The 56,861-nt window shown below is 53.3% G+C and carries 55 protein-coding genes and 2 pseudogenes (1 of these 57 running past the window's edge); 21 read left to right on the top strand and 36 right to left on the bottom strand.

Annotated features, from left to right (window positions below):
• A protein-coding gene (locus PEH01S_RS15800) for a methyl-accepting chemotaxis protein (protein WP_025852367.1) crosses the window boundary here: on the top strand, nt 1-1,676 show its 3' portion. Its footprint begins 37 nt before the window's first position; 1,676 of the gene's 1,713 nt are visible here — the last part of the coding sequence; its start codon lies off the left edge, out of view; its stop codon occupies nt 1,674-1,676.
• A gap of 60 nt (nt 1,677-1,736) precedes the next feature.
• On the opposite strand, the gene PEH01S_RS15795 is transcribed toward PEH01S_RS15800, so the two are convergent.
• The 8 genes from PEH01S_RS15795 to PEH01S_RS34625 all read right to left on the bottom strand — a co-directional run bounded on the left by PEH01S_RS15795 (nt 1,737) and on the right by PEH01S_RS34625 (nt 7,697).
• A complete protein-coding gene (locus PEH01S_RS15795) occupies nt 1,737-2,882 on the bottom strand; it encodes an efflux RND transporter periplasmic adaptor subunit (RefSeq protein ID WP_164827871.1) in 1,146 nt (381 codons plus the stop codon).
• 14 nt (nt 2,883-2,896) lie between these two features.
• The gene (locus PEH01S_RS15790) at nt 2,897-3,787 is read right to left on the bottom strand and encodes a carbohydrate ABC transporter permease (RefSeq protein ID WP_127486571.1); all 891 of its coding nucleotides are present in this window, start codon (nt 3,785-3,787) and stop codon (nt 2,897-2,899) included.
• Nucleotides 3,784-4,653 carry a carbohydrate ABC transporter permease gene (locus tag PEH01S_RS15785; protein WP_127486569.1) on the bottom strand — a complete coding sequence of 290 codons (870 nt, stop codon included), beginning with the start codon at nt 4,651-4,653 and terminating at the stop codon, nt 3,784-3,786. The genes PEH01S_RS15790 and PEH01S_RS15785 overlap by 4 nt, the downstream gene beginning before the upstream one ends.
• Before the next feature lie 58 nt (nt 4,654-4,711).
• Nucleotides 4,712-5,407, bottom strand: a complete 696-nt coding sequence (locus tag PEH01S_RS15780; protein ID WP_127486567.1) for an extracellular solute-binding protein — start codon at nt 5,405-5,407, stop codon at nt 4,712-4,714.
• Nucleotides 5,371-5,949, bottom strand: coding sequence for an extracellular solute-binding protein (locus PEH01S_RS15775; protein ID WP_127486565.1), 579 nt, complete (start codon nt 5,947-5,949; stop codon nt 5,371-5,373). Before PEH01S_RS15775 ends, PEH01S_RS15780 begins: the two co-directional genes overlap by 37 nt.
• A gap of 15 nt (nt 5,950-5,964) precedes the next feature.
• The gene (locus tag PEH01S_RS15770) at nt 5,965-6,555 is read right to left on the bottom strand and encodes a prolipoprotein diacylglyceryl transferase (RefSeq protein ID WP_127486563.1); all 591 of its coding nucleotides are present in this window, start codon (nt 6,553-6,555) and stop codon (nt 5,965-5,967) included.
• Between the two features lie 307 nt (nt 6,556-6,862).
• Entirely contained in the window at nt 6,863-7,117 is a 255-nt protein-coding gene (locus PEH01S_RS15765; protein ID WP_127486561.1) for a hypothetical protein, read from the bottom strand.
• A 436-nt stretch (nt 7,118-7,553) separates the two neighbouring features.
• A complete protein-coding gene (locus PEH01S_RS34625) occupies nt 7,554-7,697 on the bottom strand; it encodes a hypothetical protein (RefSeq protein WP_164827869.1) in 144 nt (47 codons plus the stop codon).
• A gap of 277 nt (nt 7,698-7,974) precedes the next feature.
• On the opposite strand from PEH01S_RS34625, the gene PEH01S_RS15755 reads away from it, so the two are divergent.
• A complete protein-coding gene (locus PEH01S_RS15755) occupies nt 7,975-8,271 on the top strand; it encodes a hypothetical protein (RefSeq protein ID WP_127486559.1) in 297 nt (98 codons plus the stop codon).
• 147 nt (nt 8,272-8,418) lie between these two features.
• Nucleotides 8,419-9,269, top strand: a pseudogene (locus PEH01S_RS15750) (ATP-dependent DNA ligase).
• A 61-nt stretch (nt 9,270-9,330) separates the two neighbouring features.
• On the opposite strand, the gene PEH01S_RS34620 reads toward PEH01S_RS15750, so the two are convergent.
• A complete protein-coding gene (locus PEH01S_RS34620; protein WP_164827867.1) occupies nt 9,331-9,471 on the bottom strand; it encodes a hypothetical protein in 141 nt (46 codons plus the stop codon).
• A complete protein-coding gene (locus PEH01S_RS15745) occupies nt 9,468-10,496 on the bottom strand; it encodes a DNA-binding protein (RefSeq protein ID WP_127486557.1) in 1,029 nt (342 codons plus the stop codon). The genes PEH01S_RS34620 and PEH01S_RS15745 overlap by 4 nt, the downstream gene beginning before the upstream one ends.
• Nucleotides 10,497-10,832: 336 nt before the next feature.
• Between PEH01S_RS15745 and PEH01S_RS15740 the strand changes: the two genes are divergently transcribed.
• A complete protein-coding gene (locus PEH01S_RS15740; RefSeq protein WP_127486555.1) occupies nt 10,833-11,579 on the top strand; it encodes a hypothetical protein in 747 nt (248 codons plus the stop codon).
• 230 nt (nt 11,580-11,809) lie between these two features.
• On the opposite strand, the gene PEH01S_RS35435 is transcribed toward PEH01S_RS15740, so the two are convergent.
• The 3 genes from PEH01S_RS35435 to PEH01S_RS15725 form a co-directional block, all read right to left on the bottom strand.
• A complete protein-coding gene (locus tag PEH01S_RS35435; RefSeq protein WP_326057092.1) occupies nt 11,810-12,262 on the bottom strand; it encodes a glucosaminidase domain-containing protein in 453 nt (150 codons plus the stop codon).
• A 43-nt stretch (nt 12,263-12,305) separates the two neighbouring features.
• The gene (locus PEH01S_RS15730; RefSeq protein ID WP_246062939.1) at nt 12,306-12,878 is read right to left on the bottom strand and encodes a phage holin family protein; all 573 of its coding nucleotides are present in this window, start codon (nt 12,876-12,878) and stop codon (nt 12,306-12,308) included.
• Between the two features lie 85 nt (nt 12,879-12,963).
• On the bottom strand, nt 12,964-13,500 hold the full coding sequence (locus PEH01S_RS15725) for a hypothetical protein (RefSeq protein ID WP_127486553.1): 537 nt from the start codon (nt 13,498-13,500) through the stop codon (nt 12,964-12,966).
• Between the two features lie 120 nt (nt 13,501-13,620).
• Between PEH01S_RS15725 and PEH01S_RS15720 the strand changes: the two genes are divergently transcribed.
• Nucleotides 13,621-14,136 (top strand): tyrosine-type recombinase/integrase, encoded by a 516-nt coding sequence (locus PEH01S_RS15720; protein WP_246062938.1) that lies wholly within the window; start codon nt 13,621-13,623, stop codon nt 14,134-14,136.
• Nucleotides 14,137-14,242: 106 nt separating this feature from the next.
• On the opposite strand, the gene PEH01S_RS15715 is transcribed toward PEH01S_RS15720, so the two are convergent.
• The 5 genes from PEH01S_RS15715 to PEH01S_RS15695 all read right to left on the bottom strand — a co-directional run bounded on the left by PEH01S_RS15715 (nt 14,243) and on the right by PEH01S_RS15695 (nt 19,859).
• Complete coding sequence (locus tag PEH01S_RS15715; RefSeq protein WP_246062937.1) at nt 14,243-15,622, bottom strand: ABC transporter substrate-binding protein; 1,380 nt, start codon at nt 15,620-15,622, stop codon at nt 14,243-14,245.
• 17 nt (nt 15,623-15,639) lie between these two features.
• Entirely contained in the window at nt 15,640-16,395 is a 756-nt protein-coding gene (locus PEH01S_RS15710) for a polysaccharide deacetylase family protein (protein WP_025852351.1), read from the bottom strand.
• A gap of 164 nt (nt 16,396-16,559) precedes the next feature.
• Nucleotides 16,560-17,690, bottom strand: a complete 1,131-nt coding sequence (locus PEH01S_RS15705) for a hypothetical protein (protein ID WP_127486548.1) — start codon at nt 17,688-17,690, stop codon at nt 16,560-16,562.
• Complete coding sequence (locus PEH01S_RS15700; RefSeq protein WP_025852347.1) at nt 17,687-19,159, bottom strand: sensor histidine kinase; 1,473 nt, start codon at nt 19,157-19,159, stop codon at nt 17,687-17,689. The genes PEH01S_RS15705 and PEH01S_RS15700 overlap by 4 nt, the downstream gene beginning before the upstream one ends.
• A gap of 4 nt (nt 19,160-19,163) precedes the next feature.
• On the bottom strand, nt 19,164-19,859 hold the full coding sequence (locus tag PEH01S_RS15695; protein WP_127486546.1) for a response regulator transcription factor: 696 nt from the start codon (nt 19,857-19,859) through the stop codon (nt 19,164-19,166).
• A 200-nt stretch (nt 19,860-20,059) separates the two neighbouring features.
• Here PEH01S_RS15695 and PEH01S_RS15690 point away from each other — a divergent pair, with 200 nt between their 5' ends.
• Together PEH01S_RS15690 and PEH01S_RS15685 are read left to right on the top strand one after the other, a co-directional pair.
• Entirely contained in the window at nt 20,060-20,548 is a 489-nt protein-coding gene (locus PEH01S_RS15690) for an RNA polymerase sigma factor (RefSeq protein ID WP_127486544.1), read from the top strand.
• Complete coding sequence (locus PEH01S_RS15685) at nt 20,535-21,815, top strand: zf-HC2 domain-containing protein (protein WP_127486542.1); 1,281 nt, start codon at nt 20,535-20,537, stop codon at nt 21,813-21,815. Before PEH01S_RS15690 ends, PEH01S_RS15685 begins: the two co-directional genes overlap by 14 nt.
• Before the next feature lie 116 nt (nt 21,816-21,931).
• Here PEH01S_RS15685 and PEH01S_RS15680 read toward each other — a convergent pair whose 3' ends face one another.
• Nucleotides 21,932-22,729, bottom strand: a complete 798-nt coding sequence (locus PEH01S_RS15680) for a metallophosphoesterase family protein (protein ID WP_127486540.1) — start codon at nt 22,727-22,729, stop codon at nt 21,932-21,934.
• Entirely contained in the window at nt 22,723-23,379 is a 657-nt protein-coding gene (locus PEH01S_RS15675; protein WP_127486538.1) for a hypothetical protein, read from the bottom strand. The genes PEH01S_RS15680 and PEH01S_RS15675 overlap by 7 nt, the downstream gene beginning before the upstream one ends.
• 184 nt (nt 23,380-23,563) lie before the next feature.
• On the opposite strand from PEH01S_RS15675, the gene PEH01S_RS15670 reads away from it, so the two are divergent.
• Both PEH01S_RS15670 and PEH01S_RS15665 read left to right on the top strand, forming a co-directional pair.
• Nucleotides 23,564-24,151 (top strand): class I SAM-dependent methyltransferase, encoded by a 588-nt coding sequence (locus PEH01S_RS15670; RefSeq protein ID WP_246062936.1) that lies wholly within the window; start codon nt 23,564-23,566, stop codon nt 24,149-24,151.
• Nucleotides 24,152-24,272: 121 nt separating this feature from the next.
• Entirely contained in the window at nt 24,273-25,511 is a 1,239-nt protein-coding gene (locus PEH01S_RS15665) for an adenosylhomocysteinase (RefSeq protein WP_127486534.1), read from the top strand.
• Nucleotides 25,512-25,550: 39 nt separating this feature from the next.
• Here the strand turns inward: PEH01S_RS15665 and PEH01S_RS35430 are convergent.
• Nucleotides 25,551-26,584, bottom strand: a pseudogene (locus PEH01S_RS35430) (serine hydrolase domain-containing protein).
• Between the two features lie 100 nt (nt 26,585-26,684).
• Entirely contained in the window at nt 26,685-27,137 is a 453-nt protein-coding gene (locus PEH01S_RS15650; protein WP_127486530.1) for a MarR family winged helix-turn-helix transcriptional regulator, read from the bottom strand.
• Between the two features lie 206 nt (nt 27,138-27,343).
• Between PEH01S_RS15650 and PEH01S_RS15645 the strand changes: the two genes are divergently transcribed.
• The gene (locus PEH01S_RS15645; RefSeq protein ID WP_025852330.1) at nt 27,344-27,634 is read left to right on the top strand and encodes a class I SAM-dependent methyltransferase; all 291 of its coding nucleotides are present in this window, start codon (nt 27,344-27,346) and stop codon (nt 27,632-27,634) included.
• A gap of 1 nt (nt 27,635) precedes the next feature.
• The gene (locus PEH01S_RS15640; RefSeq protein ID WP_281281474.1) at nt 27,636-28,313 is read left to right on the top strand and encodes a class I SAM-dependent methyltransferase; all 678 of its coding nucleotides are present in this window, start codon (nt 27,636-27,638) and stop codon (nt 28,311-28,313) included.
• Between the two features lie 68 nt (nt 28,314-28,381).
• Here the strand turns inward: PEH01S_RS15640 and PEH01S_RS15635 are convergent, their stop codons facing one another.
• A complete protein-coding gene (locus PEH01S_RS15635; RefSeq protein WP_164827865.1) occupies nt 28,382-29,122 on the bottom strand; it encodes a sulfotransferase family protein in 741 nt (246 codons plus the stop codon).
• An 88-nt stretch (nt 29,123-29,210) separates the two neighbouring features.
• Between PEH01S_RS15635 and cysC the strand changes: the two genes are divergently transcribed.
• Complete coding sequence (cysC, locus tag PEH01S_RS15630; RefSeq protein ID WP_407669437.1) at nt 29,211-29,789, top strand: adenylyl-sulfate kinase; 579 nt, start codon at nt 29,211-29,213, stop codon at nt 29,787-29,789.
• Between the two features lie 117 nt (nt 29,790-29,906).
• Here cysC and PEH01S_RS15625 read toward each other — a convergent pair whose 3' ends face one another.
• Genes PEH01S_RS15625 through PEH01S_RS15615 form a run of 3 tightly spaced genes read right to left on the bottom strand, consistent with a single transcriptional unit; the run spans nt 29,907 to nt 31,791 of the window.
• Entirely contained in the window at nt 29,907-30,245 is a 339-nt protein-coding gene (locus PEH01S_RS15625) for an AzlD domain-containing protein (protein WP_025852325.1), read from the bottom strand.
• Nucleotides 30,236-30,970: an AzlC family ABC transporter permease gene (locus PEH01S_RS15620; RefSeq protein WP_025852323.1), complete on the bottom strand. Its 735-nt coding sequence runs from the start codon at nt 30,968-30,970 to the stop codon at nt 30,236-30,238. The genes PEH01S_RS15625 and PEH01S_RS15620 overlap by 10 nt, the downstream gene beginning before the upstream one ends.
• The gene (locus PEH01S_RS15615) at nt 30,967-31,791 is read right to left on the bottom strand and encodes a TrmB family transcriptional regulator (RefSeq protein WP_025852321.1); all 825 of its coding nucleotides are present in this window, start codon (nt 31,789-31,791) and stop codon (nt 30,967-30,969) included. Before PEH01S_RS15615 ends, PEH01S_RS15620 begins: the two co-directional genes overlap by 4 nt.
• A gap of 150 nt (nt 31,792-31,941) precedes the next feature.
• Here PEH01S_RS15615 and PEH01S_RS15610 point away from each other — a divergent pair, with 150 nt between their 5' ends.
• The gene (locus PEH01S_RS15610; RefSeq protein WP_025852319.1) at nt 31,942-32,859 is read left to right on the top strand and encodes a class I SAM-dependent methyltransferase; all 918 of its coding nucleotides are present in this window, start codon (nt 31,942-31,944) and stop codon (nt 32,857-32,859) included.
• A 121-nt stretch (nt 32,860-32,980) separates the two neighbouring features.
• Here the strand turns inward: PEH01S_RS15610 and PEH01S_RS15605 are convergent, their stop codons facing one another.
• The 3 genes from PEH01S_RS15605 to PEH01S_RS15595 all read right to left on the bottom strand — a co-directional run bounded on the left by PEH01S_RS15605 (nt 32,981) and on the right by PEH01S_RS15595 (nt 36,086).
• Nucleotides 32,981-34,243 carry an FAD-dependent oxidoreductase gene (locus PEH01S_RS15605; protein ID WP_025852317.1) on the bottom strand — a complete coding sequence of 421 codons (1,263 nt, stop codon included), beginning with the start codon at nt 34,241-34,243 and terminating at the stop codon, nt 32,981-32,983.
• Nucleotides 34,244-34,303: 60 nt separating this feature from the next.
• Entirely contained in the window at nt 34,304-34,894 is a 591-nt protein-coding gene (locus PEH01S_RS15600) for a TetR/AcrR family transcriptional regulator (RefSeq protein WP_127486524.1), read from the bottom strand.
• A gap of 196 nt (nt 34,895-35,090) precedes the next feature.
• Nucleotides 35,091-36,086, bottom strand: coding sequence for an ABC transporter substrate-binding protein (locus PEH01S_RS15595; protein ID WP_051570588.1), 996 nt, complete (start codon nt 36,084-36,086; stop codon nt 35,091-35,093).
• 263 nt (nt 36,087-36,349) lie between these two features.
• Between PEH01S_RS15595 and PEH01S_RS15590 the strand changes: the two genes are divergently transcribed.
• The 3 genes from PEH01S_RS15590 to PEH01S_RS15580 all read left to right on the top strand — a co-directional run bounded on the left by PEH01S_RS15590 (nt 36,350) and on the right by PEH01S_RS15580 (nt 41,433).
• Entirely contained in the window at nt 36,350-37,084 is a 735-nt protein-coding gene (locus PEH01S_RS15590) for a TylF/MycF family methyltransferase (protein WP_025852314.1), read from the top strand.
• A 268-nt stretch (nt 37,085-37,352) separates the two neighbouring features.
• Nucleotides 37,353-39,509: an alpha-amylase family glycosyl hydrolase gene (locus PEH01S_RS15585; RefSeq protein ID WP_407669436.1), complete on the top strand. Its 2,157-nt coding sequence runs from the start codon at nt 37,353-37,355 to the stop codon at nt 39,507-39,509.
• 181 nt (nt 39,510-39,690) lie between these two features.
• A complete protein-coding gene (locus tag PEH01S_RS15580) occupies nt 39,691-41,433 on the top strand; it encodes a glycoside hydrolase family 13 protein (RefSeq protein WP_127486520.1) in 1,743 nt (580 codons plus the stop codon).
• A gap of 108 nt (nt 41,434-41,541) precedes the next feature.
• Here PEH01S_RS15580 and PEH01S_RS15575 read toward each other — a convergent pair whose 3' ends face one another.
• The 3 genes from PEH01S_RS15575 to PEH01S_RS15565 form a co-directional block, all read right to left on the bottom strand.
• Complete coding sequence (locus PEH01S_RS15575; protein ID WP_025852308.1) at nt 41,542-42,387, bottom strand: sugar ABC transporter permease; 846 nt, start codon at nt 42,385-42,387, stop codon at nt 41,542-41,544.
• Nucleotides 42,384-43,697 carry a carbohydrate ABC transporter permease gene (locus tag PEH01S_RS15570; RefSeq protein ID WP_025852306.1) on the bottom strand — a complete coding sequence of 438 codons (1,314 nt, stop codon included), beginning with the start codon at nt 43,695-43,697 and terminating at the stop codon, nt 42,384-42,386. Before PEH01S_RS15570 ends, PEH01S_RS15575 begins: the two co-directional genes overlap by 4 nt.
• A gap of 90 nt (nt 43,698-43,787) precedes the next feature.
• Nucleotides 43,788-45,098, bottom strand: coding sequence for a sugar ABC transporter substrate-binding protein (locus PEH01S_RS15565; RefSeq protein WP_127486518.1), 1,311 nt, complete (start codon nt 45,096-45,098; stop codon nt 43,788-43,790).
• Between the two features lie 550 nt (nt 45,099-45,648).
• Here PEH01S_RS15565 and PEH01S_RS15560 point away from each other — a divergent pair.
• Both PEH01S_RS15560 and PEH01S_RS15555 read left to right on the top strand, forming a co-directional pair.
• Entirely contained in the window at nt 45,649-46,674 is a 1,026-nt protein-coding gene (locus tag PEH01S_RS15560) for a LacI family DNA-binding transcriptional regulator (protein WP_127486516.1), read from the top strand.
• A gap of 14 nt (nt 46,675-46,688) precedes the next feature.
• Nucleotides 46,689-48,647 (top strand): glycoside hydrolase family 15 protein, encoded by a 1,959-nt coding sequence (locus tag PEH01S_RS15555; RefSeq protein ID WP_127486514.1) that lies wholly within the window; start codon nt 46,689-46,691, stop codon nt 48,645-48,647.
• Between the two features lie 141 nt (nt 48,648-48,788).
• Here the strand turns inward: PEH01S_RS15555 and PEH01S_RS15550 are convergent, their stop codons facing one another.
• The 3 genes from PEH01S_RS15550 to PEH01S_RS15540 form a co-directional block, all read right to left on the bottom strand.
• A complete protein-coding gene (locus tag PEH01S_RS15550; protein ID WP_164827864.1) occupies nt 48,789-50,177 on the bottom strand; it encodes a family 16 glycosylhydrolase in 1,389 nt (462 codons plus the stop codon).
• A 181-nt stretch (nt 50,178-50,358) separates the two neighbouring features.
• Nucleotides 50,359-52,110: a sensor histidine kinase gene (locus PEH01S_RS15545; protein ID WP_127486510.1), complete on the bottom strand. Its 1,752-nt coding sequence runs from the start codon at nt 52,108-52,110 to the stop codon at nt 50,359-50,361.
• Nucleotides 52,107-52,787, bottom strand: coding sequence for a response regulator transcription factor (locus tag PEH01S_RS15540; protein WP_025852299.1), 681 nt, complete (start codon nt 52,785-52,787; stop codon nt 52,107-52,109). The genes PEH01S_RS15545 and PEH01S_RS15540 overlap by 4 nt, the downstream gene beginning before the upstream one ends.
• Before the next feature lie 193 nt (nt 52,788-52,980).
• On the opposite strand from PEH01S_RS15540, the gene PEH01S_RS15535 reads away from it, so the two are divergent.
• From PEH01S_RS15535 to PEH01S_RS15525, 3 genes are read left to right on the top strand one after another with little or no spacing between them, the layout of a single operon-like run.
• Complete coding sequence (locus tag PEH01S_RS15535; protein ID WP_025852298.1) at nt 52,981-54,018, top strand: AI-2E family transporter; 1,038 nt, start codon at nt 52,981-52,983, stop codon at nt 54,016-54,018.
• A gap of 5 nt (nt 54,019-54,023) precedes the next feature.
• Nucleotides 54,024-54,569 (top strand): CDP-diacylglycerol--serine O-phosphatidyltransferase, encoded by a 546-nt coding sequence (gene pssA / locus PEH01S_RS15530; RefSeq protein WP_025852297.1) that lies wholly within the window; start codon nt 54,024-54,026, stop codon nt 54,567-54,569.
• Between the two features lie 30 nt (nt 54,570-54,599).
• Nucleotides 54,600-55,133 carry a DedA family protein gene (locus tag PEH01S_RS15525; RefSeq protein WP_025852296.1) on the top strand — a complete coding sequence of 178 codons (534 nt, stop codon included), beginning with the start codon at nt 54,600-54,602 and terminating at the stop codon, nt 55,131-55,133.
• Nucleotides 55,134-55,197: 64 nt separating this feature from the next.
• Here PEH01S_RS15525 and PEH01S_RS15520 read toward each other — a convergent pair whose 3' ends face one another.
• On the bottom strand, nt 55,198-56,439 hold the full coding sequence (locus tag PEH01S_RS15520) for an MFS transporter (RefSeq protein WP_025852295.1): 1,242 nt from the start codon (nt 56,437-56,439) through the stop codon (nt 55,198-55,200).
• Nucleotides 56,440-56,861: the final 422 nt, after the last annotated feature.

Below are 56,861 nucleotides of genomic sequence, written 5' to 3'. Positions count from 1 at the left end.
TTTTGGGGCTGCTCGGCCTCGCGATCGTATTTCTGCTGGTTATCGGCATTACCGGTTACGTGGTCATGAATACGATGGGGAACAACGCGCGCGCCATGTACGAGGAGAAGTTGGTTCCCAACACTCTTGTCGAAGCTTTGCTGTTCGGCAACTCCCAGATGGATTCCCTGCAGCTTGAAATGCTGCTCACCAAGGACGAAGCGTTCATCAAGCAAATCCAGCAGCAAATTGCCCAAACGCGGGACAAAAACCAAGCGGTGCGCAAGCAGCTGGAGCAGCTTCCATTATCGGAGCGGGCGCAGGAGCAGTATCAGGCCTTTATCAATTTGATCCCGAAAAATAACGAAGCCAAGAAAAAAGTCGACGCGTTCGCGGTCGCAAACCAAAAAGAAGAGGCGTATAAAGAATACGTCACCTCCTTCAAGCCGATCCGCGCCGAGATGATCAAGAATCTGGAAAATGTCGTCAAATACAACGAAGAAGACGCGAAAGCGTTCTACGAGAAAAGCATTCAAAGCTCCAAATTCGCTACGACGGTTATCGTCGTCGTAACTTTATTGGCCGTGCTGCTTTGTTCGTTGATCGGCTATGGCATAGCAAGCATGATCACTCGCCCGATCCGCCACATTCAACAATTGATGGCCCAAGCGCAAGACGGCGATCTGACGGTCAGCGGCACCTATCGGTCCCGAGACGAAATCGGTCTGCTTACCAGCGATTTTAACGGGATGATTGCCGGTCTGAGAGCGCTTATCGTAAAGATTAGCATGGAAGCGCAAAATTTGTCCGCCAGCTCGGAGCAATTGCTTGCCAGCTCCGAACAATCCGCCCAATCGACCAACCAGGTGGTGCAAGCAATTCAAGAAATTGCCGGCGGCGCCGATCAACAATATCAAAGCACGGCGGAAAGCGTTCGGGCCATGGAGGAAATGGCAACCGGCATTAACCGGATCGCCGAATTTTCCAGCAGCGTCTCCGCGATGTCCGTAGAGGCTTCCAGAGAAGCCGCAGAAGGCAATACATCGATCCAAAATGCGGTGTCCCAGATGGACTTGATCCGCACGTCGGTCAGCGAATCCGCCCAGATGGTCCATCAATTGGGAATCCGCTCCCAAGAGATCGGACAGATCGTCGACGTGATTACGGATATTTCCGCACAAACGAATCTGCTTGCCCTCAATGCCGCTATCGAAGCGGCAAGAGCCGGAGAGCACGGGCGGGGCTTCGCCGTCGTGGCAGACGAGGTGCGGAAGCTGGCCGAGCAATCGCGCCAATCGGCCGAGCAAATTTCCGGCATCATTAAGCAGATTCAAAGCGAGACCAAGACAGCGGTCGTGGCGATGGACAAAGGAAGCCGGGAAGTCGAGAACGGCACGGTCGTCATGAAGGAAGCCGGAGAAGCCTTCCGCAACATCTTGGTTGCGGTTCAAGAAGTGGCCAATCAAATGCAAGAGGTATCTGCCGCTTCGGAGGAAATGTCGGCCGGTACCGAGCAGATCACGGCTTCCCTCCATCAGATGAAGAGCATCTCGGAAGCCGCCTTCTCGAAGACGGAGAGCGTAGCCGCCGCTTCGGAAGAGCAGCTCGCCACGATGGAGGAAATATCGGATGCCGTCAATGCGCTGACGAAGATGGCTCAAGAAATGCATGACATTACGCTGCGGTTTAAGAGCTAGCCCTCTGCCTCAGTCACAAAAAGGCCCTTCTGCTTCACATTAGCGGAGGGGCCTTTCCCGTTATTGCAGCCGTACCCGGTTCCCCGCCTGCAAAGGCTCGCTGCTTTCGACGATGACTTGATCGGTCGGAAAGATGCCTTCCCGGACAGCGCTCTGATTCGTGTTCGCATCGGCGGTCCGAATATAGCTCTTGCGCACATAAAAGCCGTTGCCGAGCGGGCCCTTCCTCTCTTCGATCACATAAACGAATTTCCCCTCGCGATCCTTGTGGATGGCCTCGTTCGAAATCAAAAGCTGCTCGTCAGCAGACACCGATTTTAGCAGCCGGATAGCCGCCCGCTCCCCTCCTTTCAGGCCTTCGCCCTGAACGGCAATGCGGATCGTTTTCATGACCGGAGGTGCATCTTGCTTCTCCCCTGCGCCACCGGCCAGCTCCATTTGCGTATCGGCGATTTCCACAATCCGGCCTTCCATCACTTGGACCGTTTGGTCCTTCACCTCCACCTCGATCTTTTCCCCGACGGACAGAAGCGCTGCGAGATCGGCCGCCACCGGCACGGACATGCCGTAGCCCCGGCTCGCATTGGACACGCGGACAACCGACTGGCCCGGCGTAGAAGGAAGCCCCTCGGTCGCGCGGACGCTTGTGACGATTCCATCAAACGGAGCTATAATTTGACGCTGGGCCGCCAAGTCTTCTTGTAAAGCCTGAATCTTGCGCTCACGGACATCAATGTCGAGCTGCCGCGATTCGATGTCCCGCTTGGCCTTGCCGATCGCCGTGGAGTCCCCGTTCCGGTTCACTTCGACGAAGCTTTCGAACAGCCCTTCCAGCTGCAGCTTTTGCTGCTTTAAGGCAGTTTGCTCATCCGCAATTTGCCGCTCCGCCGGTTTGCTGTCATACGTAATCAACGGCTGATCCTTGACGACGGCATCCCCCGCCTTCACATGAACGGCCTTCACCTTCCAGCCGGTCTCGTTCTTTAACTCGGCTTCCTCCACCGGCTTTAGCGTGCCGCTCGCTTCGATGCTATGCACCAGCTTTCCCTTAACCGGCGTTTCCGTCCGTACCTTGGGCAGCGTGATCGCCTGCAGCGTATTGCTGAATAACGTGAGCACAAGCAGCAGACCGAAGAATACCCCCGATACCGCCACCAATTTTCGTTTTTTCCGAGCCTCCGCCAGCTCCATCCCTTGCGGCTCCACCGTATGCATCTCTCCTATCCTTTAATGCCGGATGACTGGATTCCTCTGACAAAATAAGATTCCGCATACAGAAACAGCAGAACAACCGGGCTCATGTAGAGCAACGAAGCAGCAAAGCCTACGCCCCGTGCTCCCTCCTGAATGCTCGCCAAATAGACGGATAACGGATGCCGGAGCGGATCATCCAAAAAAATAAGCGGCTGCTCGACCATGTTCCAGTAATCCACAAACAACAAGACCGTCAGGGCAGCCAGTCCCGGCTTCACCAGCGGCAGAACGATCGTGAAGAAGATCCTTCCGGCTCCCGCCCCGTCCAGCCGGGCGGCTTCGAGCAGCGGAGCGGGGATGTGCAGCATGAACTGCCGCAGCAGGAATACGCCGTAGGTCGCGAACACGCCCGGCAAAATAATGGCGGCGGCGCTGTTCAGGATGCCGAGCTCGTCGGCCATGATATAGTTAGGTACCAGTGTCACCTGAAACGGCATCAGCATCGCCATAATATAAATAAGAAACAACGCGTCCCTGCCGGGAAACCGAAGCATGGCGAAAGCATAGGCCGCCAAGGCGGCAACGGCCGTTTGTCCGAATACGATCGGCACGACCATGAGCACGGAGTTCCAAAACAAGAACAAAAACTTCGGAGACTGGACAAGCACTTTGTCAAATTGCTCAAGCGATACCCAGTCGGGTATGAGCTTTAAATTGACAAATTCGTGCTGTCTCCCGGAATCCGCGTCCAGCATCTTTCCGACCAAATCGTAGTTAATCCGGATCTCGCGCTCCGTCATGAGCGAATTCGTAAAGGTAATCCCAATGGGGAACAGCATCACCAGAGCAAGGACGAGCAGCACGAAGGTCATCAGCCATGTTCGCAGCAGCGCCGCTTTCTTCTCCCCCAGCTTCATTCCATGAACCTCCGAAAACCGCGCTCCATCCTGAATAAGCTAAGCGCGATGATCATAATACAGCCGACCATCAGGCTTGCTGCGGCTGTCAGCTTTTGAATATCGAGCGAAAGAAACATATTGTTCATGTAATGCTGGAGCATATAAATGCTGTCGTGCGGGTAACCGCCTGCCAGCAAATACGATTCCCTGAACACTTTGAACGAGTTCATAATCGACATCAGGACGACGAAAAACATCGTCGGTATTAAATAAACAAGAGTAATCCGCAGCTTCGCGAATGGACCCGCCCCTTCGAGACGGGCGATTTCATAATAGCTTTCGGGAATCGCTTGAACCCCCGCCAAAAACAAAATCATGTTATATCCGATGTTCTTCCATACATAAATCACCGTGATGACAACGATGGCCCATTCCGATTTCATCCAGTCGATCCGCTGCATCCCGAAGCGATGCAGCCACTCGTTGACCGTGCCGTTCCAGTCGAAGCCGATTTGCCAGATCAGCACGATCGAGGCGACCGGCACGACAAGCGGTAAAATGTAGGATGTTCTCAGCCATTGACGGAAAAACACGTTTTCGTTCAACAACTGCGCCAGCCCTAAAGATGCGGTCACCATCAGCGGTACGCTGACGAAGGTAAAGAGCGCGGTATTCCACGCGGCCTTCCGAAACGAACCGCTGGCCAGCAGCGCCTGATAATTGGCAAAACCAGCAAAATTTCCGTCCATCGTGCCGTCCGTAAAGGAATAAACGAGCCCCATCGCGAACGGGATCGCATAAAAGAGAGCAAACCCGCTCACGCTCGGCGCAAGGAACAGCAGAGCCAGTACCGTGTCTTTGTTGAGGAATGCGGAAATTTTCATGCCGGTCTCCATGCAAAAACGCGGGAAAGCCCATTACGCCCCCCGCGTCCATGCCCTTTCATTCGTTCAAGTACGTCGTGACCTTATTTTGGATCAGCTTGGCTACCGCTTCGGCTGTTTTTTGTCCGGTAAAAAATGCTTTGGACTCCTCCGTAATCACATCCTCGATCTTGGAGCTCTTCTTCGAACGAAGTTTATTCGCCGAGGAAATGGTTTGCTTGAGCACTTGGATGTCCGCTTCCGAGACTTTGATCGTTTTGAACTTTTGAGATTCGACTTCCGCTTCGAACTTGCCGTCTTGCTGAAGCCGCTTCAGCTGCCGCTCAAGCACCGCTTTGTTCATCGGAAAGCCCAAATAAGATTCGTCCCGGTCCTGTGTATTGGTGAGCTCCTGCATCTCTTCGGACAACAGAAACTTGATAAAATCCCATGCTTCCGGCTTCACCGGAGATTTGTCGTAAACGCCGAGGTCGTAAAATGTGGAGAAATAAGCTCCGGTACGGTTCCCGTCCGGAACGGGCCGTTGATACAGCTTTCCCTTCTCATGATACTGCACCGGAAAGCTGAAATAATCCTTCAACGATCCGATCTGGGCTCGGTAACTGAAATAGCCTTCAACGCCTTCATTTTGTTCCGTAAAGACGTTTTCATCAAATAACGTTTTCACCCGCTGAAGCATACCGGTAAAAGCCCCGGACTCGAAATCGGCCTTGCGGTTTACCTCATCCACCAACGCAGAGTAGTTGTCTTCCACAGAAAACCCATATAGAAGGACATCGGCATATAATAAAGGCTGCCGTTCAGCTTGAGGCCGTCCAGAAGGTTGCCGTACACTTGATCTTTCGGGAACGACAGGTCCTTCTCCATCATTTCGCTCAGGTTGGCCAGCATTTTTTTGTTGACGTATTTGCTTACGGGAAACGGGTCCAATACGATGAGATCGGCCGCCTCTTTGCCGGATAACAGCTCCGTGTTCATCCTGGCGATGATTTTCTCGTATTGCTGTTCGTCCAGCCTCCCTTCACCGCGATAGTCTTTAATCCGGATCTCGATATTCGGATGCTTCTCCTCGTATTTCTTTTTGGCGGCTGTGAAATAATCCGAGCTGCCCGAGGTGGCCAGCACCACGGTCTTTTTGCCGCCCTTAGCAGACGGATTTCCCGCTTCTTGCGCGGTGGCGGAGGGCTGACTCGCGTCTTTCGCGCGCCCCTCTCCGCGACCGACCACACCGCCGCTGCAAGCGGCAAGAGTTAGCGTTAGCGTGCAGCCGAGCACGAGCGGCAATGCTTTGTTCACAAAGCTACCTCCTTTTTACGACGACGGCACAAGCTGGGCTTCTCTCGTAGGCGCGGAGCCTGCCGGCGCGTTGTCGTTGCCGGATGGCGCGGCTTCCACCGGCGCTCTTCCGCCCCTCACCGGCCCGGATTCAGACGATGACTTGCGTTCGGACGCCGCCTTTCTATCTGATGACGGCGCCGGTTCCGGAGAAACCACAGTTCTCTGCGACTCCGCTGCTCTTGGAGAAGTCTTGCTGTCTGCGGAAGCCCGCTTCTCCGTCGTTCCTTTGCTTTCCGTCGGCGCCTTCGCATCCGGAGACGCTCCTGACGCTCCACCTCCGGCCGATGCGCTATCCACAACTGCCGTACCGCCTGCCGTTGCTTTCTCGTCGTTCGTCCCTTTATCCCCGGCGGCCGTCTTATCCGTAGTGGATGTTTGATCCTCGGACAGCGTCTTGCTCTCGGTCGACGTCTTGCTCTCCGTCGATGAGCCTTCCTGCTGCCCGCTCTTCGTCTGATTTGCAGCGCTGCCTCCCGTAATGTCTTGCTTGCCGCCCTCGCTGCTGCAAGCGGCCAACGTCGCGATAAATGCAAAGCTGAGCAGTATAACTCCTGTTTTTTTCATTTTGTCTTTCACTCCTTTGTTGTTGTCCATGTCTATTCCCAGTTATAAATGGAAGATGTAACGAAAACTTCTCCGAATTGTAAACAAAATGTTTCCGAGTTGGACAACGACGGACAACGAGGTACAAAATCCAGCAAAATAGCGGGTTCTCAGGCTCTGGTGGTGGACAACATAGGACACGGATGACCAGAGTTTGACACCTATTTTGTGGGAAATTTGTGGGAAACGATATTCTGGAATTAGAGTTGCATAACGCGAAAAAAGTCCCTAACCAGTATATGAACTGGCGGGACTTTTTTATAAATTTTCACCTTGAGCCGTACACCTGCCTCCCGATCCACCTGTCCTCTCGTTCCCACGCCTGAAGCAATGTGATCCGGTCAGGATCTGCCGGAGTCCAAGAAATGTATCCTTCCTTCGCCAGCTCCGCCAGTACGTTCAAAAGATCCTCCCGTTTTCTCCCTTTTTTCGTGCTCAGTTCCGCTATAGAAAGCGTGCGGTGCCTAATGGCCGAATAATTCGCTATGATCCGTAACAGCATTCGCTCGATATCAGCCAGCATGATGCACCACCTGTTGTACGGCAAGGATATTCTCCAGTTTGAACACTCGCGGCGCTTGCCGCTGGAGACAAAACGCTTTAACCCTGCCTCGTTCAACCGACCGTACTGCAATCCTTCGCTGTGTCACGCTGCCATCATTCCCAAGGTAGATGATTCAACCTGTCGGCCAACATATCGAAGCTTTTGCTTTTCCACTGTGTCCGCCTCAAAATAGGAACATTTGTTTTCATTTATTATATGTGAACAAAATGCGAACACCTCCTGCGGGTAGCACGCAACCAGATGGCACTGGGGCTATCCCACGGGAGGTGTTCCGGAAGCGCGAGGCCGAGATCCTGAGCCGATTCAGCCTCACACCAGAGGAGCAGCGGGCATATGACCTGCACCTCCGAATGACACAAAGCAAGCGTCGTCGATAAGTAACAGGAAGAGGAGGTTAGGCCCTCCTCTTCCGCCTCACACGCTGCTTCACATTAAGCATAATCGAATCGTAGTCGTCAATCAAGAGGGATAAATCCATATAAACTAAAGGGTACAGCACATTTCCCTCGATCTTGTACTCAATGATTTTGGGGATCATCGTTAGCCCTCCTAAAGCATTCTCTTTCCCAATACTATCACAATTCGCGGAGGTAGGCCATGGCCGAAGAGCGGAAGATCATAAGTGACTTAAAATTCCTTCAACAATTTTGGAGTGCCGAAGCATCGGAACGGACCGACGAAGTCGGGCAGGAATTTGCAAGGGCGTAAGCTACGGTCTCGAGCTCGCGGAGGCGATCCTAGAGGCACAGAAATAATTCAGGGGGCTTCGGCCCCTTCAAATAACGCCGTCCGAACGCAAGCGGGGTGCGCTTAAAATGGACTTCTCAAAAAAGAATAATTGGACAGTCGAAATGCTCGAAAAGACTCTAGTCCTTCATACGGTTATTCGACCCGATGAATGGGGAAATTTTGACTTGCTTTGGAGGGCAAAGTTCGAATGCGAAAAGTCTATCGGCGGCATTATTAGGCCCGCTGAAGGGGGAGAGGTGAAGGAGTGGATAACAGTCTACAAGCACAATGGATACCAGATAGAAGTGCTTAACGGCGCAGAGGCTGGCGATCCGATGGGTTACAGGCTGAATCCGCCGCTTCCTGAACATGCGGGTACGTAATTCATCGAGTCACCCCTTGGAGTATGCGAAAGTGCGTTCTCATTATACGCCTATTCCCCGAAATTCTCAATGTACATTTTCCCACTACTTACCGTGCCCACGACGCTCATGAATCCGTTACAATGACGGTAGAAACGAGGTGTTCGTATGTTCATTCCCCCGATGCTGCTGCAAACCGCACCGCGCCCGTTTTCGCACGCTGACTACGTTTTCGAGCCGAAAATAGACGGCCACCGGCTCATTATGACGCGGATCGGCACCGGTCAGACTCGGCTATACACGCGCCACCAAACCGATTGCACCTGTCAGTACCCGGAATTGTCACGGCATAGCGCTCGACGATGTCATTCTCGACGGCGAGGTCGCGGCGACGGACAACACCGGCGCGATTGACTTCGAGGCCGTCATGGAACGTTTCTCGCTCCGGAAGGCGGACCGGATACGGCGGGCGGCGGAGTCCCGTCCAGTGAATTACGTCGCGTTCGATATCCTGCGGTTGAACGGCGTGGACTTGACGGCGCTACCGTTGTATAGGCGAAAGGAAATTCTGGCGTCCCTAGAACCCGTGCATTTCCGTCATACCGTCAATACCGACAGAAGGCGAGCGCCTATTCAACGAAATCGAGGCACGCCAAATGGAGGGGATCGTCGCTAAACGGGCGGAATCCATATATGTCAGTGGTCGGTCCGACGCTTGGCTGAAGATCATTAACTGGACGTATGTGGACGTGACCATAACAGGCTACCGTAAAGCGGAATTCGGCTGGCTGGCTTCGGTACCGGGGAGCGGGGGTAAGCTACGTCAGGCTGGCGTGATCGAACTCGGAGTGACGCCGCAGCATCGGGCCGCGTTCTATAGTGTGAAGGACCGTTTGAAAACTCACGAAGACCGAAACTTCGTATACCTGGAGCCGCGACTAAAAGCGAGGGTGAAAATGCGGAATTGGACGAAGGCGGGACTGCTTCGCGCACCAACGTTCGTAGAATTTATATTATGACTGAGCAAAGGAAAAGTCCCTGACCAGTTCGATACTGGCCGGGACCTTTATAACTTCCATATTAACCGCCCCAACCATGATGATCAAAGGCAGAAATAGGCGAGTTCTCCGTTTGCTTTTTTTCCCAACCGTGATGATCAAAAGCTGTTCCTCCTAAAATTACCAACCCCATCATCAAAAAAGATATGAATGCTTTTTTCATGAGTCAAACACTCCCTCAACGATATGTTTGTAACTCCACTTTTGTTGCTCCGTCGCATAATCGCTATATTCCCGATACAATGAAACGCATTTTTCAAATCCCAGATAATACTTCATTTTATGCGCCAAATATAGGGCATATAACAATTCTTCAATCCCAGTGACAAATCTTTTACGTTTAAAGCTGTATACTGACTTTTCATACCAAAACTGAAATAACTGGTTGCCGTCTAAATAGGTTACATCAGAATTAACAGGGGGGATTTTTGGAATTAATCTTTCTAGCGCCTCGTCCACATAAAAATTGAAGGCGTTTGCTGACTCAATAATGTTTAAAGCGCCGGGAAGAATTTCATTTTGTTTTTCAACGTAGTCTACGTACTCTTGGATTACTTTTACGTTTCCAGTTTTCAGTTCGAGGGCATACATGTTCCCTTTGCCCCAAGTTCGAAACTTTTCAACCTCCTTCTTTCCCGTTTCGTCAAGGAATTCAAACCATCCAAGGTTGGAATACTCATATACGTATTTTTTTGCTTCTTCGTAGCGCCCCTGTAGAGATGAAATAAAGCTCTTGATGCGTAACCCATGACCATAATATACCACTAAATGCCTCTCGGTTTGTAGGTTTTTAACATTTTTTTCATTTATTAATTTTTCATACACATTTTGAGATAACTTATGCAATTCATTTCCGTAACGTTCTACCTTTCTCCACTCACTTAATGAGTAACAAACATTAGCCATCAAAAGGAGCGCGTCCAGACGATAATCTTCGGGTAAGCGACCGTAAAACGGCTCAAACCGTTCTAATGCTTCCTTATTTCCGTCCGAACTAATTCCAACGAGGCATTGAAATAACCGATATTGACAGAGAACGCAGGTCGGATCATTATGATCTGTTTCCCGTTCAATGACATAGCGATACAAGGGCACCGCTTCCATTTTTTTCTCATCCTTGAAAAGACATTCTGCCACAGAAAAAAATTGATCTTTCATTCCCGCCTCGAACCCGCTAACATTTGTCATTTACCCCAAACACTCCCTTCTTTTTATACCATAATATTACATGTGGGAGATTTTGCACGCAATATATACTTTTGTATGATTTTACGTTAACATCATCAAAAAATAGAGAAAAACAAGAGCAAAGCATCGAAATTCGACAGTAAAACGCAAATTAAGACATATTTTTACAATCAATTTTAGATAATTCCTATCAATATCGCTAAATCTAGTACTACTAATTACTTAGAAAAAAGTAATTTTGTCCCATATAAAATATATTGGTATCTATGGTATTTTTTAGGCGAACAATATGTCGGCCGACCATTGTTCAATATATTTTTTGAAGGAGCGGTTTGAATGACTTTATCAATGACGAATGCTTTCAAAAAAGTAACTCTTTGGTCGCTCGTTGTATGCATTATTTTAGCGACGTTTTCCACTGTTGCATCTGCTGCCCCTAGTCAAAGCAACTCCTTAACCGTTTCCGGGTATGTGGAATATTTGACGGAGAAACAAAAGACTGATCCCGGCGCAACTGAAGTATTGGAAAAATTCAAAAAGCTTTCTGCTCACGATCAAGAAAGATTTGTAAAAGTTCTTCAATCTCCTGAGATTGGGAAGACATTGGAGCTTAAAAATCAGACTGTCATGATTGAAGGCGTACCTGTAGAAACGAAAAAAACCACATTCGTCACCGATCTACCCAATACCTTAAGCGCTCAATGGGATTCAACTATATGGGGGATTAGCATAACATCGTTTTATATCACACTTACTTATCGCTTTGATCTTACCACCAAAAATGTGACAAAAGTTGTTGATGCAAGTGGAGCACATCGAAATTACAACCCCGGGGTAATAATCAGCGAGAATGGAGCGGCATCCAAGGAAATCTCTGGTACCGAGGCATACAGCAGACAGAATTGGACAGCAAAATTAACCGCCGCTGGAGGCTTCATAGAATATACTATGATCGCCTATTTAAAAGGGGATGGCCGTGTTGGCTATGCAAAATTTGAAGGAAATACCCCCGCCTTAAATAATCTCTATAGAGGCACTTGGCAACAAATATGGTATAGTGATAGTACCCCCACTTTACAATAATTAGGAGGTGCTAAGGATAGAATATCATTTTCTATACTGGGTTTCACTTGCGCTTGTAAACACAGGGCTCGCCCAAAGCAAGAACCTTAATGGATTATACTGGTTTTTTATTTCTCTTATTATCGGCCCCCTTGCTACCTTGGCATTAGTAATTAATTTTAAGAGAAAACGCTAGAAACAAAGCAAGGGTCACTATTGCATATATTGCGGTGTGACCCTTGCTCCTTAAATTATGTCATCGGCTGTCCCGACGCCTTCCGCAGCTCATTTGCGAGCCAATGAATATAATCAGCCTGCTGCTCATACGCTGCGGCCGCGGTGCCGTCTCCGCGCTGCTCTGCCTCCTGCCGCTTGGCGTCCAGCTCCTTCCATGCCGGACTCATCCAAGTATCGATAACTGTATTCGCTACCCCTGCATCAAGCATAGGCTCCTCCGCCTCCTTGTCGTATTGTTCGAGGGCATAACTTGCAATTAGCCCGCGTAGCTTCTTGGTATAATCCGGATCGGTCGCATAGCCGCACACACGCAGCATCTCCGTCTGCTCCTGCGGTGTCTGAGCTGCACGTACGCGGTCGTACCGGCTCCAATTGAAAAGTAAATCCTGATCCCTGAAACAATCTTCGATGCAGTCATAGGCCCGCCAATGGGCTTGTACGCCATCTACCCGAACGCCGTTGTACACTTGCCACGTTTTTGTATTTACCGATTTTCCTTTCTAAAAGCCGTTAGGCTGGCCGCTGCCGACTTTGTACCCTACGAGTTATTCCATGCGTGGTTTTTTCCGCCAGTCTCAAGCAAAGCCTGAGCGATCCGGACAGAAGGAAAGATCGGAGATCCTTCCTTCCGCAGCTGCACGGCGACCGACGCGACCTTTGCGACGAATTCTTCTCTTGCCATCGGTTCTCCCCGCCTTTCCCTTTCACCGCGGAAATGACGTTTGCCAGTGGGCCGAGCGGGACGCCGAGCTTCCCGCCGTTCTCCACAATGCTAAGGAATTCGATCACGCTGTACGCCATGACAACGCCGTCCCCGATCACCCCGTTCGACTTGAGCACCGAGACCTCGATCATGTACACGCAGCCCACGAGGATGATGACGTATGTTTTTCGGAAAAGCCCGGTGATTCCGACCCGGCTGCTAAGCTCCTTTTTCACGTAACCGACCATCAGCCCGGTCGCGTAGTCCAGCAGCATAAGGCCCAGCAGGATCGTGAAGGCGAGGCCGAGCCCGCCGACGACCCATGAGATGAAGGCGCCGACGACGCCGAAGCCTGTTTTGAAGACCGTTGATTTGTCCACGTTATATACCCCTCTCTGCCCTATTTTTGGGCATAAAAATAACCCCGATCGGACCGGGGCCGTACATTACATATGCGGCTTTTACTCAATAATAACGGCAGAATTCATAAACTCGACTTGACGTACTTGCCGACACTTGAACATCGATTGGACCAGACTTACAAAGAACATATGTTACAGGAAGAGTATAGCTTCCTATAGCGAATTCCTTTGATGGCATTAGGTCTAAATACTGTATAGTGCCACCTGCTGTGTAGTCTGTGTATTTTATTCTGACTGATACAACAGGTACACCTGTTTCCACGCGAAAATATACAGACACGCCCACCATCTTAATCTGGAGTCGGCGTAACTGACAATATGGTTTTGAAGTCAGGAGCCATAATAAGTTGTTCCGCGACTTGATGACGGAGCTAACTGATCGCCTGAGCGGTGCGAAGCGGGGCATATATTTGTCGTTGGCCGTTCCCGCCTCTGCCTCACCCTGCGATGCAATGCCAAAATTCTCGACATTGCCAAGGCCGACATCGCTTTTCTCCAAGGAGACAGCACCCGTTTTTCCGGCCACGCTTTTGACTGGCGCAAACTTATCGATCGCTTGCTTGGTTCGTTCTGGCGTCATATAGGAGGCTCCATCCGTCCCAGCTTCAGCCTGTTGTTGTGTTGCTATGCCGTAATTTTCGACATTTCCAGGCCCTACCTGTGATTTCGTCACGACATGGGGGTGATTTTTGTCGTTGATATGCGCGTTCAGCTGCGCAACGGTTGCATATACGAGCGACCCGTCAATGACCGCAGTGACGTTTGGGGCATTCCCGACCAACGTCACCACATCGATCTGCTTCTCAATCCAAATGAAGCTTCGATCCGCAAGGTATCAATAGGAGATAGCGTTATAAAAGCGCTCAAATCTCAACTGGCTTGGAGAGAACAAAAAATCAAGAACGGTGAAGTTGTTCATAATTCAGATTTTATTTTCTTTAGCATCTATAAGCCCGGTTATCCTGCCAGTGCTAAATGGGTTTGGGACAGGTTTACCAAATATGTTAAACTAGCCGGACTCCCGAAAAATCTCACTCCCCACAGCTTACGGCATACCCATGTCACTCTTTTGGCTGAGGCTGGGGAGCAGTTGGCTGTAATTCAGGAACGGCTCGGTCATAAAAACGATGAAATAACCAAGCGCATCTATCTTCATGTGACTGCGGAGCAGCGCAAGGCTATTCCGGATCGATTTGAAATGATCATGAGCTCATAAAATTCAGTGTGGGTAATTGATCAATCGTAAAATCCCCGAAAGTTCACTCCACACAAGCACCTCCTCTCCTGAATTCTCCGAGTTGTAAACAAAATGTTTCCGATTCTCATTCATCCAAGAAAGTCGTCGCCCGGTTTTGAATCAGCTTCGCCACGTCCTCCGCGGACTTTTGGCCCTTGAAGAAAGCTTCCGATTCTTTGACAATAATGTCTTCCAGCTTGGAAGGCTTGAACGCCACCTGATAGACAGCCCCCGACAGATGCTGCTCCAATCCCTGAAGATCCGCTTCGGTGACTTGGAACGTCTTGCCCTTCAGCGGTCCTTCCTCGTGAGCCTTGACGGTTCCGGTTTGAAGCAATTGCTTCACCTGCTTCTGAAATACGGCTTTGTTCAGAGGAAAACCGGCTCGTTCCGGTGAAGGCTGCATCTCCTCGGACATCAGAAATTTGATAAAATCCCAGGCTTCCTTCTTCACGGCGGATTTCTCGTTTATGCCCATCGTCCGGTAAGTCCGGAAAAAACCTCCGGCTTTTTGGCCTTCTCCCTTCGGTCTGGAATACAGCTTGGGTTGATCGAAAATTTCCTTCGGCGTCAAAATATAATCCGCGGGCGAGGTGATATCCGTCATTCTGAAATACGCTTGGCGCGGCTCTTCCGCCACGACCTTCTCGTCAAACATCGATTTCACTTGCTTCATTAAGTTGATAAAGGGCTCGGATTGGAAGCTGGCTTTCCGGTTGACCTGATCAACATACAAGGAAAAATTATTTTTCACCATCTCATTTAACAGTCCGGCGGGATAGCTCATAAAACCATACCGCTGATCCCCTTTTTTCGCCAGCGCTTTGGCGGTCTCGCTGAATTCGCTCCAGGTCCAACGGGCGTCGTCGAAGGTCACCCCCGTTTTCCGGATCGCCTCTTCGTCCCCGACAAGACCGTACAAGAAGAAATTGGTCGGCATCCCGTAGACGCTGCCGTTCAGCTTGATCCCATCCAAGATGTTTTGAAAATATTGATCCTTCTTGAACTCGGGGTCCTTCTCCATCATGTCGCTCAAATTGGCAAGCACTTTCTTATTCACGTAGGTATCCATAGGCAATCGGTCCATCTCCACCAGATCCGGCCCTTTCCCGGATAACATTTGCGTGTTTGTCTTTTTAATATAGTTTTCCAGATTCTCCTCGCCGCGACTGTCGTCCGTCGGGACATAGTGAAGCTGGATCTCGATATTCGGGTGCTTTTCCTCATATTTGCGCTTCGCGTCCTTGAAAAAATCGTCCTCAAAAAACGTCGAGAGCACAACCGTCTTTTTGCCTCCCTGCGTCTGAGCGGCTTCGGCGGTCTTGCTTGCGGTTTCCGCTTGCGCTTCGTTCTTCTTCGGCCCACCCTCCGGCTGCGCCGTTCCTCCAGGGCCTCCACCGGCGCTGCAAGCCGTTACCGCCAACATGAATAAACTGCCGCTTAGGCTTAGCAAAGCTTTTCTCATATTTCTGCTCCCTCCTGTTAAGAGCTTTTGGATTTCAATTCCGCTACCGTCACAAACGAGTAGCCTTCTTCCTGCAATTCCTCGATCATCCTGGGCAGCAATTCGATCGTATTGCTCAGATCGCCCTTTTTGCCGCCAAAGCTGTGCATCAGAATGATGCCTCCGGGCTTTAGATTCGCCTTGACGTTCTTCAGCATGTCCTCCGGCGTCGCTCCGGCCCAATCGCGCGTATCGACATTCCACAGCACATTGTGCTGACCGGTCTGTTCGATGGCCTCGGTCACTTTTTTGGAGACCGCGCCGTAAGGCGTCCGGACATACTTGGGGACCTCGCCCGTTGCGTTTTGGATCACCTTGTTCAGCTTGACGATTTCATTGGTGATTTGCTGCCCGCTCAGCTTGGTCAGATCCTTGTGGCTCCACGTATGATTCCCCAGCGCATGCCCTTCTTTGACGATGCGGGACAGAACGTCCGGGTGTTTCTCCGCCTGATAGCCGACGACAAAAAAAGTAGCTTTCGCTTTATGCTTTTTCAAGATATCCAAAATTTTGACGGTATATTTCGCATCCGGTCCGTCGTCAAAGGTCAATGCGACCTGCTTCTCCTTTTTCGGCGGCTTCGGGTTCGCTTGACTCTGAATTTGCTCTCCCTTCACCTCTCTTATTTTCGCCTCCGTCTGGGGGAGCATCGCATCGGCGATGAAATAGCCGGACAGTATCGCGAGTACAACGATACCGATCCGCAAACGCAGCAGTCGTCTTGTCCTCTTCATCTCGTTCTACCTTTCTATGAAAGTTGTTTCCCTGAACCTAGTTATAAGTCAACGTTGTTACCAAAACTTCTCCAACTTGTAAACAAGTTGTAACTGTGCAGCCAAAAAAGACAATTTTTCAACAAAAAATCCCTGTATCTTGCAAAGCAAGACACAGGGACGCTTCACTTAAATTCGATGATAAACAGGGAGTTGTTCTGGGTAAAAGGGGCGACAATCGGAACGCTGGCGGAAGGACGGGGCTCATACCATTTCCTGCCGGTCAGCAGCATCCTCCGGTTGTCCGGACTCCACTCGATTTGCTCGGGAACGATTCCCTTGTAGATTTCTTTTTCGTTCATAATATTGTTTCCTTGCAGCTTAGCCACGTACAAATTTTCGCGGCCTTTGGAGTAGGCGATATATTTGCGGTCGCGCGAGAGCTGAAACACGCCGCTTCGTTCAAGCAAAGTCGTTATCTTCGCATTCCGGCGGTCGAATAACGTTAACGAACCTTCCTCCCCGACAAAAACGATTTGATCGTCATTTACAAAATCGCCGTTTCCCTCGCTGCTTACGGGATGCTCATACTGGCTTACGAAAGCATCGCCTTGAAATGAACCGAAAACGATATATGGCTGACGGACAGCTATTTTAAAAATTAACGCGCTTGCCCCGTCATCCGAAACCTGGACGGAGTAAATGTGATCGTTCTCCGTTGTTTTCCCGGTGAACTTGAATTCCTTCGTCTCCTGGCGCGTCACGTCATAAACGGCAATGACAGCCTCCTGATTCCCGTTCTCTTGCACAAAGGAGACATAACGCCCGTTATTCGACCACGACATCTGTCCCGTCACGACAACTCTCTCTTTGTTGGCCCACTCCCGCAGAACGGTTTGCTTTTGATCCGCCAAACGAAGCAGCATTAATTTCTCTTTGCCGCCGGTCTGAACGGAAAACGAAGCATACGCTCCGTCCGCAGATACTTTGACGCCGTGCACGAATCCATGGATATCCGGCAAAGGCTGCCGTGTCTTGAATTCGTAGTCCAACTCCTCGAAGCTTTGCTCCTGGCCTCTTTTACCAAAATAGCCAAGAACGTGTTCCTTGTCGGTCCAGCCGAACAGCTCGCCATCCTCGTTCTCCGGCAGCTTATAAATTTTGTTCACTTCAAAGGTCTCGCTCAAGCTCTGCGGCTCGCGGCTTTCCTCCGCGTCGGGAATAATAACGGTCTTCGATTTCAGCGCCCCCGTACAGCCGGTGACGATAACGGCCAGCAGAACATACGCCGCCGCCCACAGGAATATCCGTTTCATTCTGCATGTCCTCTCTTCGGCTTCGTATAAGGGAGTTCAATCGCTACGCGCGTTTCCTGATTGGCGCTTCGGATCCCGATACTCCCCTGATGGTCGTCGACAATCGCTTTGCAGATGCTAAGCCCCAAGCCGCAGCTGCCCATCTCTTTGGACTTCCGCATATCGGCCCGGTAGAACGGCTCGAAAATTTTCGCCAAATCCTCCGGACGGATGTCCTGCCCTTGATTCGTAACCGTCATGTGCACGCGGCCGGAGACAAGCTGCGCCTTCACCAAAATATCCGTATGCGCAAAGCCGTACTTAATCGCATTATCGATAATATTGATGAACAACTGCCTTAATTTGGGCTCGCTTCCCTCCACCCACAGCCCTTCCTCCGCCTCGCAGCGAATCGTTTTCCGGTATCGCTCGGCTTTGAATTTCATGCCCTCGCAGACGTCTTGAAACAACTGCCCGGCCAACACGGGCTCAAACGCTTCCTGGCCGGACGTTTCCTTGGAAAGCTCCAATAATTTGACCACCATATCATGGAGCCGCTTGCTTTCGTCGACGATATGGTTCATGCCTTTGTCAAAAAAGGCCTCGTCGGTTTGCCCGTTCTCCTTAATCATTTGGGCATACCCCAGGATGGACGTCAGCGGCGTTTTTAGTTCATGCGTCACATTGTCGAAAAACTGCTTCCGATGGCGGTTCAATTCCTCCAAGCGGTCCCGGTCCTTTTGGATACGCCCGATCTGGGCCTTGATCTTCTCGATCATCGTACGAAAGTTATCCGCCAACTGGCCGATCTCGTCCTTCCTTCGGAACGAGAGGCGGATATCCAGATTGCCGTTCGCCACCTCCGTGGAAGCTTTGGTCAGCTTGACGATCGGGATTGTGATGTTTCGCGATAAAATATATGAAAAGATAAACGCAGCGGCGAAGATGGCGATGGTAACGTACGAAATAACATCCAAAATATGCCGACTTTGCTCATACAGCAAGGAGAAGTCTTTGGCAAAGCGCAAAATCCCTACTTTTTTCCCGTCGATGACGACCGGGTACGAGTAGTAAGCTTCGGCCGTGCTGTCCGTGTAGTTGATCGTGTAAGAAGTTTTGCCCTTCAAGGCATGGTTCAGATCGTCGCCCGCCTTACTTGGTTCCTTCCAGTTCCCCGATGCATAGATCAGCTCTCCGTTCACGCCGTAAGCGCTAATCTCGCTGGAAGTGACCTGCCGAAGCTCTTCCACGACGTCACTGGCCATTTGCCGGAAATAGATCTCGTCGTTGCCGAAATGATTGATCATAAAAGCCTGCTTCACATAGACGCTGCTGTTTTTCTTGAGCCCGATCAAGTCCTGGGTCATGATTTTCTCGTTGCTGGTCTCGATAATCTGGACGATAAAGTGGTTAAGCAGCAAAAACGAGGCGGTAAAAATAACAAAGAGACCCAATAAAAATTTTACTTTGATGGTCGGAGTCGGGATCATGCCATCAATCCACCTGTTTGTCAAATTTGTACCCTACGCCAAACACGGTTACGATCACGTCGCCCGCCTCCAGCTTTTTGCGCAGCCGTTGGATATGAATATCGACCGTTCGCGTATCGCCGACATATTCGTAGCCCCACACGAAGTCCAGCAGCTCCGTCCGGGTAAAAATTTTGCCCCGGTGCCGGTACAGCGTCATCAAAAGATCGAATTCCTTGGGCGTCAGCTCGACGATCTCGTTATTTTTCCGGACCAGCCGTTCGCTTTCGGTGATTTCAATATTTTTGAAGCGGACCGGCTCGTCGGCCTGCTCCTCCGCAGGCTTATGGGCCTGCGTCATTCTCCGGAGGATCGTCCGGATGCGCGCGATCACTTCCCGGAGGTCAAACGGCTTGGTAATATAATCGTCAGCGCCAAACTCCAAACCGACAATTTTGTCCGTAATGTCCGATTTGGCCGTCAGCATGATGATCGGAATGTTCCGGGTTTCCGTTACCTTTTTGCATATATCGAGCCCGCTGACGTCCGGGAGCATCCAATCGAGCAGCAGCAGATCCGGCTGGAATTGCTCGATGGCCTTAAGCCCGTCCGCTCCGGTATGGGCGCTCGCCGTAAGAAAGCCTTCTTTATTCAAGCCGTAGGCCAGCAGGTCCGCGATCGCTTCTTCGTCTTCAATAATTAAAATTTTCACTTTGTCCATCTTGTCCACCCCATTCTACCGACATGGTAGCACACCGCAGGGCTTACGATCCAGTTCATCGTGAAAAGCGCGGCATTGGGCTGACAAACCGTACGGGCTCTTTTACAATTTTGGATAGGACGGCTGTAACGAAAACGGGGCTTGCCGGCACTAATAAGAAAGAGCGCTTTTAGAAACCCAGCCGACAAGAAGGTGCGTTAATGTATGATCCGATAACGAAGATCTATCTGCTTTATTACGACGATTTGTACCGCTTCCTGGTTACCCGGTACCCGAACCCCGACCATGTCGACGACATCATCCAAAATACGTTCCTCGAAGCGCTCCGGCATATGGACAGCTTCAAGGGCGGTTCTTCGCTCAAAACGTGGCTGTTCGGCATCGCCAAGCATCAGCTGTACCGGAGCCTGAGAAAAAACAAAATTCAGCTTTCGCTGGACGATTCTCCCGGCTCGGAGCTGGCCGCCCATACGGATTTTAGCGACAAGGTGCTGGCCGAGCAGATTCTGGAGCGGTTGGACCGGCTCGATCCGCCCCATCGCGAAATCATGGGGCTGCGGCTGCTTCACGGGCTTTCTTTTAAGGAAATTGCCCAGTTGACCGACCGGACCGAAACGTACTGCCGCGTTAATTTTTACCGGATGAAAGAAAAGCTGAGAAAGGAGTACGGCGAGGATGAACACATGTAGTCTCGTAAAGGATTTAATGCCGCTCCATGTGGAGGGGCTTGCGAGCGAGGAAAGCGCTGCGCTCGTGGAGCGGCATATCGCGGAATGCGAGGAGTGCCGCCGCTGCTACGAAACGATGAAGAAGGATTACGAGAGCCACGAACAGAACCGGCCCGAGCCGGACAAGAAGCGGCAGGTTGAGGAGCTGGCCGCGCAGCTCGGCAAATACCAGCGCAGGATCAAGCTGGCCAGCGTGCTTGTAGCCATGCTGATGGCCTGCATCATCAGCGGTGCGGAGGTTCATTTTCTGTCGACGATTCCGTTCCTGATCCTCACCCCGTTCGTGTGCCGTTTATACTACTCCCGTTCGCTGCCGATTGTTGCATCAACGATTCCGTTCGGCTTGCTCGGCGGATTGTTAAGCGAACACAATTCCAGCTATATTCCGTTCTTTACCGTGCTCGCTCTTGTGAACGGGGCGGTCGGCGTCGGGGCGGCGCTGCTGGTAAAGCAAGGGCTCAGGCAGGCGAAAATGGCGGCCAAAGCGGGATATATGTCACTTGGAGCGGTGATCCTTTTCGCGGCCTGCGCCGGTTATTTCTCCTTCTGGGGCAACCCCGTCGGATATATGCAGGCGCTGCTTCGAACAAACGATTACGTCAGCCGGACGTATGAAAAAGGGACGCTCGACTTCAAGAAAGTGTTCTTCAGCTTCAAAGATAAGCTGCATTACGGGAAGTTCGAGTTTGTGATGAACGGCGTGCGGCAGACGGCGAGCATAGGCTTTTACCGGGACGGCAGCGTGACCGACGAGTACAAATTTAAGCTGGATAACCAATTTGGCGAGGAACGCAGCGACGATTTGAAAACCGTGATCGCCGCAGCGGTCGATCCGGTGCCTTCGCTCACCGTGCATGCGTCGCCGCAAGCCAAGCTGGAGATTACGAAGGACGCACTGAACGCCAACTTCTACTATCTGTCTCCCGACAAACTGGACAAAGCGGAGAGGCTGCGGTTTAGCGAGAGCGGGAAGCTCCGCTTCGAGATTCATTTCGGCGCGTCCGATGCAAGATACGAGAAGCTGCCGAAGGAAGCGTTTTTGGCCAAAAGCGCAGCCATTCTGCGTATGCTGCAAGAGCGGAAGCTGAATTATCACAGTGTCGAAATAAAAGCGATGGACCCCGGCGGGAACATTCAAACCGTAGAGCTGACCAAGCTGACGACGGAGCAGGATCTGGCGGGCAGCTACCGGGCGTTCGATCCGGAGCGGCAAAAGGAACAGCCTTAACCGGGCCGGACCGCCCGGGAGTTTCCATGCAGGTGGGAGAACTGGGACACCGGCCCGATGTGGCCGGTGTCTCAGTTTGCTTATATTCGCTTTCTATTCCTCCGTCTGCCTCCGCCCTATCTTGTAAAGATGCACACCTTGGCATCGACATTCAAGACCTGCGTTCCGCCGGGCAGGCAAGCGAGCGGATCGTTCCAATGAGAGTGGCCGCAGAACACAAGCGCTTCCGGCCCGCTCTCCAATACAGCGCGAATCTCGGGGCTTCCTGCGCATCCCCGCTCCGGCACATCCGGGCTTTGGTGAAGCAGCAGCGCATGGGGCTGCTTGTGAAGCAGCTTGCGCAAGGCTTGCAGGTAGTCCGCTTCCGCCATCCGGTTCGGCTTGTCCGGTCTGCCGATCACGCCTCCGAGACCGCCCCATGCCGCGCCGCCGAATTCGGCGATTCCCGGCCGGTCGATCAGACAGATGTTGCTTCGGCGGGATAGCTCCCGCTTCTCGGCATCGGCCATCAGATCGTGATTGCCGGCCACACCGACGACCCAACGAAACGTTTCGCCGAATGCAAGCCATACGCCGGTCGGATCGCCGCTGCCTCCCCGCCGGAGATCGCCATACAGATCGCCGCATAGCAGAACGCCGACCCGGTCGGGAGCAATATCCGGCCATTCGATCCCGATCAGCACCGACAAATCGTCGGGGAGCCTTTCGCCGAGCATGACGTCCTTCCCGTCCGCGGTTCGCATCATGCCCTGCAAATCGGAGGTCACGATGAGCGCGTCGACCGACGACGGCAAAGAGGTCATCTGCCCCACGTACACCGGCAGCTGTACTTCCGCAATACCGCCCGAGCCGGTCGCGGTCCGATAGGCGAAGCGTTCTACGGGGTCTGCGCCAAGCGATTCGATCCTCAACATAACCTCTCCCGGTCCGTCACCGTAATTCCTAAAGCATCAAGCTCCCGAAGAGCCTCCTCCACGTTTCGTTCCGGATTCAGGGAACGGATCGCCTCGACGCGGATCGCGGGGGCCGCATACAAAGCTTTGACGGGCTCGGCCGGAACCGGCCTGTCGAAGTAGCCTTCCGCCCAGTCCGCATAGTCCTCCGGTGTTTCGCAGATCGTTCCAAGCAAAAAATCCGAGCCGTCGTCTGCGCCTTCCGGTATCCGTACCTCCCCCGATCTCCACCGCGAGTCGCCGGTTTCGCGCCATATGCAGAAGGTTACGTCTTCTTTCTCCAGCGCTTCATCCTCAAGGAAAGCCAGCAAAGCTTCCGGCGCTCCGTCGTAGATTCCCGGCCATACCGCATACTCGTCTCCGGCGTGCGGGCTTAGCTCGGATTCGTGATCGAACCCTTTTATTAGGACACCCTCCGGCGCAAATAAAACGTACAAGTGGTCTCCGGCGCCGTTGTCGATTTTCGCAAGCGAGACGTTTGGCGCCCAATTCGGAATAAACGTATGATACCGGAGCCATTCTTCCGGACATAAGATTACGTTCAACGCCGCAAGAGTCAGCAAGCGCCGCTTTAAATCATCCGGCGCCGGCAAAACAGTCCGTGATGCCATCTCGATCCCCTTCTTTCAGCATAAGTTCGGTAAAGTGCGGAACATGTACCATTTTAACAAAAATGTTGCCGCAAACCCACACGCCGAATAATTTGGATTAATCCCGCTTTATAAATTCTTCAGAATTCCTTCAGAAATTTCTGCACTCGTTCTGAAGATTTATTCGATACGATGAAGAAAGCAGATGGCGAAGGGAGACATCGGCATGGGCACGCTTCAGGAAAAGCTGCTGTTTTTGTATAAATTTTCGCGCGCGCCTCAACAAATCGGCAGCGTCACGCCAAGCTCCGCGTTTTTGGCGAAAAAGATGGTCGACTCGGTGAACTGGGAGAAAGTGAACGGTGTTGCGGAGCTCGGAGCCGGTACAGGCGCGATTACGAAATACATTCAGAGGGCCAAGAAGGACGATACCCGCGTTCTTTTGTTCGAAAAAGATACGGAGCTGCGCGGACGGCTGCAGGAGAGATTTGCCGACTGCGACTGTTACGAAGATGCCGGCCGGTTACAGGCCGTTTTGCGGACGGAAGGAATCGATTCGCTCGACTGCGTTATCAGCGGACTTCCTTATTTCAATTTCCCGCCAAGCTTGCGCGACCGGCTCCTAAGCGAAATTGCGGCCTCCCTCAGACCGGGCGGACGGTTCGTCGCTTTTCAATATTCGCAGCAGATGCGCAAGCGGCTCAGCCGGCAATTTGCAATGGAGCGGATTCATTTCGTTCCCTTCAATGTTCCTCCGGCGTTCGTGTATGTTTGCCGTAAGGAGGAGGGCTGACGATGGATGTCTTGCCGCTTCTCTGCCGGCTCGAATCCCCGTCCCTATCGGATCGGCGCACTTTTGCTTCTGCCCATTTGCGTATTTCTCATATTACCGCGGAAAGGAAGAATGACCAACGATGCAAGCTATAGTCCGCACTTGGATCAACGATAGCGCTTTAGCCCAGGAAGGACGGCGTAGGATCAGCCGGGCAAGCTCGCAAATGCCTGTTATGAACCGCCTCCGGGAACGGTTCGCGCTCGAGCAGCCGTTCAAGGGACTGAAGATCGTCCTTGCCCTTCCTCCGGAAGCGCCGACGGCCTGTCTTGGGAAGGCGCTCCAAGCCGGGGGAGCGGAGCTGGTCCTAGCCGGCGGCGGCCCCCATCCGAACAATAGCGGGATATGCGCCGCCTTGGCAGCCGACGGGATCACCGTGATCACCGATTTCGGTACGGAGCCGGAAACCGTGAAGGAACGGCTTATCCGCGCCATGGAGACAGGACCTCATCTCATTGTCGATGACAGCGGAGAACTGGTCGCCATGCTGCAAGCGGAACGCCCGGACTTGCTGGCGGGCATTCGCGGCGGGGCGGCACGGACGAGAGCCGGCTTGCCGCGCCTGATGAAACTTGAAAAGGAACAACGGCTTCCGTTTCCGATGATCGTTATAGACGATGCCCCCGGCATGGATGCGTTGGCCCGACGGTTCGGAACCGTACCGTCCGTATGGGATGACCTGTTGCAGGCCGCGGCCTTCGACGCAGCAGGCAAAACGGTCGTGGTCGCAGGCTACGGCTTGCGCGGCAAAGCGATCGCCATGCAGGCCAGAGCCCTCGGCGCCCATGTCGTGGTCGCGGAACTCGATCCCCCGAAAGCGGTCGAGGCCTTTATGGACGGCTGCCAGGTCATGCGCTTGCAGGAAGCGGCCTTAATCGGAGACCTGCTGATCAGCGCAACCGGAGCTCCGGATACGATCGGCGGGAAGCATTGCTTTTTGATGAAAGACGGCGTCTTACTCTGCCAGACAGGACTTCCCGGTGGCGAGATCAATACGAACGAGCTTGCAGATATCGCCGTATCCCGCGGCACTGTCCGGAAAAATCTTGAGCGGTACGAGCTTATCGACGGGCGGAAAATTTATTTGTATGACGCAAGACCGCCCGCGAACGAAACATCCGTAGACGATGATTGCACCGAAACGACCGATATGCGCTTGGCCCTGCTGGCTTTGTCGCTCCACTACATGAACGGGCATTACGACCGGCTGGGTAATGAAGTCATGAAGGCGCCTTACGCTCTTGACGAGGAAATCGCTGTCTTAAAGCTCCAGTCGCTCGGACTGAATATCGACGAGGCTGCGGACCGGTGGACGGGTTGAAGGAGCCTCGCACTCGCAGCGGCCTCTTTGCGTCAATCCTTACGGTTTTTTCAACAGATCGAGCAGGTCGAGGCCGATCCGGTCGACGGAATCGCTCAAGAGACCGGACCGGTAATTCGAGAGCACAACGATGCCGGACGACCGGTCCTGATAAAACCCCATAAAACTGGAAAATCCATGCGTCGATCCGTTATGCCAGGCGAACTTGCCGCGCTCGTCGATGATCCATCCCAGTCCGACGCCAACCGTCTTGCTGTGACGCGCGTAGGTTTGTTGGCTGATCAGCAGGTCATGACACAGCTCTTCGTTGGGGTGGTCGCACAAATGGGCGGCCAGGAACGTCAGCTGATCGCCGAGCGTGGAGCGAAGCGCTCCGGCTCCGGCATAGTCGCGCAGCAGCGTTTCGGGCCGCTGCACGTCTTTCCCCGCGTAGCCCGGAACCATTCTCGCCTGCTGCTCCAAGGTCAGCGAGATGCCGGTGTCCGGTAAATTTAGGGGCAAACATAGGCGTTCGATGATCGCCGTCTCGTAATCCGTTCCAAGCCATCTCGCCAGAAGCTCGCCGAGTATCCCCGTTCCCTCATTGGAATAACGAAATTTGCGCCCCACCTTGCCCGAGAAATATTTCGCAAATAGGAAATGGCTTCCTGCGGCGTAAAGTGGCAGTAAGGATCGCGATGCTGCGTTTTGTCGAAACGGTTGCGCCATGCTTTGAACACCGGAAAGCCCGGCAGTCCCGACGTATGCGTGGCCAGATGGGCAAGCGTCACCGGATGACGGCCGGGGAGCGATGGCTCGAACTTCCCAAGCGAATCATCCGGCCGGAGCGCGCCTTGGGCGATCAGCAGCGCGAGCAGCGAGGTGGTAAATACTTTGGTGATCGAACCGATCTCGTACATAAGGTTTTCGTAGGATGCCGCTCCGAACGGCCGCAAATCCCCGAAGCCGAACACAAACCGCTCCCCTCCGCGCAAAATGCCGACCGACAGCAACGCATGCTTCCTTTTAACGAGATAAGGCTGAACGATACGGTCGACAGCTTGCTCAAATTTCGTCGTAGGATTCACGGGCATAACCATTTATCTCCCCCCTCGGAGTCGATTGCAAGGAATTGCGTTATCGACAATTAATACAAATTAATATTTAAGTAAACTTAATAGTAATCCAAAAAAATTAGTTTCCTTTCGCCTGTTCCTCTTCAACAATGGCTTTCAGCTTCAAGACAATTTTTCGCAGCGTCAAAATATCGTCCATACCCAGCTTCGAATAGTAGCGTTCAATAATGGAACGTTCGATCTGCTCGTTTCGGGCCATATACTCGGTGCCCTTCTGATCCAGCTCGACGATAATTTCCCTGCGGTTGCCAGGATTGATCGACCGTTTAATGTACCCCGCTTTCTCCAGCTTGCCGAGAAATTGGCTGACGGCGCTCGGAGTAATCCCCATTTTATCGGCAATCTCGCCCGTGTTGAGCCGGCCGTGCTGATGGATCATACCGAGCACAATAAGCTGCTTATCTGTAATCGTCTCATCGACCAGCGCAGCATATTCCAGCGTTAGCATCACATTGGTGTCGTATTCGGCTTGGTTAATCTCTTTTACGTAACGGATCAGCTCTTCACTCATTTTAAGCTCCTTAACTATTAAGTTTACTTCAATATTAATGTACACGGTTTACCGGTCAATTGTCAAATTACCCAAGCCAGCCAGGTCGTCCCGCAGCGGGAAATTTCCGCAGGAAGTGAATCATCGAGGTTTCGCCGCGTGAGGTCGCGGAATATAGTGGTTTATGCAGCTGCGCGGGTTGCGCACGATCCGAGGAGGAATGAACGTTGAACGAAAAATCCCCTTTTACGAAGGACGATATTACCTACGCCCTTTTCGACATCGACCCTGCCGCTTATTACCAGGAACGATACGCATACAGCAACGTGGCAGGTGTCGTAGCAAACGAGGGGCGGGTAACGCGGAATACGCTTGTCTACCAAAAAGCGCATTACCTGCATGAAGCGCTTCGCCGCTATTTGACCGATACCGGAAACCGGTCGGCCAAGGTACTCGAAGTCGGATGCGGCTCCGGAACCTTTGGAGCGAGATTAAAGCATTTTTTTTCCGGAAATTGAGTTGTACGGCGTCGATATGAGCTCGAGCTGCATTGAGATCGCCAAGCAGAACGGCTTCGACCATGCTTTGACGTACGATGTCGTGCAAGGGCTGCCTTATGCCGACAACGAGTTCGATTTCATTTATACGATGGATTTCTTCGGTCATGTCGAATTCCGGAGCAAGGATCCAATGATTGCGGAAATAAGCCGCATTACGAAGCCCGGCGGATACGGTTTTCACGGCATTGAGTCGGGGTTTATCGACTATCTGAACTGCAACCCCAAAAACCCTGACGATACCGTACGCAAATACGTGTACATGGAAGGACATGTCGGCGTCGAAACACTGGAAGATATCCTTGACCGGTTCTCCAAGCACTTCGAAATCGTTCAAGCGTTCCCTTTTCCGATCCGTCCCCTTCTCAACATCAGCAACATTCTTAACAGCCGGTTCTGGGGAGAGGAATTTTGCTCGGCCTTCGCCGACATCGACAATCCGACGAGCCGCATCGCAGCGGACCTTGTCCTGGGCTGGGTCAACAAATACTTAACCGACCAATTGCTGCAAATTTACGGCAACGTGGTCCTTCCATCCCGCGTTGCGGATACGGGCAATCCCGCTTTAAACCGGTTTATCGATACGCTACTGCAGGGCTGCGGCTTCTCAATGACCACCTTGCGGAAGCCTCAAGCTTGACGTGAGCGAAGCTCGTTCACGGGCAAAAGTCGGAAGCCTTTCAACGAAAAGACTCTTGGCTGCACCATTTAATCCGCATAACGAAGCCGCTCCATCCCTTCCCGACAAATCGCCCGGATCTGCTCGATATCGCTGGCATGCCGTTCGGTACGGGTGCTGTTCAAATTCACGTTTAGCACGCTGTCGATCTCGTCGCGCGAAATGCCGGCCAGCTCCGCCAACAGACCGAGCGTGGCTTCATCCCGTTCGACAAGCTCTTCGTACCGCAGCAGGTGAATGCTCCGGTCCGGATCGCGAAGCTCCGCATACTGCATCGCCCGCTCGTTCCAGATTCGGGAGAACAAGCCTGCATCCCCCGACCAGTAAGATGTTTCGCTTTTCCATACGTCAACGGGATGACGGACCAACAGTACGATCACGGCATCAGGGTAGCATGCTTTCAGCAGCTCGATTTCCGGCTTCCCGTAACGGACTTCCTTAAAGCCGATTCGATCGTGATTGTCCCGGTGCTCCGCATACATGGCGTTGAAGCATGCCTTGACAGCTTGCACGACCCCTTCCCTGATTCGCTCCAAATCGGGCGACATATTGGCGATCCAAGTGTTCGGATCCTCGCCGCTCTTGAAGTAAGCTTCCTTCTCTCCCCTGCCTTGGATCGAGAAGTATCCCGCCATCTCGCCGATTCTGACGAAATCGGTTACGATTCCCCCATGCTCTCCCCAAATCAGCGTTTTCCGGCGGGCATTGAAGATGCGCTGAACTAAAGTCGAGCCCGTACGGTTAGCGACAGCCGAGATGATGATATCCATTCCAATTTCCCTCCTTCGTTCAAAAATGGTATCCACATCCCGATTCGGTTCGTTAATCATAGGTGACATCTTCAAGCTTCTTTCTTATATGTCTATGACCGTCAAATATGAAAAAGAAGGAGAGATGCATATGTCTGGCGGAGCCACGGTTTGGTTCACCGGTCTGTCCGGCGCCGGAAAAACAACGGTCTGCCGGCTGGTCGAAGAGAAGCTCGCATCCGCCGGAATCCCCGTCGAGCGGTTGGACGGCGACGTGGTAAGGCAGCAGCTTTGCGCCGATCTTGGCTTCTCGCGCGAAGACCGTTTCCGAAATATCGAAAGGGTTACCTACGTGGCCAAGCTGCTCACCCGCAACCGGGTTATTGTACTGGCCTCTTTCATATCCCCCCACCGGTCCATGAGAGACTATGTGCGCCGGGAAATCGCTCCTTTTATAGAAGTCTACGTGAAATGTTCACTGGAGGAATGCATCCGCAGGGACGGCAAAGGACTTTACCGGAAGGCGATAAACGGGGAAATTGCTCATTTCACGGGGATTTCCGATCCTTATGAAGAGCCGGAGCAGCCCGAGCTTGTCGTCGATACGGAACGGGAAACCGAAGACGCTAGCGCAACCAAGGTCGTAGAGTATTTAGTCGCAAGGGGGTATATCCACGAGCATTTCTGAGTTAGCCATCCCCTTCGTCTCATCTCAGAAACAGAGGACAGGTCCGTCCCGCTTTCTCGTCGTGCAGGAACGACAAGAATCATACGCGGAACCCCCTGTCCCCTTATGATGCCCGTTTCATGATAAGCCAAGCAGCGATGAAAGATAACGGAACAGCATCGTCGCCGCAATGCCCGTCACAACCGTGCCCAACAAGCTCCTTGTGAAATAAGCTACGGCAAAAGCAGGAACGGCGGACAGCAGAGCGACGGGCTGCGGCGAGAAGGCGCCTTTCGAAACGAGAAGCTCTTGCGCCAGCAAAGCGGACATCACGGCAATCGGGATATGACCCAGCCAGCGAAGTCCCCAATCCGGCAACCGGATGCGGCTCAGTACGATAAGCGGCAAAACTCGTGGAAGCAGCGTCACGAGCGACGCCCCAAGAAGCATCCATAGAAAGCTCGGCCTTATTTCCATTTTTCAATCCACACTCCTATACTTGCGGCGAACAAGATCGCAATCAGCACGCCTGCGCTTTCGGATATGAAAACACTTCCGGCAATGGCCGTCACCACGGCGCTAAATGCAACGAGGAGATCTACGCCGGGCTTCGACCGCTCCATCAGTTGAAGCATGAACAGCCCGATGAACATGGCCGGCAGCGCATAGTCCAGCCCGAATTTTTCCGGGTCGGGAATCCATTGACCGAAAATGCCCCCGGCTACATTGGCGACAAGCCAGTTGAGGTAGGCGGTCACATTTAAACCGAACATCCACTTCTCGCTGCCCTTGGACTTGCCCGTCAAGCGGGAAGCGGCTACGCCGAACGTCTCGTCGGTTAACAGCGAGCCGATCCCTGCATTTCTCCATGCCGGCAAATGCCGGAAATAAGGCGCCAGCGCTGCGCTCATAAGGAGATGGCGCAGGTTGACGAAAAATACGGTAAAAATGATAGCCGTGGCGGGGCTGCCCGCCGCCATCATGCCGGCAGCGATGAACTGCGCCGAACCGGCATACAGCAGCAAGGACATCAGCACAATTTCGGCAAGGGACATCCCTGCCGTTTTCTCGACGACGCCGGCCGCGAAGCCGATGCTCAAATAGCCCAGCACCGTAGGCAAACAGTCCTTCACGCCTTGAATAAAGCCTTCTTCGTTTCCGGTGCTTCCCGGGTAAACCGCATGCATTTGTTTCTCGCTCATGATTCCTCCCGGGTCTCGAACCGCTTTCCGGTCACGACATGCGTCAAGGCCGGGTTATTCCGCCACAGCGCATCCAGCCTTTCCGGACCGAATTGGGAAGTGATTTCTTCGATCATGATGTCGTGCCGGACATATTCCGTCGCTACCAGCACGAGGGCCGGGTCGTGCGTCTTGACCGCCCAAGTGGTAGATTCGCCCGAAAAGTTGGCGATCAGCACCTCTTGACCGTCCCGGGCGGCAATCGTCAAATACCCTCCGGTCCGATCTTTCACCACCTCCGGCGTCATGTAGTCATGGTGAAACGTCGTCCCGATCTGCGTCTCCGGCGCTCCGAACAGAACGGAAAACACAGGAACGCCCTCCCGGAGATGGCGCTCCACCGACGCCTTAACCTCGGGAACCTGCGGCTCCCAGACCGAAAGCCACAGCTCCTTCTCGGCTCTGCCGATCAGATCCGCGATTTCGTTCATGACCGATTCGTCGCTGCGGATATGCCAGATGACATCCATTTCCCGTTCCTGCTGCAGCACCGTCAACGATTTCTCCAAATACGCAAAGGACTGGTCGAATTGCTTCCTCAACCGGCCGATCCATTCGTCTGCCGGCACCGGGGCATATTTTACCGGCTCGGATGGGACAAGATGAACCGCGCCTTTGTCCATCAGCTTCCCGAGCACCTCGTAAATCATCGACCGGGGCACGCCCGAGCGCTTGCTTATTTCGTAGCCGGTGACAGGGTGCGATTTCAGCAAGCCGACGTAAGCCTTGCACTCGTAAAGCGAAAAGCCGAGCTTTTGCAGTTCCTTAAACACGTCTTCCACAGAACCCCTCCATTCGTAGTAGTTAGTATACTACCTACTTTAAAGGAAAGGGATCCCAATTGTCAAAAAAATATGTCCCTACTGCTGAAAATGGTTTATAATTGTTTAATAATCCCATTTCTATCAAGTCGTTAGTAAAGGAGGATGACAATGGAAGATTCAAAAATCAAACGCTCCGCCCTGATGAGCGCATACCTGCGGGGCTATCATGCCGTTCACGAAACGCCAAAAATTTTCAATGATTTTCTGGCCCATCATTTGCTGAAGGAAGAGGAACGCACCGCATTCGAACAGACTATGGTAACGACGCTTCAGCTCGTCGATCCTGAACGCGCTGCCGCTTGCGAAGACCGGACAGCGATGGTGGCATGCATGCTGCAAAGCTACTTTCCGACCTCTCTCTTTCTCAGCCGGGCACGGTATGCGGAGGATCGTCTTGAGAGCGCTATCAGGCAAGGGACTAAGCAGTATTTGATTCTCGGAGCCGGAATGGATACGTTTGCGTTCAGGCATCCGGAGACGTTAAAGGATATCCAAGTGTTCGAAATCGACCATCCTGCTACGCAAGCCTTTAAACGCCGCAGGCTTACGGAATTGGGATGGGAGCTTCCGTCCAACCTCCACTTTGTGCCGTTGGATTTTACGAAGGAGAATTTGGAGACGGCGCTAGCCAGATCGTCGTTCGATGCGAAGTCATTAAGTTTCTTTAGTTGGCTGGGTGTCATCCATTACTTGCCCCGGGAAGCGGTATTCTCCTCGCTGCATTCGATCGCCAACCTCTGCCCGGCGGGCAGCTCGGTTACATTCGATTACTGGGATACGGACGCCTTCGACACCGAACGGACGGCCAAGCGCGTAAAGCTGATGCAGGAGATGCTGCGAAGTGCAGGCGAGCCTATGCTAACGGGTCTTGATCCGTCCACTCTCCCGGACGAACTGCTGGACATCCGCTTGCGTCTTCAAGAGCATTGGAGCCCAGCCCACATCCAAGGACACTACTTTCAAGGACGCACAGACGGCTATTACGCATACGAACACTCGCATTTTGCAAACGCGGTTGTCGAATGAGCAATCCATCGCATAGATCTGCGGCAACTTAACATTATCGCTTGGGATTCGCGTCGTAAGAACGTGTTGGCTTCTGGCGCCGAATTCCCGAAACGGAGGTTCAGGCCCGGTATCAATGAATTTACCTCGTAAAATACGTGGTGTTCACGTCTACCTGCTGAACGCCCATTGCAATCTTATTCCTCATCTGGTGAAAAAGCGGTGTCCGGCGTATCAACGGCGCGAGCATGCGCCGTAGTCTGAGCAGCACCGGGGCCTTCATGGCGATCAAACGGGCCTGCATCGCCTGCATGCTCTGAATTTCGGCCACCGCCGGTTTGCGGTAAAGCTCGTACCTTTTCAGAAGCCCGGCGGGCACAATGCCTCTGTCCTCGGCTTCCAACGCCTTCATCACCGTATCGTGCGCGATGACCGCATCCTGAATGGCCAGGCTGTTGCCCTGCCCGGAAAACGGCGAAGCGATATGCGCCGCATCTCCGAGCAGAAGCAAGCCGTCCTTCACCCATGTATCGGTCATGCCAACTTGAATGTCCAGTACCGAACATTGCTTGAAGCTCCTGAGATGATGAGGCAGCACCTTCTGGAGATCCGGCTTGACGGCAATTAAGGTACGGACGAAATCCTCAATTCCTTTTTTCACCAGCTCTGGATACGTCTTTTTCGGAATCACCCAGCCGACCTGTACTTGATCCTCGCCTTTTGGAATATAGATCAGCATGCCTTCGTCTTCGATTTGAATTTGCAGCGGGTAATCCTTGCCCGGAACTTGAGGCATATCGAACCACACGAAGTCGAACTCGAACTCCCCTATCGTCTGGCTCAGGCCCGCCAGCTTGCGAATCGTGGAATGTCGACCGTCGGCCCCGGCGAGAAGCCGGCAGCGCATTTCCAGCTCGTCGCCCTCGTGATTTCTGGCGATCAAGCCGTGCACCGCGCCTTCTTCTTCGATCAGGTCCGTCACCGCCGTTCCTCCGAAGTACGTAAAGTTAGGATAGCGGGCAGCCTGCCCGATAAAAAACTCCAGCAGCGGAGGCTGCGGTAGGTTCAGACCATAATTGTAGGGCCGCTCCAGCTCGTCGAACCGAACCTCGAACAGCGTCTTGCCGTGGTCGACGAACGTAAATTTGGACACATGCTGATGCGGAATATGTAAGATGTCTTCGAGCAGACCGATCTGATCGAACAGCTTGACGACGGACGGTTGAAAAAAATATCCCCGGAATTCGCGATCCAGACGGTGATGCCGCTCCAGCAGCGCCGTTCTTACTCCGCTCCGCGCAAGCAAATAACTAAGCATGCAGCCCCCGGGACCGGCGCCGACAACCGCGACGTCCACATCGATTATTTTCCGCTGCCGATTAAAGACCGAATTCGTATGATTCATAGCAAGCCCGCCTCCATTTTCGTTTATTAAGTAATTAATAAATGAAATTGCTAAAAAAATTTATGTGACGATTTTCAAAAACTGCTTGACCGAGGTGCGGATATACTCCATACTCTGCTTGTCATCGTCGGCGAACCGGGCGGTCATTAAGAAATAAAAAACCATCGACGTTTGCACATTGCGGATTGCGACCAGCAGCTCCTGCGGGTCCAAACGAACCAGCGGCGCAACAAACTCGCCCAGCAGCTCGACGCCGGTGCGTATAATTTCCTGTAGCCTGGCACGAATCTCCGGATTACGCTGAGCCTCGCCGAAGCACATCACGATCAAATCCTGCTGCTCGCGCAGATTGCGGAACAAGGCTTGAAAATAGGCCGTCAAATTGTGCTCTAGCGGCGCTTGCTTGTCCAGGGCCGCCAGCGCTTGCCGGATCGAATGCAGGAGCGTATATTTGTCCAATATGGCCCAAAGCAAATCTTCCTTGGACTGAAAATAGTGATAGATCAAGCCATCCGTAACCCCGGCTTCCTTGGCAATGTCCTTGGTCGTGCTTTCGCTAAAGCCTTTGCGGGAAAACGTTCGGAGGGCGGCATCGATCAGCTTGCTTTTCGTTTCCAACGCCTGCTGCTGACGGCTGGTTCTTGCTTTCATCGAAACTCATCCTTTTGCGCTATGGAATCTATACTCATTAAGTGATCACTTAACAAAAATGATATACGTCCTTCTCGACTTTGTCAATCACCCTGGGAGCCTCCTTGCAAGAACCTCCTCCAACGACAAAAAAGCCGGACGTTCCCTCTGAAACAGGAACTCCGACTTTTTTGCGCCCGAGCGGAATACGATTTCACTAGTTCACTTCAAAACGCTTCAGGATGTCGTCAAGCAGCAGATTGGCCGCTTTAATGCCGCCCGCCGTGTTCCAGATCGTTTCATTCACCTTGAACACCTTATTATTTTTGGCGACGTTTAAGTTTTTGAATACCGGACTGTCGAACCATTCTTTCGCTTTGTTTGAGACATCGTTCTTCCCTTTGGATTCGGACACCCAATAGAACAAAATGTCGCCGTCCATGAGATCCATTTTTTCCTGCGAGATCATCTCGGCAAACTCCGGCTTGTCCTGGGACGCCGGACGGGCGAACCCGAGCTGCTCCAGCAGCACGCCGCTGAACGTGTCCTTTTTGTAGAGTTGCGTGCCTTTGAACGAAAATTTGACGATGGACACTTTGCTCGCCAATTTCGGTCCGAGCTTGGCTTTGGCATCGGCTACGCGCTGATCGAACTCCTTCATTACTTTTTCGCCTTCGGCTTTCTTGTTCAACACATCGGCGTAAAAATTAAAGTTTATTTTCCATCTGCCGGTCAAATCCTCCGAGAATACGGTCGGCGCAATCTTCGACAGCTGCTCGTAAATCTTCTCGTGCCGCGTTTTATTGCCAAGAATAAGATCGGGGTTGAGCTGGGCGATCGCTTCGAGATTCGGCTGATCCTCATACCCGAGCACCGCGACGCCGTCCATCTCCGCTTTGATGTGATCGTGCCAAGGCTCGCCCTCCCACGATTGGATGGCTCCGACCGGCTTGATGCCCAGCGCGAGCACGGCTTCCGTCCCCTCGTTCGTCAAGACGACCACGCGCTTCGGCGTTCCCTTGATTTCCGTCTCGCCCATGATGTGTTTGATCTTCCGTACCTCGTCCGCTTTGGCCGCAGGTGCGGATGCGGAACCCGGCGAAGCCGCTCCTTTGCCGTCGGAACCGTTAGCTGCGCTCCCGCCCGTGTCCGGCGCTTTCGTTCCGCAGCCCGCAAGGACAACCATCATACAAAGCAGAAAAATAGCAGACATTCTAAAACGAACCTGTTTCAACAACGACGCTCTCCCCCAATGAGTTATAATAGATGATTTGCCCAAACGATGATAATGATTATCATTGTCATGAATGAAATTACCTGATATTAGCTGTTTTGTCAATACATTTTCGGCTATGCCGGCCTCCCCCACCCGCCGTGCAGCGCCGGAACGCAATGGCGCGGGACAAACGCTCACACCTTGCCGGTGAAACCGAATATATTAGGTTTAGTGGAACGACACCGAGAGGAAGTGGGAGCATGCCGAGCGATACGGCGAAAGAGTTGTATCTCGAGTTGCTGAAGAAAACGATTTTATACGAAATATGGCTGGAGCACGAACCCGGCGCTACCGTCGAGAACCGCAGGCAAGGCTTGGATTGGCCGATGATCGCGCACAGTATGATCGGCAGGCTGCGCATGGACAGCTTGCATCGGCATATGGATTCCGTGCTTGCGGACAACATCGAAGGCGATTTTATCGAGACGGGGGTATGGCGTGGCGGTGCGTGCATCTTTATGAGAGGCTTCCTGAAAGCGCACGGCGTGAAGGACCGGCGCGTCTGGGTAGCCGATTCGTTCGAAGGCTTGCCCGCTCCGGACGAAGCCCGTTATCCCGTGGATAAGGGAGCGATCTTTCACGAACAGGAATTTCTGAAAGTCTCGTTATCCGAAGTGATCAAAAACTTTCAGCGGTACGATCTGCTGGATGATCAGGTGCGCTTCCTGAAGGGCTGGTTCGAAGACACGCTGCCGACGGCGCCGATCGAGAAAATCGCCATTGCCCGGCTGGACGGCGACATGTATTCCTCGACAATGGATAGTTTGACGAACCTGTACCCCAAAGTATCTGTCGGCGGCTATGTCATTATCGACGATTATTCAATCGGCTATTGCTCGGCTGCGGTTCACGATTACCGGAAGGCGCACAACATCGAGGAGCCGATCATTCCGATTGATACGACCGGCGTGTACTGGCGCAAGACGAAACCTTAAAGGCTCTTGCTGCGCGCAACCCAGGACATTCCAGAGAAAAAATCTCTTTATTGACAAAATGATGCAACGGATTTTACAATAAGCCTTGTAGAAGATCAACATAAGGGCCATGCATTTTTTAGACCGTCATCGGTTTGAAAAACAACCCCGGTATCTCTTAGGAGACGCCGGGGTTGTTCGCTTGTAAGGGGGTGATCCAACGGAAAGCCGTGCTCAAATACTAGAAATGTAAGCGTTTCATTCCAAAAAACTCAGGAATCAGGAGGACATGATATTGAAAACATTGCCGAAACTTCTTGCAGCCGTTCTCGCAATGTCGCTGACCACAGCCCTGCCCCCGCTTTCACCGGCGGCGTCGGCCTCTCCAGATACGTCCGTATCCAACAAACAAAACTTTTCGACGGACGTCATTTACCAGATCGTGACCGACCGGTTTTCCGATGGAAATCCAAGCAACAATCCGACGGGGAACGCGTTCGACAGCACCTGCAGCAGCAACCTGAAGCTGTATTGCGGCGGCGACTGGCAGGGCATCGTCAATAAAATCAATGACGGCTACTTGACCGGTATGGGCATTACCGCGATTTGGATTTCCCAGCCCGTCGAAAATATTTATTCCGTCATCAACTATCCCGGCGCGAATACGACCGCCTATCACGGCTACTGGGCGCGCGACTTCAAAAAAACGAATCCCGCCTTCGGCAGCATGACCGACTTTAAAAATCTGATTAACGCCGCTCACGCCAAAAACATCAAAGTCATTATCGATTTTGCGCCAAACCATACGTCCCCGGCCATGGAGACGAACACCGCTTTCGCGGAAAACGGCAAGCTTTATAACAACGGCGCTTTGGTCGGAGGCTATACCGGAGATACGAGCCGTTATTTCCACCATAACGGCGGAACGGATTTTTCGACGCTGGAAAACGGGATTTACAAAAACCTGTACGACCTTGCGGATCTGAACCACAATAACAGCTTCATCGATACGTATTTTAAAGAAGCAATCCGAACCTGGCTGGATCTCGGCATTGACGGCATTCGCGTGGACGCCGTCAAGCATATGCCTTTCGGCTGGCAAAAAAATTGGATGGCTTCCATCTACAATACCAAGCCTGTGTTCACGTTCGGCGAATGGTTTCTGGGCACGAACGAGGTCGACCCGGCCAACCACCATTTTGCCAACGAAAGCGGCATGAGCCTGCTCGACTTCCGGTTCGGGCAAAAAGTGCGGCAAGTGTTCCGCGACAATACGGATTCCATGCTTGGTCTGGACAGCATGATTTCCGGGACGGCTGCAGATTATGCTCAAGTGAGCGATCAGGTGACTTTTATCGATAACCATGATATGGACCGTTTTCAGATGCCGGGCGCAAACAACCGGAAGCTGGAGCAGGCGCTTGCCTTTACGCTGACTTCCCGCGGGGCGCCGGCCATTTATTACGGAACCGAGCAATATATGACCGGGAACGGTGATCCGAACAACCGGGCGAAAATGACATCGTTTTCAACAACGACCACCGCGTATAACGTCATCAAGAAGCTGGCCCCGCTCCGCAAATCGAACCCGGCGATCGCTTACGGGACTACGCAGCAGCGGTGGATCAACAACGACGTCTACATCTACGAGCGCAAATTCGGCAGCAGTGTGGCGGTCGTCGCCATAAACCGCAGCCTGACCTCCCCCGCCTCGATCAGCGGGCTCGCTACTTCCCTGCCGGCGGGCACCTATGCCGATTCGCTCGGAGGACTGCTCAACGGAGGCAGCCTGACGGTAGGCAGCGGCGGCGCCGCATCCGCGTTCACGCTGGCCGCCGGCGGCGTTTCCGTCTGGCAGTATACGGCTGCGCAAACGGCTCCGGTGATCGGCCATGTCGGCCCGATGATGGCCAAAGCCGGCAATACCGTCACCATCGACGGCAGAGGCTTCGGCTCGACGAAGGGCACGGTCTATTTCGGCACGACGGCCGTTACCGGCTCCAATATCGTATCTTGGGAGGATACTCAGATTAAAGTGATCGTGCCGACGGCCGCAGCAGGCAAATACGGCGTAAAGGCAAGAACGGCCGGCGCAGCGGACAGCAACGTTTACGGCAACTTCAACCTCCTGACCAAAGAGCAGGTGAGCGTTCGCTTCGTGGTGAACAATGCCTCGACGGCGTTAGGGGAAAACGTGTATCTGATGGGCAGCGTGAGCGAGCTCGGCAACTGGGAACCGGCCAAAGCGATCGGTCCGCTGTTCAACAAGGTGGCGCATACTTACCCGACTTGGTATTACGATGTCAGCGTTCCTGCGGGGACGGCCATCGAATTTAAATTTCTCAAGAAAAACGGCAGCTCCGTCACCTGGGAAGGCGGCTCCAACCATACGTTCACCACGCCTTCCAGCGGTACGGCAACCGTAACGGTGGACTGGCAGCCGTAATGCTGCTGGATCGCGGCACCAAAAAATTGGGCCAAGAGGGGCCAAAACCGTCTTGAGTTTCTGCCCAAGTGATGCTATAGTATAGCTAAAATTAAAGGCAATGCTACCGGAAAAAGGTACAACCTCGCGTTTTATATCGGGGCTGTGCCTTTTTTTTGCTGCCAAGGAGGAGAATGCTTTTATGTTATTGGAAGCCATCTACCATCGTCCGAAATCCAACTGGGCCTATGCCTACGATGAGCGCACCATCCACCTGCGCCTGCGCACCAAGCGGGATGACGTCGAACGGGTCACCTTGATCGTCGGCGACAAATACGCTTGGGACAGGACCGCCGAGGAGATCCCCATGACCAAGTGGATCAGCGACAAGCTGTTCGATTATTGGCACGTAGCGGTGCAGCCGCCTCTCCGCCGAATGAAGTACGCCTTCCGGCTGGAAGCGGGCGAAGAAGCCGTTTGGTTTCTCGAGACCGGCATCGAGAGCGATGCGCCGAAGGACAGCATCAAAATGTTCGATTTTCCCTTCCTGAATCCGGCGGACGTGTTTACGCCCCCGGCTTGGGTTAAAGACGCCGTTTTTTACCAAATTTTCCCTGAGCGCTTCGCCAACGGAGATTCGGACAACGATCCGGAGGGGGTTCAACCTTGGGGCGGCGAGCCGACGCCCAAAAACTTTTTCGGTGGCGACCTGCAAGGCGTGATCGACCATTTGGACCATTTGAGCGCGCTTGGCGTCAACGCTATTTATTTCAATCCGCTCTTCAAAGCGACCACCAACCATAAATACGATACCGCCGATTATTTGACGGTGGACCCTCACTTCGGCACGAACGAAACATTGAAGAAGCTGGTCAAGGCTTGCCACGAGCGCGGCATCCGCGTGCTGCTGGACGCCGTGTTCAATCACTGCGGGCACACGTTCCCTCCCTTCCTTGACGTCATGGAAAAGGGAGCGGACTCCCCGTATGCCGGCTGGTTCCATGTGCGGGAATGGCCTCTCGGCGTCAAGGACGGCATGCCGACCTACGACACGTTCGCCTACGAGCCGATCATGCCCAAGCTGAATACCGAGCACCCCGAGGTTAAAGAATACCTGCTGAAGGTAGCCAAGTACTGGATCGAAGAAGCGGACATCGACGGCTGGCGCCTCGACGTCGCCAATGAAGTCGACCACCGCTTCTGGCGCGAATTCCGCGACGTCGTGAAAAAGGCGAAGCCCGACGCCTACATTCTCGGCGAAATTATGCACGACTCCATGCCTTGGCTCATGGGAGACCAATTCGATGCGGTGATGAATTATCCGCTGACGAATATCATTATTGAATTTGCGGCCAAGAAGGAGCGGGACGGCGCAAGCTTCGCCAACGCCTTGGGCGCTCTTCTGGCAAGTTATCCGCAGCAAGCGAACGAAGCCGCCTTCAACCTGCTCGGAAGCCACGATACGGTGCGTCTGCTGACCCTTTGCGATGAGGATAAGCAGCGGATGAAGCTGGCTACGCTGCTTCAGTTCACGCTGACCGGCACGCCCTGCGTCTATTACGGCGACGAAATCGGCCTGACCGGAGGCTACGATCCCGGCTGCCGCAAATGCATGGAATGGGACGAAGCGAAGCAGGACCGCGAGCTGTTCGACTTCTTTCGGCAAGTCATCGCGCTGCGCAAAGCTTACGAAGCGCTACGTACGGGCGATCTGACCTTCCGGTTCGCGCAGGACAACGATATGCGCCTTGCCTACGAACGCTCGCTGGGCAGCGACCGTTTCATCGTCGCCGTCAATGCGGGTTCCCAGGCCGATATGCTGGCTTTGCCGGTCGATCGCGATCGTTGGAAGGATGTATTGACCGAAGAAGACCTGATCGCGGAAAACGGTGAATTGACTCTGCTATTACCGGCGAACGGCTTCCGTCTTCTGCTGGCGCAATAAAAGACGGCCCCTAAAGCCAATCTGCGCACGAAAAAAGGGGCATGCTCCGCAAGTATGCGGGACTTGTCCCCTTCTCTTTTCACTTCGATTTGTCATCCAACGTACGACTCAACCTTTGCTTGCTCCCGCCGTCAGCCCTTCCACCAGGAAGCGCTGCAAATAAATGAACAGGAGCGAAATCGGAACCGCAATCAGCACGGCGGCCGCCGCAAACAGCGTAAAATTGCTGTTCTGGTTGCTGCTGATCTGGTCGTACAGGCCGACGGCGAGCGTCCATTTGTCTCTTGAACGCAGCACCATCCGCGCAAAAATAAAATCGATCCAAGGGCCGACGAACTGCGTCAGTGCGGCATAGGCCAGCATCGGCTTGGAGAGCGGAAGCATGATTTTGACGAAGATCGTAACGTTGTTCGCGCCGTCGATTCTTGCCGCTTCATCCAGACTGCGGGGGATCGTATCGAAAAAGCCTTTGGCGATAAAGCTGCCCAGCAGCGGAGCGCCGAAGGAGTAGACGATGATCATCGCCAGATGCGTATCCAGCAGGTTCAATTCTTTCAGCAGGATGTAAATGGCGATCAAGCTCATGAAGCCGGGGAACATCCCGAGAATCAGCAAGGTGGACAGCGCGGTCTTGCGTCCTTTGAACCGGAAACGGGACAGCGCGTAGCCGCACAGCAGCACCATCAATGTACCGAAAATCATCGATAAGGTGGCGATTTTGAGCGTATTCCAGTACCAGGTGCCGAACAGGAAGCTTTTGGACGTAAACAGCTCCGTATAATGCTCTAAGACGAATTGCTCGGGAAGCAAGGTTTTGCTGTACAAGGAACGGCCCGGCCGGAAGGAAGCCAGAATGACCCACAGCGCCGGATATAAGCAGCATATGCACGCCACGGCCAGAAACAGATAGCTGAACGTCAGGCGAATCGCACGGCTTAATTTTCTCCCTATCATTGGATCATATCCTCCTCCCGGAACGAGCGGGTCCTGCGGTAATTGTAGATCGAGAACGAAGCGATGATCAGGAAAATGATAATACCGACGGCCGAGGCCATGTTGAACTGGCTTTGGTTCAGCGTCAGCTTATATAACCAGGTGACAAGCAGGTCGGTTGCGCCCGCATATTGATACTCCCCTTCGACCGGATTGCCGTCCGTCAGCAGGAAGATCGCATTGAAGTTGTTGATATTCCCCGCAAACTGCGTAATGAGAATCGGAGCCGTCGTGAACATGACCATCGGCAGCGTAATGATTCTGAACTTTTGAAACGTGGTCGCCCCGTCCACTTCCGCCGCCTCGTACATATCGCGCGGGATGGTCGTCAGCACGCCCATGATCAGCAGCATGGAAACCGGCACGCCGACCCACATGTTCACGACGATAACCGTCACTTTGGCCCAGAGCGGGTCCGTCAGCCACGGCAATTTCCCAAGTCCGAAATACGATAAATATTGGTTGATCGGTCCGAACTGGCCGTTGAACAGATTTCGCATCACCAGCAGAGAAATGAGCTGCGGAATGGCGTAAGGAATGATCATGATCGTCCGCCAAAACCCTTTGAAGCGGATATCCTTCTGCTGAATGATCAAGGCCACCAGAAACCCGCCGAAAAAGGTCGTTATGGTGGACAATACCGCCCAAACGATCGTCCAGCGCAATACGCCAAAGAACGTATGGCTCCATGTCTTCAGTCCGACAAGATCCTTAAAGGTCTGGAAACCTACCCAGTCGACCAATTTGGCCGGGGGCATATGGTTAGGAGAAGAATAGTTCGTGAACGACAGCAGAATCATAAAGATGATCGGCATGACGGTAAAAAACAAAATGCCCGCCGCCGGCAGCATCAAAAACGCTTCCGCAAATTTTCTGTCCCGGATATAGGCCAGCGACTGGATGAAATTATTCGGTCTTCCCCCCGCTTCCCGCAGCTTTCCGACGAGATACGCATCCTTGACGACAAGCACGTACAGAAGGATGAACAAGGCAAGCACCAGCAAGGTAATGACGCCCTGAATCAACAAAAAGATGGAGTGGTCTCCGGGAACCATTTTGGCAATGCCATTGACTTTCTCCAAGTGCATCGCCTGTTCGCCAAGCGTGACAATCCCCCACAGCGCCTGGCCTAAATGTTGGACGAAATACTTCAGCGCAGCCACCTCGATGAGCAGCAGCACCAGCCCTTTAAGCCATTGCCGGTTATACCATTGTCCTAACCCTAATCCGATGCATGACAGCACCGCTGCGGTGATCCGATGTTGAGACATTGTACGACGATGCTCCTCTCCCCGAAAAAAAAATGTGGAATCACCCGCCGGATTCGCGACGGGTGAACCCTTGCCCGGACTCCCGTTCCGTTATTGCTTTTTGCCGCTGCTGATGAGCTCTTTCAGACGGGTGGCCGCCGTATCGAGCGCCTCTTTCGGATCTTTGCCGTTGTTCCATACTTCCGTCAGCGCAGAGTCAAGCGGATTCCAGACGCTGTCCATTTCCGGGATCGACGGCATCGGCTGCGAGTTCTTGAACTGCGCGACAAAACCGGAGATGATCGGATCGTTCTTGATTTGCTGGTCCTCTTGCGCCTCTTTGTTCGTCGGGATCGCTCCGACCTTTTTGTGCAGCAGAAGCTGCGCTTCCTTGCTGGAAGCGAAGTTGGCAAACAGCTTGGCCGCGTTCGGATATTTCGAGAAGGAGTTGACGTACCATGCTTTTACCCCGGAGAACGATACCGCCGGCTTGCCTCCGACCGTCGGGATCGGAGCGATGCCGAGCTTGTCGCCAAGCGCTTTCTTGTACCCGGCCAGCTCCCACGGACCGTTGATGTCCATCGCCACATCGCCTGCCGTGAACAGCCCCCTCTTGATGTCCGGGTTGATATCGCCGGATTTCACGGGCAAAATTTCTCTCAAGCTGGAGTACACTTTCATCCCTGCGATTGCGCCTTCGCTGTTCAGACCGATATCGGTTTTGTCCGTGCCGTTTTTGCCGAACAGGTACCCGCCCGTCGAAGCGATGAACGGATAGTTGAAGTAAGTATTGCCGGTTTCCCACATGATGCCGAATTTATTTTTGTCTTTGTTCGTGAACGTTTTGCTGAACGCAATGACGTCCTCGAACGATTTCGGAGCTTCCTTCACCAGCTCTTTATTGTAGTACAGCGCATACGTTTCAGCGGCCCGCGGAAAACCGTATAGCGTATTATTGAAGGTAACGGCTTGAATCGCGTTGTCCGTATTGTTTTTCTTCGTTTCTTCGGCATACGAGTCATTCGGCAGAATCAATTGCGCCGATGCGGCCCGGCCCAAGTGGTCGTGCGGAAACACTACCACGTCGGCGCCTACGCCGGCAGGACCGTCGTTGGTCAGTCGGGTAACCTGATCCGTCGGGGCGATTTCGTCGATTTGAACCGGAATGTTGTATTTTTCGGTAAAGAGCTTTGCAATTTCATCCGTGAACACGCGTTCATCTTTGCTCTCCCAAATCACGAGCTTTGCGCCTTCCTCCGGCGTCAAAGCGCCAGCTTCTCCCGCCGCCGCCGGCGCCTGCGCATTGTTGTTCGTGCCCGAAGGAGTCTCGGCTTCCGGTTTGTTCGTGGCGGAGCAAGCTGCCATCGAGACGGATAAGGAGGATACGGCAACCAGCGCCAAGAGCTTTTTCTTGAATTCCATTTACGTGAGTGCCCCTTTCAGCTTCTAAAATGGTTATTCTGCCTTTTACTTGCAAAAATCAATTCATGCAAACCTTTGCGCACCAAGCCGTAAAGATCACCACAAACAAGTTAATCTCATCCATTTCCCCGCTTGGAAACGCTTTATCCACGACATATCATACCTCCTGCACAAAAATTTGTAAAAACGTTTGCACGCGTCATTTGAGCCGATTTTCGCTGAAATTCCCACTCTGATCCCTCTTATCCTTCCATTTTCTTAGCTTTCCAACATTTTCAAGCCGGAATTCCATAAATTTAACCGACCTGTGATCATTTTGAAACACATATTTACAATTGTCCGGCTCTTGCGTTAACATGAAAACAGAGTGCATGCACTTGGTACGCTCCGTAGTTCAAACGTTTGCACAGATCGTGTTTTACATTTGCCGCCTCGGATATGTTACCATGGAGAAACACGAATCTTTACTTCTGCAAGACGGCAGCTTTCAGCCATACATCCCGCAAGAAAGCGGCTCTCCTATCCACAGTACATCCGGAGGTTATTCAATATGGCAATTACGATCGTCGACGTCGCCAAAAAAGCCGGCGTATCCCCTTCCACCGTATCGCGCGTTCTTTCGAATCATCCCCGGATCAGTCCGGCGACCGCAGCGAAGGTGAGGGAAGTGCTGAAGGAGCTCGGCTATCACCCCAATATCATGGCCAAAAGCCTCGTCTCCAAAACGACGAATACCATCGGCTTAATCTTGCCCAGACCGGCCGAAGAGCTGTTTCTGAATCTGTTCTTCTCCGAGGTGATCCGCGGCATCGTTACCCAATCGGCGCGTACGGGGTACGACCTCATGATGACAACCGGGACAACGGAGCGGGAAGAGCTGGAAGCCGTTACCCGGCTTGTCAAGGGCCGGCGGGTCGACGGCGTGATTTTGCTGTATTCGCGCCAAAGCGACCCGCTCATTTCGTTCATGCTCGAGCACGGCTTCCCTTTTGTTCTGATCGGGCGCAGCGACGATTTTCCCGATATTTTGTCGGTGGACAACGACAACGTGCAGGCGGCTTACGACGCTACCCGCCATTTGATCGCCCAAGGACACAAGCGCATCGGATTTGTGAGCGGCCCGCCGAACCTGATCGTTTCCGGGGACCGGATGAAGGGATATTTGCAAGCGCTCAAGGATGCCGGGATCGAAGCCCGCCCCGAATGGATCGTCGAGGGGGATTTTTTGCAGGAAAGCGGCTATCGTGCAATGTCGTTTTTCATGTGTCTTCCCGAACGGCCGACGGCGCTTGTGGCGATCGACGACGTGGTCGCTTTCGGCGTGCTGCGAGGTCTGACGGAGCTCGGCTACAAGGTCCCGGACGATCTCAGCCTGGTCGGCTTCAACAACATATCGTTATCCGAGCTGTCGACGCCGCCGATCAGCTCCATGGATATCGGGATTTACCAGATCGGCTACACCGCTTCGCAAACGCTCATCCGGGCCGTCAAGGGCGAAGCCATGCCCCAAAAGCGCGTGATCATTCCCCACCGCCTGATCGTGCGGGAATCGTCCCTCATTCAAGCTAAAGACTAGGAGAGATGCAGCAGATGTACACAACGAAAAAGCCCTACTTGATCGACGCGATCGTCGGAAACTCCCGTTTTCTCGCCTCCCTGGGCCGCACCGGCCGGATGTACCGCCTGTGGTGGCCGCATATCGACTACCCGCAGCATGTGGACGAAATCCGCAGCGGCCTGCACATCGAAGGGACCACACCGGGGACGACTTGGTTTGACGGCGAGGAAGACGGCTGGCGGCACGAAGCCTCCTACGTGCCCCGGACGAACATGTTTAAAACGACGGCCGTTTCCGAGCGCTTCCCGCTGTCCGCGGAGACGGTCGATTACGCGGTTCCGGGCGAAGATTTCGTCGTCCGCCAGTATACGTTCACGAACCGCGGCGAGACGCCGGTATCGTTCCGCTTTATGTATTACTCGTCGTTCCGCTCGATGGAAACGCCTTTTTATCATACGACCCAGTTCGACGAAGCGCACGATTCGCTCATGCACCTGCGGCACGAGTATATTTTTTCGGTCTCCAGTTCAAACGTTTGCACAGAATATCAAGCCGGAGCCAACGTGTGGGAAAACGCGCAGACCGGCCACTTAAACGGACACGGGATTGACATGAAGCCGGATGGCGCGCTGTGCTGGCACATGGAAAAGCTGGAGCCGGGCGCGGCTGTAGAGGTGCCTGTTTACATCGCCGCCGGCCAAACGCGGGCGGCCGCCCGTCAATCGCTGGCCAAAGCCAAAAGCCGTCCGCATGCTTACTGGTATGCGTTCACGGAGAGCTATTGGCACCAATTCCTGAACGGTGCCGCCCCTGCCCCCGGATCGCGAAGCGATATCTGCGAGCTGTACGAGCGTTCGCTGCTGGCGATGAAGCTCATGAGCGACGAGAAGTCCGGCAGCGTCGTGGCCGCTCCCGAATTCGACGAGCAATTTTCCCGATGCGGGGGCTACTCTTATTGCTGGGGCCGTGACGCCGCGTTTATTACGACGGCGCTGGACCGCGTCGGCCTGACGGAGTTGTCCGCGAAGTTTTACGAATGGACCCTCACGGCTCAGGACCCGGACGGCTCCTGGCAGCAGCGGCATTACCACGACGGCCGGCTGGCTCCGTCCTGGGGGTTGCAGATCGACGAAGGCGCTTCGATTATTTGGGGCATGTGGCAGCATTATCTGCAGGTACAGGATGACGCTTTCCTGCATAACGTATGGCCTGCCGTCGAACGGGGCGCGCGCTTCCTTGCCGGCTACATCGATGCGGAAACCGGATTGCCCGCCTGCAGCATGGACTTGTGGGAGGAGCGCTTCGCCGAGCATACGTATTCGGCGGGTGCGGTTTTCGGCGGTTTAACGGCGGCAGCCTCCTTTGCCGAACGGCTCGGCAAGCCGGAGCTGGCTAGCGAATGGAGCCTCGCGGCGAAGCGCATCCGCCAATCGATCGGCGAGCTGTGCTGGAACGAGGAGAAAGGCGCCTTCTACCGCGCTTTAAAGCTGGCGGTGCCGGAGGCGGTTTACCGGGAAGCCCAACAGCAAGCACTCGGTACATCCGTGAGCGTCAATGCGAAAGGCTACACGACCTATTTCCTGGAGCACGACCCGATCGTCGATATCAGCCTGATCGGCATCTCCGTTCCGTTCGGCGTCTTCCCTGCCGACGACCCGCGCGTCGTCCGCACGGCCGATACGATCGAGCAGTACTTGACGTCCCCCGTGGTCGGCGGCATCAAGCGTTACGAGAACGACCATTATATCGGCGGCAATCCGTGGATTCTGACGACGCTCTGGCTGTGCCATTACCGCATTCATCGCGGGCAATACGCCGAAGCCAAGTCGCTCCTTCAATGGGCGATAGATCACCGGACGGCGGCAGGGCTGCTGCCGGAGCAGGTCGACAAGCAAACGGGAGAGACCGCTTGGGTCGTACCCCTCACCTGGTCTCATGCGATGTTTATTTTAGCTGTTACCCTTCTTGCCGAGCACGGACAGTTGGATTAAAGCGTTCAAGCCCTTGGTTCTCCCGTCGGGAGCGGCCAAGGGCTTTATTGTGTTCCGGGACGGTTCCCTGCGGAACGTCTACGATTATTCGTCCTCCCCCGAAGATCGGCTCGGGAGGACCGGTTTCATGGCTTGACGCGTTTACCGCGGAGCTGGATATTCGTTCAAGCCGGCCCAGCCGGTACCCGGGCCGATTTCGCCGGTTTCTCCGTTCCCCGCCCGGACATCCCCTTTCTCCAGAAACGGCGTAATTTTTACCCAATCGATGTACATTTTGTCCGTTGCAAAATTAGGCGTCCCTGCCCATTCCTTAGGAAACCAGACGCCAAGCCAAAATTTCGAGGCCGCCCGGGGAACGTTCGTAGAGCTCGTATAAATCAGCCGATTGTCGACGTAAAAATCGACTCTTTTCGGATCGGTATGCCAATCGAACCGGTATACATGCCAATTGCCGTCGATCTGCTCCGGAAAGTCCGTCACCTGCGATGTATTCCGCTCCTCGACGACCCAGGTCGTCGTCATGATCTTCTGGAGGCTCTTGTCGCCAGGCGCTTCGAAGTCGATCTCATGATTGACCTCGCCGTTATTGAAAAAAGTCCAGAAGGCGGAAACCGCGCCAAGCTTCGGCAAGATCTTGGCTCTCACTTCATAGCTTCCCGAGGCATAGGCATATTTCGTCACGATGGATGCTCCGGTTCGTTTGCCGTCCGCCCGCATCGAGCCGTCCCGGTTGATTCCCCGGACCGGGCCGCTATAAAGATCGCCGTTGCCGGTTAGCTCCACGATGCCGTCCCGGGTGACGGCCACATTAACCGGAAGCACACCGCCGTTCACGTTTTCACCGCCCCATTGCTGCTTCGCGATCAGCCACTTTTCAGGGTCGATGCCGTTCTTGAAATCGTCAAAGAACACGCCCGGGGGATGTGGCGGCGGGAGCGGACCTACCGACTTGATCGGCGGATCGTCGTCGGGCAAGCTGCCGCCAATCTTGAGAGCGATGTCATCGACATAGGCGAATTTGCCGTTGTCCGGATTTTTGTAAACATAAACCTGCACTTTCCGGGTGCCGGGAACCGTCCGGAACGCAAGCGACTTCCGCTCGTAAGCCGCCGATTCGAAGCCCAGCACAAATTTGCCGCCCGCCAGCTTCTTGTCGGAGCCATCGAGACAGTCCGCTCCGATCCAGGCCTTTTCGCCCGGAGTGCCCGCTTTGCCTGCGCCGCTTAACGTTACGATCGTATTTTCGCTGATTCCGTCAATCTTTTGCCCCATGCCGCCTTCGGTGGGGCCAAGCTTGAGTGCCTTGGTTCCGCTCTGAACGTCGGTGCTGACGACGGCAGACGCTCCCCAATCCTCCCAGTCGGCTTTGCCCTGCTCGAAGCCTCCGTTCTTCACCAGATTCGTCTCGGCCGGAAGCGGCCCTGCGGCCAAAGACGGCGCCGGAACGGAATAGATCAAGGCCGAGAGCATGGACAATCCCAGAATAGCGCTTACAACCAAGCGAACGCCTCGATTGGTCTTCTTGTTCATAACTACCATTCCTCCCTTCCATTCATTGGCTTAGCATTAGGATTTTCATGGAAATCATAAACCAGTCCACAGGAATGCGTCAACCTTTTTTGTAAATAAAATGAAAAACACCGGTTTTGCCGAGCTCCGAACCCGGAGTCGATCCAACCGATGTTTTTTCCCATGCGACTTGCTTTCCGGCTTACAACATAAAATAAAAACTGACGCCCTTCTCGGTATTCGTTACCCCGTAACGGCTTTCGTGCAGCTCCAAGATATGCTTGACGATCGCCAGTCCCAGCCCCGTCCCTCCGGTTTTCCGGTTACGGGAGCGTTCCGCGCGGTAAAATCGTTCCCAGATATCATCCAATTGATCCTCGGGAATGTTCTCTCCCTCATTATCAATGGCGACTCGGATCCGCTCCCCGTCGCTCTCGATCCGAACGGTAATTTCGCTGCCGGGAACAGCATGACGGATCGCATTAATCAGGATGTTGAACAGCACCTGCTCGATTTTGGGTTGATCCGCATAGACGGGATGCTCGCCCGCGGCCATATGAACGACCCTCAATCCCTTTTCGTTCAAATGATGCGACAGCTTGTCAACGATGTCCTCGATCAGCTCGCTCACCATAAACCGGCTCTTCTTCAGCTTGATGGTCTTCGACTCCAGCTTGGTCAGCTCCAGCATATCTTTGACGAGGTCTTCCATTTTACCTGTTTCGTCCAGTATCACTTCCAGATATCTCTCGCGCTTGCTTTCGCTGATGCCGTCCCGCAGCCCCTCGGCGAAGCCCTTGACAATGCTGAGCGGCGTTTTCAATTCATGAGAGGCGTTGGAGACGAACTCCTTCTGCCGCTGCTCCATCCGCTGCTTCTGCTCCATATCCGCCCGAAGCTGCTCGTTGGCCTGATGCAGCTCCTTGAGCGTATGATCGAGCGTTTCGGACAAGCTGTTCAAGCTGTAGGACAAGCTGCCGAACTCGTCGTTGCTCCGGATGGGCGATTTGGCGGAGAAGTCCAATTTGGCCATGCGCAGCGCGATTTTGTTAAGCGTAAGCAGCGGCTTGGTAACGAATTTGGAAAAAATGAGCGAGAGCAGCAGGATCAGCACGATGCCCCCGACCCCGATATACAGATAGAACAGCCGCAATGCGTCGTAAGCCTCGCTAATCTGCTGCAACGACATGACCGCGAAGATCAGCTCGCTGACTTTGCCTTCCCGCATGACGGGCTGTATCGCGATGAAGCTGCGCACGCCGGTAAGCGTCTCCGTCCACTCCCTTTCGATCATCCTGCCGTTTTGCAAAACGGCTTTCTGCTCTTCGGTCAGCGGGAACCACTCGTCAATGGCAAGGTACATTAAGCCCTGGCGCAAATTCCACAGATTCGGACTGGGCAGCAGCGCGTCGGTGATGACGCCGGAAACTTGCTCCAGCTGACCTTCTATCCCGCTGGTTTCCACACTGCCGATATCCTTCATCCCCGCTTTTCTAATAACGACCGGAAAGATCAAATCTTTGGCCGGGTCCTCATATACGCCCTCGACCTCAATCCGGTCGCCGCGCTGCAGATGGGCCGCCAGCAATTCCTTCTGATCGGAATCGGGCATCAGCATCAAAGAAATTTTGACCGAAGCGCCTTTGTCGTCGCGGATGACGATGCGAAAAAAATTGTCGTATTTCACTTTTCCTTCCGGATTCAAGATCGCAAGCTGGGCTTTATTTTGGCTGATGAACAGCCCCATCTCGCGGGTTATGCGCGGCTCGTCCCAACGGTTCGACGCATACTGCTCGCTGAAGGACTGCAGCTTCTTTGCCAATCCGTCCAAGCGCTGATTCTGGTAAAACCTCTCAAAAAATAGCAACTGCCCGAGCAATACGATGGCGTAGAACAACATGAAAAAAGACGCTGTGATCGCGAACAGCTTGAAGGTAACGCCGCCTCTTTTCATCGGTCCTCCTCGAATTTATAGCCGGCGCGGATGACGGTGCGAATATGCCGCGCCTCATCCCCCAGCTTCCCGCGCAATTTTTTAATATGGGTGTCGACGACCCGCGGATCGCCGAAATAATCGAACCCCCATACCTGATTCAGGATCGCCTCGCGGGACAGCACGATCCCTTCGTTTTTGACCAAATACAGCAGCAGTTCGTATTCTTTGGGCGTCAGCTCGACTTCCTGCCCTTCCATTTCGACGCGGTGCGACCGTTTATTGACAGTGACCCGGCCGAAGCTGAGCATATGATCCTCTTTTCCGACCGTCCCCTCGACGCGTTTCATCAGCGTTTTGGCGCGGGCGACGAGCACCTTCGGGCTGAACGGCTTAGTGACGTAATCGTCGGCGCCCAGCTCGAAGCCAAGCATTTTGTCGTCCTCTTCCGACTTTGCTGTCAGGATGATGATCGGGATCGCCGACTTGGCGCGGATCCGCTTGCATACGGTCCATCCGTCCAGCTCCGGCATCAAAATATCCAGAATGACGAGGTCCGCATTCAGACTATCCAGCATGTCCAACGCTTGCTTGCCATTCTCCGCCTCGTAGACGGTCCACTGCTCCCTTTCGAAATAATCCGCCACAATCTCGCGAATCAGGCTCTCATCTTCAATGAGAAGAACTTTTCGTTCCATAGCGATGACAACTCCTGTTTATCCGGTAACGTGCTTTCCTAATCAATTATACACGAGTCTTGTGTTTTTCGTGTGTCCCGGGAAGCTATTAAAACAAGAGCCTTCTTCGCCGATAGGACACATGAAGTACACAACGGCGCGTTATAATGTCGGCAGACAAACTTGGTGCGTTTCTCATCGAAAGGATGTTCGTATGAATATGATGGCCTTTCTTCAACGAAAAGATGTGCGGCGCTTCGGCATTCTGGCGCTCTTCTGCCTGCTGTTGTTCTGGCTGAGAGGCATGCTGAACCTCATCTTATTGACATTCCTGATGACGTTCCTCATGGATCGTCTTCATCACTTGGTCCATCGCTGGATTAAACCGATCATTCCTGTCGATTCCAAGCTGCTGCTTTCTATTCTATACGTTTTGTTTGTCGCTCTGCTGGTGGCCGGGGGCTTCAAAATCTTCCCCGCCCTGGTTCACGAAGTAGGCCAGTTGATCGTGATGGTAAAAGAGGTATACACGCATCCGCAAAACGAAATCGTGAGCTATCTCGTATCCGTTGTTCATCAGCTCGACCTTCACAGCATCATCAAGCCCGGGTTGGATATGATCAAGAGGGTAGGCCATTGGGGCTTCGAACTATTTCTTGCCTTTATTATGAGCTTGATTTTGCTGCTCAGCAAATCGAGCGTTATCCGGTTTACCCACAAGCTTCGGGCGAGCAAGATCGGATGGCTGGTGGAAGAAGTCGAATACTTCGGTGAAAAGTTCGTCCTTACCTTCGGCAAAGTGATCGAAACCCAGCTGATGATTGCGCTGATCAATTGCGTGTTGACGACAATCGCCTTATGGGCGATGGGCTTTCCCAACCTGTTCGGCCTGGCGCTTTTAATCTTCGTCCTTGGTTTGATTCCGGTCGCCGGGGTATTCATCTCGCTGATTCCGCTGTGCGCCATTGCTTTCAGCATTGGCGGCTTCGCCTATGTCATCTATTTGGTCGTGACGATAACCTTGATTCACGCCTTGGAAGCATATGTGCTCAACCCGCGGCTGATGGCATCCAAGACGCATCTGCCGATCTTTTACACCTTTATCGTGCTCCTGTTCTCCGAGCATTTCTTCGGAATTTGGGGCCTGATCGTCGGAATTCCGACATTCGTATTTCTACTCGATTTATTGGAGGTTCAAACGGTGGGGCAGCCGATTCGCCTTGCGCTTCCCCCATCCCCTAAGGAGGAATGATCACAATGGTAAGAAAATCAATCCCGTTTGTGTTCGTAGCAGCGGGTCTGGGTATAGGCATGGTTTCACTCCTGCTGGCGTTTCACGGCAAGGTGCTTTCCGCGGTTCTGCTCGTTGCGATTGCTGCCCTGCTGGACTTGTTCGGCGGCTATATTGCGGAAAAGCTGGAGCTGTCGGGCGAATTCGCCAAGGAGCTTCGTTCCTTATCGGAGCTGATTTCCTTCGGCGCCGCGCCTTCCATCATTATTTATGTCGTCGCCCTGCGCGAGCTGCCGGTTTACGGTACGCTGCTGACGGCGTTGTTCATGGTATGCGGCGCGCTGCGGCTGGCCCGTTTCAACGTGAAAACCTGTCAAAACCGCTGTCATATCGGTCTGCCAATTACCGGGGCGGGCTGTCTGTTATCCGCTTTTGCCTTGTGGAACCCGCCCGCGCATCTTCTGGCGCTGACGGTGATGGTCATTGTCGGGCTTTCTTTCCTGATGATCAGCACGATCAAGATTCCCGCATTTCGTCCGAGCAAAGCCGTGTACGATACCGAGAACGTCTAGCACCCGCGGCTGGAGAGGAGCTGTGTCCGCATGCACTTTATACAGGAGATGATCTTACAGTACGGATATATCGCTTTATTCTTCAGCCTGGCGCTTGGCATTGTGGGCTTGCCCGTCCCCGACGAGCTGCTGATGACCTTTATCGGTTATCTGGCGTCGGTCGGTATGCTGAATTATTCGCTCTCGGTCGCCGTCAGTCTGGCAGGGGCGATGACCGGCATGCTCTGCAGCTACGCGCTTGGCCGCAAGTTCGGCAAGCCGCTGCTGTGGAAGCACGGCAAGTGGATCAAGCTGACCCCGGAACGGCTGGAAAAGGTGGAAGCCTGGTTCCAGCGTTACGGGCCATGGACGGTCAGCTTCGGCTATTTCATTCCCGGCATCCGTCATTTGACCTGCTACTTGTCCGGCGTCATCGGCATGGGCAAGCGCAAATATTTGCTGTTCTCGGCCATCGGCGCGTTCAGCTGGTGCGTGATTTTCATCTCCATCGGCTATTTTATCGGGGCGCAGATTGATTTCTCGCATTTCCATGCGTCGCTGATGCACCGGTTTTTCTCGAAATGACATTCGGACAAGCTATAGCGGAGACGAAAAAGGCACGCTTTTGAAGGCGTGCCTTGTGCCGTTCTTATCGTTTGCGCAGCGTTCGGCCGAACACGGCCAGAATCGGCAGAAGCAGCACTGCAGCGGTCACAAGCGATGCCCGAAGCGACAGCCGGCTGCCGATCCACCCGACGAACGGTCCGCCACCCGTCTGACCGAGCGCGTCCGATTGATTGATCATCGAAAGCACGGTCGCCCGGACTCTGCCTTCGATATTCAGATTAAGCCACGTATCATAGACCGGTCCGCTTAGCGCTCCAATGATCCCGAGCGCAAGTACGGAGCCAAGCGCCCAAGCAAAGCCGGGAGCGAAGGCAAACGACAAAATTGCGGCGACCCGCAAGCCGGTCAAAACGAACATCGCCACGACGATCACCCGTTCGCTGTCCATATCCAGCCGCTTCTCGGCCATCCGTACGGCGATCAGACTGAGGAACGTCGTGAGGACGGAGATCAGCCCGAACCACATCGCCATCGAGAACGGCAGTCCTGCCGGAAAGCCGATTTCCTTGATCAGATGCGCTTCCCAGAGCCGGTCGTAGCCTTCCGACGCCGCGCCGCTGAACAGCGTGACGACGAGAATCATCAACAGCACCGGCTGGCGCCGCACCACGCTTGCCCCGGACAGCCAAGTCGACTTCATCTCCTGCCAATAGGAGAACTTGTCCGGCCGCTCCGGACGGACGAACCGGGTTTCCTTCATGAAAAGGAGCAAAAACGCCCCAAGGCCGAGAAACATCAGACCGCTAATGACGAACGGCAGATTGGGCGCAAGAGTGGACAACCCGACGCTTAGCGCAATCCCGATCAGCGTGGCGATCAGCGACAAGCGCTTGCCTTCCAGGAAAAGGCGCCCCACCTGCTGCTCGCCGACTTCGTCAACGATCCAGGCCGTGTCAGCCCCGCTGATCAACGTCTCCCCTATACCGCGGATGCATTCCGCAATCAGAATCCACATGAACAGTGAAAGCAAAGGGCTGACGCCTCCAAGCCACGGAGCGCTGCCCTCCAGCACATACGCGCCTCCAATCACCAGCATCCCGGCAATAACCGACAGCCGCCGGCCATACGTATCGGCAACCACTCCCGTAATTCCTTCGAAAATCAATACCGTCACTTCCAAAACCGTCCCAACGAGCAGCAGCTCGAACGGATTTAACCCGAGTTGGCTTATGTAATATACCGCATAGGTCGTAAAGGCCGTCGCGTTGGCGAGCGACGTCATAAAGACTTTAGTCTTGAATACCTGTGACGCACGAAACTTCATGTTTATAGATCCGCCTTTCCGGCAGACGGCACGTCACGCAGGGCAATACGGTTTCTTTCGCTACCGCTTCTTGCACGCCGATGGACGAGTCATGCCGTTTTGTTGATGTAACGTTCCTTTGATTTCCTGTTGGAATGAATAGGTAGGACTTTGCATAAGGAAACACCTCCGATTAGGATACCTCCCATTATATACGGTTTACAAAATATAGAAAGGGTAAATTTAAAAGCTATTCACATTTTTCTCTTGAACTGTTGGATGAACTATTTTACAATATAAACATGAATAAGTGATCATATATTATTTATTTTATTCAACTACACTTTCGCCTAAGGAGCTCGATGGGGATGAAGCAAGTTGACGTGCTGGTGATCGGAGCCGGGCAAGCCGGTCTCGCCATGGGATATTATTTGAAACAACAA

This window comes from Paenibacillus ehimensis NBRC 15659, assembly GCF_004000785.1.
Classification (GTDB): domain Bacteria; phylum Bacillota; class Bacilli; order Paenibacillales; family NBRC-103111; genus Paenibacillus_G; species Paenibacillus_G ehimensis.
This window is presented reverse-complemented; position numbering and strand designations above follow the sequence as displayed.

Bases quoted from the DNA above. Each gene is read 5' to 3' on its own strand.
- PEH01S_RS15790 (WP_127486571.1), bottom strand. From the start codon at position 3,787: ATGAAGCTGGGGGAGAAGAAAGCGGCGCTGCTGCGAACATGGCTGATG.
- PEH01S_RS15785 (WP_127486569.1), bottom strand. From the start codon at position 4,653: ATGAAAATTTCCGCATTCCTCAACAAAGACACGGTACTGGCTCTGCTG.
- PEH01S_RS15770 (WP_127486563.1), bottom strand. From the start codon at position 6,555: ATGAAAAAAACAGGAGTTATACTGCTCAGCTTTGCATTTATCGCGACG.
- PEH01S_RS15765 (WP_127486561.1), bottom strand. From the start codon at position 7,117: ATGCTGGCTGATATCGAGCGAATGCTGTTACGGATCATAGCGAATTAT.
- PEH01S_RS34625 (WP_164827869.1), bottom strand. From the start codon at position 7,697: ATGATCCCCAAAATCATTGAGTACAAGATCGAGGGAAATGTGCTGTAC.
- PEH01S_RS15755 (WP_127486559.1), top strand. From the start codon at position 7,975: ATGGACTTCTCAAAAAAGAATAATTGGACAGTCGAAATGCTCGAAAAG.
- PEH01S_RS34620 (WP_164827867.1), bottom strand. From the start codon at position 9,471: ATGAAAAAAGCATTCATATCTTTTTTGATGATGGGGTTGGTAATTTTA.
- PEH01S_RS15745 (WP_127486557.1), bottom strand. From the start codon at position 10,496: ATGACAAATGTTAGCGGGTTCGAGGCGGGAATGAAAGATCAATTTTTT.
- PEH01S_RS15740 (WP_127486555.1), top strand. From the start codon at position 10,833: ATGACTTTATCAATGACGAATGCTTTCAAAAAAGTAACTCTTTGGTCG.
- PEH01S_RS15725 (WP_127486553.1), bottom strand. From the start codon at position 13,500: ATGACGCCAGAACGAACCAAGCAAGCGATCGATAAGTTTGCGCCAGTC.
- PEH01S_RS15720 (WP_246062938.1), top strand. From the start codon at position 13,621: ATGCGCGTTCAGCTGCGCAACGGTTGCATATACGAGCGACCCGTCAAT.
- PEH01S_RS15715 (WP_246062937.1), bottom strand. From the start codon at position 15,622: ATGAGAAAAGCTTTGCTAAGCCTAAGCGGCAGTTTATTCATGTTGGCG.
- PEH01S_RS15710 (WP_025852351.1), bottom strand. From the start codon at position 16,395: ATGAAGAGGACAAGACGACTGCTGCGTTTGCGGATCGGTATCGTTGTA.
- PEH01S_RS15705 (WP_127486548.1), bottom strand. From the start codon at position 17,690: ATGAAACGGATATTCCTGTGGGCGGCGGCGTATGTTCTGCTGGCCGTT.
- PEH01S_RS15700 (WP_025852347.1), bottom strand. From the start codon at position 19,159: ATGATCCCGACTCCGACCATCAAAGTAAAATTTTTATTGGGTCTCTTT.
- PEH01S_RS15695 (WP_127486546.1), bottom strand. From the start codon at position 19,859: ATGGACAAAGTGAAAATTTTAATTATTGAAGACGAAGAAGCGATCGCG.
- PEH01S_RS15690 (WP_127486544.1), top strand. From the start codon at position 20,060: ATGTATGATCCGATAACGAAGATCTATCTGCTTTATTACGACGATTTG.
- PEH01S_RS15685 (WP_127486542.1), top strand. From the start codon at position 20,535: ATGAACACATGTAGTCTCGTAAAGGATTTAATGCCGCTCCATGTGGAG.
- PEH01S_RS15680 (WP_127486540.1), bottom strand. From the start codon at position 22,729: ATGTTGAGGATCGAATCGCTTGGCGCAGACCCCGTAGAACGCTTCGCC.
- PEH01S_RS15675 (WP_127486538.1), bottom strand. From the start codon at position 23,379: ATGGCATCACGGACTGTTTTGCCGGCGCCGGATGATTTAAAGCGGCGC.
- PEH01S_RS15670 (WP_246062936.1), top strand. From the start codon at position 23,564: ATGGCGAAGGGAGACATCGGCATGGGCACGCTTCAGGAAAAGCTGCTG.
- PEH01S_RS15665 (WP_127486534.1), top strand. From the start codon at position 24,273: ATGCAAGCTATAGTCCGCACTTGGATCAACGATAGCGCTTTAGCCCAG.
- PEH01S_RS15650 (WP_127486530.1), bottom strand. From the start codon at position 27,137: ATGAGTGAAGAGCTGATCCGTTACGTAAAAGAGATTAACCAAGCCGAA.
- PEH01S_RS15635 (WP_164827865.1), bottom strand. From the start codon at position 29,122: ATGGATATCATCATCTCGGCTGTCGCTAACCGTACGGGCTCGACTTTA.
- cysC (WP_407669437.1), top strand. From the start codon at position 29,211: ATGTCTATGACCGTCAAATATGAAAAAGAAGGAGAGATGCATATGTCT.
- PEH01S_RS15625 (WP_025852325.1), bottom strand. From the start codon at position 30,245: ATGGAAATAAGGCCGAGCTTTCTATGGATGCTTCTTGGGGCGTCGCTC.
- PEH01S_RS15620 (WP_025852323.1), bottom strand. From the start codon at position 30,970: ATGAGCGAGAAACAAATGCATGCGGTTTACCCGGGAAGCACCGGAAAC.
- PEH01S_RS15610 (WP_025852319.1), top strand. From the start codon at position 31,942: ATGGAAGATTCAAAAATCAAACGCTCCGCCCTGATGAGCGCATACCTG.
- PEH01S_RS15605 (WP_025852317.1), bottom strand. From the start codon at position 34,243: ATGAATCATACGAATTCGGTCTTTAATCGGCAGCGGAAAATAATCGAT.
- PEH01S_RS15600 (WP_127486524.1), bottom strand. From the start codon at position 34,894: ATGAAAGCAAGAACCAGCCGTCAGCAGCAGGCGTTGGAAACGAAAAGC.
- PEH01S_RS15595 (WP_051570588.1), bottom strand. From the start codon at position 36,086: ATGTCTGCTATTTTTCTGCTTTGTATGATGGTTGTCCTTGCGGGCTGC.
- PEH01S_RS15590 (WP_025852314.1), top strand. From the start codon at position 36,350: ATGCCGAGCGATACGGCGAAAGAGTTGTATCTCGAGTTGCTGAAGAAA.
- PEH01S_RS15585 (WP_407669436.1), top strand. From the start codon at position 37,353: ATGATATTGAAAACATTGCCGAAACTTCTTGCAGCCGTTCTCGCAATG.
- PEH01S_RS15580 (WP_127486520.1), top strand. From the start codon at position 39,691: ATGTTATTGGAAGCCATCTACCATCGTCCGAAATCCAACTGGGCCTAT.
- PEH01S_RS15575 (WP_025852308.1), bottom strand. From the start codon at position 42,387: ATGATAGGGAGAAAATTAAGCCGTGCGATTCGCCTGACGTTCAGCTAT.
- PEH01S_RS15570 (WP_025852306.1), bottom strand. From the start codon at position 43,697: ATGTCTCAACATCGGATCACCGCAGCGGTGCTGTCATGCATCGGATTA.
- PEH01S_RS15565 (WP_127486518.1), bottom strand. From the start codon at position 45,098: ATGGAATTCAAGAAAAAGCTCTTGGCGCTGGTTGCCGTATCCTCCTTA.
- PEH01S_RS15560 (WP_127486516.1), top strand. From the start codon at position 45,649: ATGGCAATTACGATCGTCGACGTCGCCAAAAAAGCCGGCGTATCCCCT.
- PEH01S_RS15555 (WP_127486514.1), top strand. From the start codon at position 46,689: ATGTACACAACGAAAAAGCCCTACTTGATCGACGCGATCGTCGGAAAC.
- PEH01S_RS15550 (WP_164827864.1), bottom strand. From the start codon at position 50,177: ATGAACAAGAAGACCAATCGAGGCGTTCGCTTGGTTGTAAGCGCTATT.
- PEH01S_RS15545 (WP_127486510.1), bottom strand. From the start codon at position 52,110: ATGAAAAGAGGCGGCGTTACCTTCAAGCTGTTCGCGATCACAGCGTCT.
- PEH01S_RS15540 (WP_025852299.1), bottom strand. From the start codon at position 52,787: ATGGAACGAAAAGTTCTTCTCATTGAAGATGAGAGCCTGATTCGCGAG.
- PEH01S_RS15535 (WP_025852298.1), top strand. From the start codon at position 52,981: ATGAATATGATGGCCTTTCTTCAACGAAAAGATGTGCGGCGCTTCGGC.
- pssA (WP_025852297.1), top strand. From the start codon at position 54,024: ATGGTAAGAAAATCAATCCCGTTTGTGTTCGTAGCAGCGGGTCTGGGT.
- PEH01S_RS15525 (WP_025852296.1), top strand. From the start codon at position 54,600: ATGCACTTTATACAGGAGATGATCTTACAGTACGGATATATCGCTTTA.
- PEH01S_RS15520 (WP_025852295.1), bottom strand. From the start codon at position 56,439: ATGAAGTTTCGTGCGTCACAGGTATTCAAGACTAAAGTCTTTATGACG.